Annotated in this window: 50 protein-coding genes, 1 pseudogene and 1 riboswitch (2 of these 52 cut by a window edge); of the genes and pseudogenes, 21 read left to right on the forward strand and 30 right to left on the reverse strand. The window is 69.0% G+C overall.

What is annotated here, in order from left to right; genetic code table 11:
- A protein-coding gene (locus OD750_RS17935) for a tetratricopeptide repeat protein (protein ID WP_263543993.1) crosses the window boundary here: on the reverse strand, positions 1-56 show its 5' portion. The gene continues 763 nt to the left of window position 1, outside the view; the window shows 56 of its 819 coding nt (coding positions 1-56); the start codon lies at positions 54-56; its stop codon lies beyond the left edge, outside the window.
- Positions 57-297: 241 nt separating this feature from the next.
- Here OD750_RS17935 and OD750_RS17940 point away from each other — a divergent pair, with 241 nt between their 5' ends.
- The 5 genes from OD750_RS17940 (at position 298) to OD750_RS17960 (ending at position 7,345) form a co-directional block, all read left to right on the forward strand.
- A complete protein-coding gene (locus tag OD750_RS17940) occupies positions 298-1,440 on the forward strand; it encodes a dipeptidase (protein ID WP_263543994.1) in 1,143 nt (380 codons plus the stop codon).
- A 98-nt stretch (positions 1,441-1,538) separates the two neighbouring features.
- Positions 1,539-2,996: an IMP dehydrogenase gene (gene guaB, locus OD750_RS17945; protein WP_263543995.1), complete on the forward strand. Its 1,458-nt coding sequence runs from the start codon at positions 1,539-1,541 to the stop codon at positions 2,994-2,996.
- Between the two features lie 216 nt (positions 2,997-3,212).
- Entirely contained in the window at positions 3,213-4,856 is a 1,644-nt protein-coding gene (guaA, locus tag OD750_RS17950; RefSeq protein ID WP_263543996.1) for a glutamine-hydrolyzing GMP synthase, read from the forward strand.
- 71 nt (positions 4,857-4,927) lie between these two features.
- Positions 4,928-6,616, forward strand: coding sequence for an SWIM zinc finger family protein (locus OD750_RS17955; protein WP_263543997.1), 1,689 nt, complete (start codon positions 4,928-4,930; stop codon positions 6,614-6,616).
- Positions 6,617-6,961: 345 nt separating this feature from the next.
- Entirely contained in the window at positions 6,962-7,345 is a 384-nt protein-coding gene (locus OD750_RS17960) for a hypothetical protein (protein ID WP_263543998.1), read from the forward strand.
- Between the two features lie 28 nt (positions 7,346-7,373).
- Here OD750_RS17960 and OD750_RS17965 read toward each other — a convergent pair whose 3' ends face one another.
- A complete protein-coding gene (locus tag OD750_RS17965; protein ID WP_263543999.1) occupies positions 7,374-8,150 on the reverse strand; it encodes an NAD(P)H-dependent oxidoreductase in 777 nt (258 codons plus the stop codon).
- Between the two features lie 87 nt (positions 8,151-8,237).
- On the opposite strand from OD750_RS17965, the gene OD750_RS17970 reads away from it, so the two are divergent.
- On the forward strand, positions 8,238-9,131 hold the full coding sequence (locus tag OD750_RS17970) for a LysR family transcriptional regulator (protein ID WP_263544000.1): 894 nt from the start codon (positions 8,238-8,240) through the stop codon (positions 9,129-9,131).
- Between the two features lie 212 nt (positions 9,132-9,343).
- On the forward strand, positions 9,344-11,134 hold the full coding sequence (locus tag OD750_RS17975; protein ID WP_263544001.1) for a phospholipase D-like domain-containing protein: 1,791 nt from the start codon (positions 9,344-9,346) through the stop codon (positions 11,132-11,134).
- A gap of 591 nt (positions 11,135-11,725) precedes the next feature.
- Here OD750_RS17975 and OD750_RS17980 read toward each other — a convergent pair.
- Positions 11,726-12,262 (reverse strand): hypothetical protein, encoded by a 537-nt coding sequence (locus OD750_RS17980; RefSeq protein WP_263544002.1) that lies wholly within the window; start codon positions 12,260-12,262, stop codon positions 11,726-11,728.
- 134 nt (positions 12,263-12,396) lie between these two features.
- Here OD750_RS17980 and thpR point away from each other — a divergent pair, with 134 nt between their 5' ends.
- On the forward strand, positions 12,397-12,996 hold the full coding sequence (gene thpR / locus OD750_RS17985; RefSeq protein ID WP_263544003.1) for an RNA 2',3'-cyclic phosphodiesterase: 600 nt from the start codon (positions 12,397-12,399) through the stop codon (positions 12,994-12,996).
- Between the two features lie 42 nt (positions 12,997-13,038).
- Complete coding sequence (locus tag OD750_RS17990; RefSeq protein ID WP_263544004.1) at positions 13,039-13,374, forward strand: hypothetical protein; 336 nt, start codon at positions 13,039-13,041, stop codon at positions 13,372-13,374.
- Between the two features lie 12 nt (positions 13,375-13,386).
- Here OD750_RS17990 and OD750_RS17995 read toward each other — a convergent pair whose 3' ends face one another.
- The 5 genes from OD750_RS17995 to OD750_RS18015 form a co-directional block, all read right to left on the reverse strand.
- The gene (locus OD750_RS17995; RefSeq protein WP_263544005.1) at positions 13,387-14,430 is read right to left on the reverse strand and encodes an aldo/keto reductase; all 1,044 of its coding nucleotides are present in this window, start codon (positions 14,428-14,430) and stop codon (positions 13,387-13,389) included.
- Positions 14,431-14,545: 115 nt separating this feature from the next.
- Positions 14,546-15,769, reverse strand: coding sequence for a TIGR02679 family protein (locus OD750_RS18000; RefSeq protein WP_263544006.1), 1,224 nt, complete (start codon positions 15,767-15,769; stop codon positions 14,546-14,548).
- Complete coding sequence (locus OD750_RS18005; protein ID WP_263544007.1) at positions 15,766-19,923, reverse strand: TIGR02680 family protein; 4,158 nt, start codon at positions 19,921-19,923, stop codon at positions 15,766-15,768. The genes OD750_RS18000 and OD750_RS18005 overlap by 4 nt, the downstream gene beginning before the upstream one ends.
- Positions 19,920-21,164, reverse strand: a complete 1,245-nt coding sequence (locus tag OD750_RS18010; RefSeq protein ID WP_263544008.1) for a TIGR02678 family protein — start codon at positions 21,162-21,164, stop codon at positions 19,920-19,922. Before OD750_RS18010 ends, OD750_RS18005 begins: the two co-directional genes overlap by 4 nt.
- Complete coding sequence (locus tag OD750_RS18015) at positions 21,161-22,699, reverse strand: TIGR02677 family protein (protein ID WP_263544009.1); 1,539 nt, start codon at positions 22,697-22,699, stop codon at positions 21,161-21,163. Before OD750_RS18015 ends, OD750_RS18010 begins: the two co-directional genes overlap by 4 nt.
- A gap of 178 nt (positions 22,700-22,877) precedes the next feature.
- Here OD750_RS18015 and tadA point away from each other — a divergent pair, with 178 nt between their 5' ends.
- Together tadA and OD750_RS18025 are read left to right on the forward strand one after the other, a co-directional pair.
- Positions 22,878-23,345 carry a tRNA adenosine(34) deaminase TadA gene (gene tadA, locus OD750_RS18020; protein ID WP_263544010.1) on the forward strand — a complete coding sequence of 156 codons (468 nt, stop codon included), beginning with the start codon at positions 22,878-22,880 and terminating at the stop codon, positions 23,343-23,345.
- A gap of 401 nt (positions 23,346-23,746) precedes the next feature.
- Positions 23,747-24,376, forward strand: coding sequence for a class I SAM-dependent methyltransferase (locus tag OD750_RS18025; RefSeq protein WP_263544011.1), 630 nt, complete (start codon positions 23,747-23,749; stop codon positions 24,374-24,376).
- Here the strand turns inward: OD750_RS18025 and OD750_RS18030 are convergent.
- The gene (locus tag OD750_RS18030) at positions 24,355-24,549 is read right to left on the reverse strand and encodes a heavy-metal-associated domain-containing protein (protein ID WP_263544012.1); all 195 of its coding nucleotides are present in this window, start codon (positions 24,547-24,549) and stop codon (positions 24,355-24,357) included. The genes OD750_RS18025 and OD750_RS18030 overlap by 22 nt on opposite strands.
- A 154-nt stretch (positions 24,550-24,703) precedes the next feature.
- On the opposite strand from OD750_RS18030, the gene OD750_RS18035 reads away from it, so the two are divergent.
- On the forward strand, positions 24,704-26,902 hold the full coding sequence (locus OD750_RS18035; protein WP_263544013.1) for a heavy metal translocating P-type ATPase: 2,199 nt from the start codon (positions 24,704-24,706) through the stop codon (positions 26,900-26,902).
- A complete protein-coding gene (cueR, locus tag OD750_RS18040) occupies positions 26,892-27,362 on the forward strand; it encodes a Cu(I)-responsive transcriptional regulator (RefSeq protein ID WP_272842032.1) in 471 nt (156 codons plus the stop codon). Before OD750_RS18035 ends, cueR begins: the two co-directional genes overlap by 11 nt.
- On the opposite strand, the gene OD750_RS18045 is transcribed toward cueR, so the two are convergent.
- From OD750_RS18045 to btuB, 10 genes and pseudogenes are all read right to left on the reverse strand, one after another.
- On the reverse strand, positions 27,359-28,084 hold the full coding sequence (locus OD750_RS18045; RefSeq protein WP_263544014.1) for an adenosylcobinamide-GDP ribazoletransferase: 726 nt from the start codon (positions 28,082-28,084) through the stop codon (positions 27,359-27,361). The genes cueR and OD750_RS18045 overlap by 4 nt on opposite strands.
- A 10-nt stretch (positions 28,085-28,094) precedes the next feature.
- Positions 28,095-28,634, reverse strand: coding sequence for a histidine phosphatase family protein (locus OD750_RS18050; protein WP_263544069.1), 540 nt, complete (start codon positions 28,632-28,634; stop codon positions 28,095-28,097).
- Between the two features lie 8 nt (positions 28,635-28,642).
- Entirely contained in the window at positions 28,643-29,695 is a 1,053-nt protein-coding gene (cobT, locus tag OD750_RS18055) for a nicotinate-nucleotide--dimethylbenzimidazole phosphoribosyltransferase (RefSeq protein ID WP_263544015.1), read from the reverse strand.
- Entirely contained in the window at positions 29,695-30,213 is a 519-nt protein-coding gene (gene cobU / locus OD750_RS18060) for a bifunctional adenosylcobinamide kinase/adenosylcobinamide-phosphate guanylyltransferase (RefSeq protein ID WP_263544016.1), read from the reverse strand. The genes cobT and cobU overlap by 1 nt, the downstream gene beginning before the upstream one ends.
- A complete protein-coding gene (locus tag OD750_RS18065) occupies positions 30,201-31,655 on the reverse strand; it encodes a cobyric acid synthase (RefSeq protein WP_263544070.1) in 1,455 nt (484 codons plus the stop codon). The genes cobU and OD750_RS18065 overlap by 13 nt, the downstream gene beginning before the upstream one ends.
- 156 nt (positions 31,656-31,811) lie before the next feature.
- A pseudogene (gene cobD, locus OD750_RS18070) lies at positions 31,812-32,783 on the reverse strand (threonine-phosphate decarboxylase CobD); the annotation flags it as partial.
- Positions 32,776-33,678 carry an adenosylcobinamide-phosphate synthase CbiB gene (gene cbiB, locus OD750_RS18075; protein WP_263544017.1) on the reverse strand — a complete coding sequence of 301 codons (903 nt, stop codon included), beginning with the start codon at positions 33,676-33,678 and terminating at the stop codon, positions 32,776-32,778. The gene cbiB and the pseudogene cobD, both read right to left, overlap by 8 nt.
- A gap of 11 nt (positions 33,679-33,689) precedes the next feature.
- A complete protein-coding gene (cobO, locus tag OD750_RS18080; RefSeq protein ID WP_263544018.1) occupies positions 33,690-34,307 on the reverse strand; it encodes a cob(I)yrinic acid a,c-diamide adenosyltransferase in 618 nt (205 codons plus the stop codon).
- On the reverse strand, positions 34,304-34,885 hold the full coding sequence (locus OD750_RS18085; protein ID WP_263544019.1) for a hypothetical protein: 582 nt from the start codon (positions 34,883-34,885) through the stop codon (positions 34,304-34,306). Before OD750_RS18085 ends, cobO begins: the two co-directional genes overlap by 4 nt.
- A gap of 68 nt (positions 34,886-34,953) precedes the next feature.
- Positions 34,954-36,798, reverse strand: coding sequence for a TonB-dependent vitamin B12 receptor (btuB, locus tag OD750_RS18090; protein ID WP_263544020.1), 1,845 nt, complete (start codon positions 36,796-36,798; stop codon positions 34,954-34,956).
- Between the two features lie 107 nt (positions 36,799-36,905).
- A riboswitch (cobalamin riboswitch) is annotated at positions 36,906-37,104 on the reverse strand.
- 143 nt (positions 37,105-37,247) lie between these two features.
- Between btuB and OD750_RS18095 the strand changes: the two genes are divergently transcribed.
- Positions 37,248-38,348, forward strand: a complete 1,101-nt coding sequence (locus OD750_RS18095; RefSeq protein WP_263544021.1) for a GGDEF domain-containing protein — start codon at positions 37,248-37,250, stop codon at positions 38,346-38,348.
- Positions 38,349-38,365: 17 nt separating this feature from the next.
- Here OD750_RS18095 and OD750_RS18100 read toward each other — a convergent pair whose 3' ends face one another.
- The 3 genes from OD750_RS18100 to OD750_RS18110 all read right to left on the reverse strand — a co-directional run bounded on the left by OD750_RS18100 (position 38,366) and on the right by OD750_RS18110 (position 42,089).
- Positions 38,366-40,339 carry a M66 family metalloprotease gene (locus tag OD750_RS18100; protein WP_263544022.1) on the reverse strand — a complete coding sequence of 658 codons (1,974 nt, stop codon included), beginning with the start codon at positions 40,337-40,339 and terminating at the stop codon, positions 38,366-38,368.
- Between the two features lie 151 nt (positions 40,340-40,490).
- A complete protein-coding gene (locus OD750_RS18105) occupies positions 40,491-40,886 on the reverse strand; it encodes a DUF1761 domain-containing protein (protein WP_263544023.1) in 396 nt (131 codons plus the stop codon).
- A gap of 150 nt (positions 40,887-41,036) precedes the next feature.
- On the reverse strand, positions 41,037-42,089 hold the full coding sequence (locus tag OD750_RS18110; protein ID WP_263544024.1) for an NAD(P)-dependent alcohol dehydrogenase: 1,053 nt from the start codon (positions 42,087-42,089) through the stop codon (positions 41,037-41,039).
- Positions 42,090-42,204: 115 nt separating this feature from the next.
- Here OD750_RS18110 and OD750_RS18115 point away from each other — a divergent pair, with 115 nt between their 5' ends.
- The 5 genes from OD750_RS18115 to OD750_RS18135 all read left to right on the forward strand — a co-directional run bounded on the left by OD750_RS18115 (position 42,205) and on the right by OD750_RS18135 (position 46,925).
- Positions 42,205-43,149 (forward strand): LysR family transcriptional regulator, encoded by a 945-nt coding sequence (locus OD750_RS18115; protein WP_263544025.1) that lies wholly within the window; start codon positions 42,205-42,207, stop codon positions 43,147-43,149.
- Positions 43,150-43,279: 130 nt separating this feature from the next.
- Positions 43,280-43,738: a (2Fe-2S)-binding protein gene (locus OD750_RS18120; protein ID WP_263544026.1), complete on the forward strand. Its 459-nt coding sequence runs from the start codon at positions 43,280-43,282 to the stop codon at positions 43,736-43,738.
- The gene (locus tag OD750_RS18125) at positions 43,735-46,017 is read left to right on the forward strand and encodes a xanthine dehydrogenase family protein molybdopterin-binding subunit (protein WP_263544027.1); all 2,283 of its coding nucleotides are present in this window, start codon (positions 43,735-43,737) and stop codon (positions 46,015-46,017) included. The genes OD750_RS18120 and OD750_RS18125 overlap by 4 nt, the downstream gene beginning before the upstream one ends.
- Positions 46,018-46,260: 243 nt before the next feature.
- Positions 46,261-46,602, forward strand: coding sequence for a type II toxin-antitoxin system RelE/ParE family toxin (locus OD750_RS18130; RefSeq protein WP_263544028.1), 342 nt, complete (start codon positions 46,261-46,263; stop codon positions 46,600-46,602).
- Complete coding sequence (locus OD750_RS18135; protein WP_263544029.1) at positions 46,599-46,925, forward strand: addiction module antidote protein; 327 nt, start codon at positions 46,599-46,601, stop codon at positions 46,923-46,925. The genes OD750_RS18130 and OD750_RS18135 overlap by 4 nt, the downstream gene beginning before the upstream one ends.
- 3 nt (positions 46,926-46,928) lie before the next feature.
- Here the strand turns inward: OD750_RS18135 and OD750_RS18140 are convergent, their stop codons facing one another.
- Genes OD750_RS18140 through OD750_RS18175 form a run of 8 tightly spaced genes read right to left on the reverse strand, consistent with a single transcriptional unit; the run spans position 46,929 to position 54,626 of the window.
- The gene (locus tag OD750_RS18140) at positions 46,929-47,255 is read right to left on the reverse strand and encodes a high-potential iron-sulfur protein (RefSeq protein WP_263544030.1); all 327 of its coding nucleotides are present in this window, start codon (positions 47,253-47,255) and stop codon (positions 46,929-46,931) included.
- A gap of 25 nt (positions 47,256-47,280) precedes the next feature.
- Complete coding sequence (locus tag OD750_RS18145; RefSeq protein WP_263544031.1) at positions 47,281-47,940, reverse strand: c-type cytochrome; 660 nt, start codon at positions 47,938-47,940, stop codon at positions 47,281-47,283.
- Positions 47,941-47,985: 45 nt separating this feature from the next.
- On the reverse strand, positions 47,986-48,387 hold the full coding sequence (locus tag OD750_RS18150; protein WP_263544032.1) for a plastocyanin/azurin family copper-binding protein: 402 nt from the start codon (positions 48,385-48,387) through the stop codon (positions 47,986-47,988).
- Positions 48,388-48,422: 35 nt separating this feature from the next.
- Positions 48,423-50,981 (reverse strand): MtrB/PioB family outer membrane beta-barrel protein, encoded by a 2,559-nt coding sequence (locus OD750_RS18155; protein ID WP_263544033.1) that lies wholly within the window; start codon positions 50,979-50,981, stop codon positions 48,423-48,425.
- Between the two features lie 16 nt (positions 50,982-50,997).
- Positions 50,998-51,765, reverse strand: coding sequence for a DmsE family decaheme c-type cytochrome (locus OD750_RS18160; protein ID WP_272842059.1), 768 nt, complete (start codon positions 51,763-51,765; stop codon positions 50,998-51,000).
- Entirely contained in the window at positions 51,651-53,372 is a 1,722-nt protein-coding gene (locus OD750_RS18165) for a S8 family peptidase (protein ID WP_272842033.1), read from the reverse strand. The genes OD750_RS18160 and OD750_RS18165 overlap by 115 nt, the downstream gene beginning before the upstream one ends.
- The gene (locus OD750_RS18170; RefSeq protein ID WP_263544037.1) at positions 53,359-54,009 is read right to left on the reverse strand and encodes an anti-sigma factor family protein; all 651 of its coding nucleotides are present in this window, start codon (positions 54,007-54,009) and stop codon (positions 53,359-53,361) included. The genes OD750_RS18165 and OD750_RS18170 overlap by 14 nt, the downstream gene beginning before the upstream one ends.
- On the reverse strand, positions 54,006-54,626 hold the full coding sequence (locus OD750_RS18175; protein WP_263544038.1) for an RNA polymerase sigma factor: 621 nt from the start codon (positions 54,624-54,626) through the stop codon (positions 54,006-54,008). The genes OD750_RS18170 and OD750_RS18175 overlap by 4 nt, the downstream gene beginning before the upstream one ends.
- Positions 54,627-54,843: 217 nt before the next feature.
- Between OD750_RS18175 and OD750_RS18180 the strand changes: the two genes are divergently transcribed.
- Together OD750_RS18180 and OD750_RS18185 are read left to right on the forward strand one after the other, a co-directional pair.
- Positions 54,844-55,572 carry a TorF family putative porin gene (locus OD750_RS18180; RefSeq protein WP_263544039.1) on the forward strand — a complete coding sequence of 243 codons (729 nt, stop codon included), beginning with the start codon at positions 54,844-54,846 and terminating at the stop codon, positions 55,570-55,572.
- A 125-nt stretch (positions 55,573-55,697) separates the two neighbouring features.
- A protein-coding gene (locus OD750_RS18185) for a plastocyanin/azurin family copper-binding protein (protein ID WP_263544040.1) crosses the window boundary here: on the forward strand, positions 55,698-56,453 show its 5' portion. It continues 9 nt past the right edge of the window; only the first 756 of its 765 coding nucleotides appear in the window; its start codon is at positions 55,698-55,700; its stop codon lies beyond the right edge, outside the window.

The raw sequence follows: 56,453 nt of genomic DNA on the forward strand, positions 1-56,453 counted from the left end.
TCGCCGGCCGGGCGGCGGTCGAAGGCATCGGTCGGGTAAGCGATAGAGCCGGTCATACGTCTTCCTTGCTGTGCGCACCGCGGTTGCGGCTGCCGCCGGTCTTGCGCGTCTGCTACGACGGATGACGTACCGACGCGCGGCATCCCCCAATCGTCGCAGCCGTCGTGCCGGCCGTATTACGAAACGTGACGTATGTCTGTAAAGTGCGCCGATCCGCCCGGCCGCACGGGTAGATGTGGGTTCGTGCGTGCCGGGCGCGTCTGGGTTCGCGTTCATCGACCGGGAGGGGAGTGCGCAATGACGAATCGACGGGAATTTCTGGGCACCGCGGGCTGGCTCGCGATGGGCGCGGCGGCCGGCATGCCGGCGCTCGCGCGGGAGAGTGCCGCGGCGCCGACGTGGGCGCCGTACCGCAAGTCGTACGCGATCGACGGCCTGAGCGGACCGGACCTTCTGTACTTCGCCGAGGACGATCCGATGTACGCCGACGCGCTCAAGGCCGTGCGCGAATGCGGACTGACGTCGGTGATGACGACGGCCGGGCCGCAGGGGCGTTTCTGGTATACGAACGAGCAATTTGCCGAAACGAAACAGCGCATCGCCGACTGGAACGCGAAGATCGACAAGCACGCCGATCTGATGATGCTGGTGCGTAACCGCGCCGATCTGGAAAAGACGCGGCGCGAGCGCAAGCTCGGCGTCATCTACACGTTCCAGGGCGCCGAACCGCTCGGCGAGGATCTCGACCGCGTCACGCTGTTTCGCGACATGGGTCTGCGCGTCCTGCAGCTCACGCACAACCGCCGCAATCTCGTCGGCGACGGCTGCATGGAACCGGGCAACGCGGGCCTGTCGAAACTCGGCAACGCGCTCGTCGAGCGGCTCAACGCCGAGAAGATCGTCGTCGACCTCGCGCACGGCGCGCAGCGCACGATCCGCGAAGGCATCCTCGCGTCGAAGAAGCCGATGCTGATTTCGCACAGCGGCTGCCGCGCGCTCGCGCCCGAGGCGCCGCGGCTCGTCTACGACGACGAACTGAAGCTCCTGGCCGACCGCGGCGGCGTGGTCGGCATCATCTTCTGGCCGTACATCCGTTCGCAGGGACAGCAGGTCGCCGCCGACGTGATCCGGCACATCGAGCACGCCGTGAAGGTGTGCGGCGAGGACCACGTCGGCATCGGCACCGATCTCGGCACGACGCCGGCGAAGATCACGCCCGAGTTCGAGAAGGAAAACCTCGAAATGATCAAGGACATGATCGAGCAGGGGATTTTCGAAAAGCGCGACCCGAAGCTGTACCTGTTTCCGCCCGATCTCAACGTCGCCAACCGCTTCGAAGTGCTGGCCGGAATGCTGTCGGCGCGCGGTTTTCCCGACGCGCGGATCGAAAAGATCCTCGGCGGCAATTTCGCGCGCGTGATGGGCGAGGTCTGGGGCTGACGGGCACCGGGCCGTCGGAGCGACGTTCGTCGGGGATGCGCGGCACTTTGAGTCCGCCGCGCATCTCCGTATAATCCCGTTTTTGGACGGCCCCAAGCATGCGCATCCTCGCCGAAGCTTTGACGTTCGACGACGTCTCGCTCGTTCCCGCCTATTCCAATGTCCTGCCCAAGGACGTCAACACCTCCACGCGCTTGACCCGCGGCATCCGCCTGAACATCCCGGTCGTTTCGGCCGCGATGGACACGGTGACCGAAGGCCGTCTCGCGATCACGATGGCGCAGTGCGGCGGCATCGGCATCATCCACAAGAACATGCCGGTCGAGCGCCAGGCCGCCGAAGTGCGCCTCGTCAAGAAGTTCGAGGCCGGCGTGATCCGCGACCCGATCACGGTGTCGCCCGACACGTCGATCCGCGAAGTCATGCAGATCGTCCGCGCGCGCAACATCTCCGGCGTGCCGGTGGTCGACGGCGAACATCTCGTCGGCATCGTGACCAACCGCGACCTGCGTTTCGAAAAGAAGCCCGAAGATCCGGTGCGCCACATCATGACGCGCAAGGATCGCCTGGTGACGGTGCCCGAAGGCGCCGGCGAAGAAGAAGTGCTCGCGCTGCTGCACAAGCACCGCATCGAAAAAGTGCTGGTCGTCGACGACGGTTTCCGCCTGCGCGGCCTCATCACCGTCAAGGACATCCAGAAAGCGCGCGACAACCCGTACGCCGCGAAAGACCAGCATGAGCGCCTGCGCGTCGGCGCGGCGGTCGGCGTCGGCGGCGACACCGAAGCGCGCGTCGCTGCGCTCGTCGAGGCGGGTGTCGACGTGATCATCGTCGATACCGCGCACGGCCACTCGCAGGGCGTGCTCGACCGCGTGCGCTGGGTCAAGAACACGTTCCCGGGCATCCAGGTGATCGGCGGCAACATCGTCACCGGCGACGCCGCGCTCGCGCTCGTCGACGCGGGCGCCGACGCGGTCAAGGTCGGCGTCGGCCCCGGTTCGATCTGCACGACACGCATCGTCGCGGGCGTGGGCGTGCCGCAGATCAGCGCCGTCGCGATGGTGGCCGAAGCGCTCAAACACACCGACGTTCCGTTGATCGCCGACGGCGGCATCCGCTACTCCGGCGACATCGCCAAGGCGCTCGTCGCCGGCGCGTCGTGCGTGATGATCGGCGGCATGTTCGCCGGCACCGAAGAGGCGCCGGGCGAGGTCGAGCTGTACCAGGGACGCTCGTACAAGAGCTATCGCGGCATGGGTTCGCTCGGCGCGATGCAGAAAGGCTCGAAGGACCGCTATTTCCAGGACGAAGCCGACGCCGACAAGCTCGTGCCCGAAGGCATCGAAGGCCGCGTGCCGTATCGCGGCCCGCTGCGCAGCATCGTGCACCAGCTGATCGGCGGCCTGCGCGCGTCGATGGGCTACGTCGGCTGCGCGACGGTCGAAGACCTGCAGACGAAACCGCAGTTCGTGCGCATCACGAGTGCCGGCGTGCGCGAATCGCACGTGCACGACGTCGCGATCACGAAAGAAGCGCCGAACTACCGGCTGGATTGATCGATAGAAATACAACGCAGAAACCCTCTCCCCCGACCGCGTCGGGAGAGAGGGCAGGGTGAGGGAGACGCTTCGTACTGCCTCGACGTCGAGGAGGTTCCGGCGTCGCCCCTCACCCCGACCCTCTCCCCCAAGCGAGCTTGGGGGAGAGGGGGATAAAAGCACCGCGGTGCGACGTTCCCGGCCGCGGCCATCCCACGCCGCCGCCCGGACGCCATGCAAAACATCCACAACGATAAAATCCTCATCCTCGACTTCGGCGCGCAGTACACGCAGCTGATCGCGCGCCGCATCCGCGAGATCGGCGTCTACTGCGAAATCTGGGCGTGGGACCACGACCCGGCCGATATCGCCCGATTCGCGCCGAAGGGCATCATCCTGTCCGGCGGCCCCGAGTCGGTGACGGAGGCGAATTCGCCGCGCGCGCCGCAGACGGTGTTCGACCTCGGACTGCCGGTGCTCGGCATCTGCTACGGCATGCAGACGATGGCCGAGCAGCTCGGCGGCAAGGTCGAAGGCGGTCACCACCGCGAATTCGGCTACGCGCAGGTCAGCGCCGCGCTCGACTGCGGCCTGTTCCGCGGGCTCGTCAGCGACGCGCCGAACGCGCCCGAACTCGGCGAAGGCGAAAGCTGGATGGGCCGGCAGGGCGACAACACCGTCGTCGAACCGGTCGTCGCGCGCGTCGCGCTCGACGTGTGGATGTCGCACGGCGACCGCGTGACCGCGCTGCCGCCGGGCTTCGTCGCCGCGGGCCGCACCGATTCGCTCGAATACGCCGCGATGGCCGACGAGGCGCGCCGCTACTACGGCGTGCAGTTCCATCCCGAAGTCACGCACACGAAGCAGGGCGCCGCGCTGCTGCGCCGCTTCGTCGTCGACCTGTGCGGCTGCGCGACGCTGTGGACGCCGGCGAACATCATCGACGACGCCGTCGCGCGCGTGCGCGAGCAGGTCGGCACCGACAAGGTGCTGCTCGGCCTTTCCGGCGGCGTCGATTCGTCCGTGGTCGCGGCATTGCTCGAACGCGCGATCGGCGAACAACTCGTCTGCGTGTTCGTCGACACGGGCCTCTTGCGCTGGCACGAAGGCGACCAGGTGATGGCGACGATGGCGCGGAACATGGGCGTCAACGTCATTCGCGTCGACGCGGCCGAGCGCTATTTCGCGGCGCTCGCGGGCGTGGAAGATCCCGAAGCCAAGCGCAAGATCATCGGCCGGCTGTTCGTCGAGATCTTCGAAGAAGAATCGGCCAAGCTCACCGACGTGAAGTGGCTGGCGCAAGGCACGATCTATCCCGATGTGATCGAGTCGGCCGGCGCGAAAACCGGCAAGGCGCACGTCATCAAGAGCCACCACAACGTCGGCGGCCTGCCCGAACACATGAAGCTCGGGTTGGTCGAACCGCTGCGCGAACTGTTCAAGGACGAAGTGCGGCGCATGGGCGTCGAGCTCGGCCTGCCGCGCGAAATGGTCTACCGCCATCCGTTCCCGGGCCCGGGACTGGGCGTGCGCGTGCTCGGCGAGGTCAAGCCCGAATATGTGGAACTGTTGCAACAGGCCGACCACATCTTCATCGAAGAACTGCGCGCGCAGAACCTGTACGACAAGACGAGCCAGGCGTTCGCGGTGTTTCTGCCGGTCAAATCGGTCGGCGTGGTCGGCGACGGCCGCGCGTACGAATGGGTGATCGCGCTGCGCGCGGTCGAGACGATCGATTTCATGACCGCACACTGGGCGCGGCTGCCGTACGAATTCCTCGAACACGTTTCGCGCCGCATCATCAACGAGATGCGCGGCGTGTCGCGCGTGGTCTACGACATCAGCGGGAAGCCGCCGGCGACGATCGAGTGGGAGTGAGTCGCGGCGGCGGAAGCGGCATCGTTCGGCCCGTCCGAAGTATCCTCGCGTTCTGTCGTTGAAGTCGAGCGATGAAATCGAAAACGTCGAAATCCGCGATTCTACCTGTAGACATTGGCGCAATTCGTGCGCGAGCCGGCGACAAAGTGTTCGCGCGCGGCGAGGCTTACCATCGCCGCGGTTGTGTCGATATCTTCGCTCTCGAACGCAACCGCGCGCTGGCCGACGTTCAGGGAAGCGAGAACTATCACGTCGAGCTGACGTGGCGAGGCAAGAGCTTCGGCGGAAGCTGTTCGTGCCCGGCGTTCCACGACGGCGGCTTCTGCAAGCATCTCGTCGCAGTGGCGCTGTCGGTACTGGACGGCAACGCCGGCGCCGACAGCGCCGGCGATCGCATTCGTGCGCATCTGAAAGCGAAGGGCATCGACGCGCTCGTCGAAATGATCGTGGGCATTGCCGAACGCGATTCGGCGTTTTATCGCAAGCTCGACGGCGCGGCGACGGTAGCGACGCTCGCGCACGGCGACGACACGACGATTGAAACGCGCTTGCGCAAGCTGATCGACACGGCCACCCGGACGGGGCGTTTCGTCGAGTACGCCGAGGCGGAAGGATGGGCGGGCGGCGTCAACGCGTCTCTCGATGCGCTTGCCGATCTGCCATTGCCGGAGCGTGCGGGCATCGCGTTGAAACTGATCGAGTACGCCATTGACCGGATCGAGGCGGCGATCGAGTACGTCGACGATTCCGACGGTCTCTGTGACGAGCTGATCGAGCGTGCGGGCACCCTCCATCTTTTCGCGGCATCCGCGGCGCGCCCCGACCCGATAGCGTTCGCGCGCAATCTGTTCGCGCGAGAAATGGCGAGCGACTTCCAATCGTTCGCGGGAGCCGTGCGAGACTATGCCGAAGTGCTCGGCGACGCCGGGCTCGATGAATACCGACGGCTTGCGACGGAGCGTTGGGATGCGTTGCCTGCTTTGTCTGCCGCGACGCGGCTTCAGGGCGATGCTTCGGACGACTATCGGCGCCTGCAGGAAATACTGGATTATTTTGCGGAAGCGGCCGGCGACACGGACGCGCGCATTGCGTTGCGTGCGAAGGATCTGTCGTCGCCATGGAACTATCTGATGCTCGCCGAATTCTGCGTTTCGCAGGGCAGGGTGGAAGACGGGTTGCGCGTGGCGGAGGAAGGCCTGCGGGCGTACGAAAACTATCCCGACGGACGCCTGGCCGATTTTGCGGTGGGCGTTCTCGTCAAGCTCGGTCGCAAGGCCGATGCGGACGCGCTTCTGCAGCGAACGTTCGCCAAGACGCCCAACCTCGAACTGTACGATCGTTGGCGCAAACTTTCGGGAGTCTCGGCGCGCGATCGCGCGATTGAACTACTCGAGGCCGAACAGGCCCGATCGAGCGAACGGTTCCGGTACGGTTTGGCCGACCTGCTGATCCATATCCTGATGCGCGAACGTCGATTTGACGCCGCATGGACCGTGGCCGGCCAACGCGGCGTGGCGTTGAACGTAAAGCAATGGCTAGCCGCGACGACCGAGAAAACGCATCCGCGCGAGGCGTTCGATGTGTATGCCCTGCGTGTCGACGAGCTCGTGGCGACCGGTAGTAACCCCGCCTATGAAGAAGCGGTGAAGCTCGTTGCACGGATGGCTGCGTTGAAGAGCGCAGAGGAGCACAAGGCCTATGTCGCAACGCTCCGCGCTCGTTTCGAACGCAAGCGCAATTTCATGAAGTTGCTTGCCTGACCGCAATCGGACTGGAAATACGACTTCGGTGCATCGGCGATATGGAAGGATGCCGCAGAGCTATGGCGCTGGCCGTGAAAAATCATCCTGGGCGTTCTGGGCCGTTGGAGGTGGAGACGAACTCGCAGCCTACGGTGCTGCGACTAGTTGGCACGATGCCATGTTGCCCGCCGTAGTGGAGCAGCCACAACAGCAACGCGTCTAGGGATTCCCTTTAGCCGCGCGGGTTAGGCAACGTTTTGATGATGGAGTAAGAATGAGGTGGCTGTGCGCCAGCCGCTGCGCTCCGCGAACGGACCGAGCGACCGGCGAGCGAGCAGGCATTGATGGTTTCCGGAGCCGGGCATGCACGAAGTCGTCGACACGCCGGTGCTGTCTCGCGGGCTTACCTGCACGCTGTACCGAATTCGCCGGGGCATGATTCCGGACTACTACCTGCTCGCCTTCCCGCGCAGCGAAGGCGAGCCGTCGCCCGCCGATCTTTCGGAGATGCTCGCGCTCGGCATGGCTCGGGCGCAGTCGCTGGCGAAGGAACGCGTCGGCGATCCCGGCGCTTACAGCGTGCTGTACAGCGGTTACAGCGCGCGGCGCGAGCACGGCTGGCACATCCACATCGTCCTCTTGACCGGACGCTGGCGCAAAGCGTGGCTCTACTTCGTGCTCGCCGGCAAGAACGCGCTGCAGGCGCTCGGTCTGCGCCGCGACGACGCGCCGCGCCCCGTCCGCTAGGCGAACGCCTCGCACGTCGCCTTGCGCCTCACGCCACGTGCACAGCAAACCCCGACCGCCCCGGCGCGATGTCGTCGCGCAGCGTCAGTTCCGGTATCGCGTAGTCGCCCGCGTTCTGCGGCCGAAACGCGATCGGCGCCGTCGTCGCGAGCGTGTCGAGCCGCTGTCCGAGTTCGTCTTCGATCCGCGCGTAGCGTGCCGCGTCGATGCGGCCGGTGCGATGGATCACGAACGGCGGCAGCACGTCGAAACCCGGGTAGTACAGAATGCCGTGGTGGATCGGAAACAGCAGATCCTCCATCGGCCCGTTGATGCCGCGCGGGCCATAGTGCGACTCCCAGCCGCCCGTCGTGACGATCAGCATCGCGCGCTTGCCCGCGAGCGAGCCTTCGCCGTAGCGATCGCCCCAGCGCGCGTCGGAGTGCTCGCCGACGCCGTAGGCGAAGCCGTACGCGTATACGCGCTCGACCCAGCCTTTGAGTATCGCCGGCATCGAGAACCACCACAGCGGAAACTGCAGGATCAGCGTGTCGGCCCAGCGCAGTTTTTCCTGCTCTCGTGTGATGTCTCCGGTTTGCGTTCCGCGTTCGAACGCATGCCTGGACGCCAGTGACGGATCGAAGCGCACGCCGTCCTCGTGGTCGAGACTGTCGTGTACGTCGAGCGACGCTTTCCAGTCCATCGCATACAGGTCGGATACCTGTACGGCGTGTCCGGCCGCTTCGAGACGCCGGATGGAAAAATCCTTGAGCGAGCCGTTCAACGACCGCGGTTCGGGGTGTGCGTAGACGAGCAGAACGTTCATGGGCGGGCCTGCATGGAAGGAATGCCGGGCAGGCTAGACCGCGCGCTGGTATGTTAGAAATGAATATCCAAAATTACTGTCATAGTCATGGTTAATTTACGCAGACTCGACCTCAACCTGCTCGTGACGCTCGACGCGCTGCTCGCCGAGCACAACGTCACTCGCGCCGCAAAGCGGCTGCATTTTTCGCAGCCGTCGATCAGCGTTCACCTCGCGAAGCTGCGCGACATCTTCGGCGACCCGCTGCTGCTGCCCGGACCGCGCGGCATGCGGCCCACCGCGCGCGCCGACGCGCTGCGCGAACCGTTGCGGCAGGCGCTCGAAGCGCTCGAACGCGCGGTGGCGCCGGCGCAGGCGTTCGATCCGAAGGCGGCGACGCAGACGTGGCGCGTCGCCGCTTCGGACTACGGCGAATCGACGATCGTGCTGCCGGCGATCGCCGGCCTGCGCGAAGCTTCGCCGGGTTCGCGGCTCGCCGTCGTCGAACTCGCCCCGTCGCGCATCGCCAGACAGGCGGAGCAGGGCGATATCGACCTCGCGTTTCATACGAGCGAGGGCTCGCCGCCCGGTCTGCGCCGCCGCGTGCTGTTCGCCGAACGCTACGTGCTGGCCGGACGCGCCGGTCATCCGCGCCTTGCGCGTCGTCCGACGCTCGCGCAGTTCTGCCGGCTCGATCACGTGATCGTGTCGCCGGACGGCGGCGGGTTTCGCGGCGTCACGGACGACGCGCTCGCGGCCGTGGGCGCGACGCGCCGCGTCGCGTTGTCGGTGCCGCACTTCCTGTTCGTCCTGTCGGTGCTCGCGAGTACCGATCTCGTCGCGATGGTGCCCGAGCGGCTCGTTCGCAACAGCGGCGCGTTGCGCGTCGTCGAGGCGCCGGTCGACGTGCCCGGCTACGAGATGGCGATGCTGTGGCACGAACGCTCGCATCGCGATCCGGCGCATCGGTGGCTGCGCGAGCAAGTTGCCGGAGCCGTGTAGCATCGTCGCCGTGCGCCTCGAACGCAGCGTGTTTTGGCCGAAGCGCTGGCGCGCAAGGTCGATCCGGCGTGAGGGTTTTCGTATAACTTGATGGTTTTTATCGTATTGCGAAGAGGCTTGTCGCGAGAATCGCCGAAAGTTTTATTGTGCACTTGGCGGGCTCGGCGGTTCGTGCTCGAATGCGCGTCACCGCGGACTTTCAGGGGAATCCCATGCGATTCAAGTCCAGCAAGGTCGACGGTTTTCGAGTTTTCGCGGTTGCCGGCATCAACACCGTCTCGTTCGGTATCGAAGCATCGGACGAGGCCCGCAAGGGGCTGCTCGGGTTCGCGGTCGAGCGTTTCGACCCGACCGAGGACGAGCGCTACATGATGCCGGGCTTCAAGGTGTTCGCGTCGGTCATACCGAATCCGGACGCCTCGACGATCGCCAGCACGCGCGACCATCCCGTGCAGAGTTTTCTGTGGGACGACTTCACGGCGAAGGACGGGCGCGAATACGAGTACAGCTTCTTTCCGGTGCGCGGCAAGCCGCGCAATCTCGACCACAGCGCGCGGCCTGTGAAGATCACGATACGCACCGAACCGCTGTTCAGCGACTTCGAACACGACGTGTTCTTCAATCGCGGCGTCGCGAGCAGCCAGGCGTACGCGCGCAAGTTCCAGAACAAGAAACCCGACGCGCTCGTTCCGCCGAAAGACGCGCAGGCCCGCGAATGGCTCAGCCGCAAACTCGACGACGCGCTGCTGCGCTTCATCCGGCAGGCGCGCGCGAACGACGGACTGCTGTGCTGCTTCTACGAATTTCGCTACGCGCCGGCCGCGCAGGCGCTGCGCGAAGCGATCGACCGCGGCGTCGACGTGCGTCTGATCGTCGATGCGAAGAACAACGAAACGACCGACAAAAAGGGCGTGTTCCACGCGGCGTTTCCGCGCGTCGACAATCTCGATCTGCTCGAAGCGTCCGGCATTCCGCTCGAGCGCGTCGTGCTGCGCACCGCACGCAAGAACGACATCCAGCACAACAAGTTCATGGTGCTGCAGAAGGGCAAACGGCGCACGCCGACGCAGGTGTGGACCGGCTCGACGAACCTCTCCGACGGCGGCATCCACGGCCAGACGAACGTCGGGCACTGGGTGCGCAACGAAGCGGTCGCCGCGAGCTTTGCGGCGTACTGGGACCTCTTGAGCGGCGATCCCGGCGGGCAGGCGGACGACACGGCCGCCGACGCGAAACGGAAGAACGCCGAGCTCGCCGCCGCTGTCGCCGACATCAGCCCGACGCCCGACGACATCGACGCGATACCCGAGGGCGTCACGCCGATCTTCAGTCCGCGCCGCGGCCTGACGATGCTCGACCTGTACGTGAGTCTCATCGCGCAGGCGCAGCGCAGCGGCTGCATCACGCTCGCGTTCGGCATCAGCAAGGAATTCAAGGAAGCGCTGCGCGAGCACACGCCGCAGAGCCCGATCACGTTCATGATGCTCGAAAAGCGCGACGCGCCGACCGAAAAGAACCGCGACGCGTTCGTGTTCATCAACGCGCGGCAGAACGTCTACAAGGCGTGGGGCTCGTACCTGCCCGAAGCGCTGTACCAGTGGACGCGCGAAACGAACGCGCGCCTGCTCGGTCTGAACAAGCACGTGAGCTACGTGCATTCGAAGTTCCTGCTGCGCGATCCGCTCGGCGACGATCCGCTCGTCGTCACCGGTTCGGCGAATTTCAGCGCGGCGTCGACGAACGCGAACGACGAGAACATGCTGCTGATTCGCGGCGACAAACGCGTGGCCGACATTTACTTCACCGAGTTCAACCGCATCTTCAACCACTACTACTTCCGCTCGGTGACCGAGGCGACGAAGAACGCGCCGAACGCCGCGGCGAATGCCGAGGGCAACCTGTTCCTGTCGGAGAAGCCCGAGGACTGGCTCGGCAAGTACAAGCCCGGATCGCTCAAGCGCAAGCGCGTGGATCTGTTTACCGGCATGAGCGGCTTCGCGTAGCGCGCGTCAGTCGAAATCGTTCTGGAAAATCACGTCGTACGCGGCCGAGAATTCGCTCGAATAGCCGTCGGCGTCGGTCGCGACCGCGACGAACGGCAATGCGCGCACGCCCGGCGGCGGCGTCAGCGCGAGCGTGCGCGACAGCTGCGCCGACGCCGCCGGATAGCCGTCCTGTCCCAGCAGCGCGCCGCTGCTGCTTTGTATATTTTCGTAGAAATCGATGCGCAGCGGATACGCCGCGTCGCTCGTCGCGGTGTCGACGCGATAGGTGATCGACGGCTGGTTGCCGGTGACGCTCGCCGCGACGATGTGCGGCGCGTTCTGGCGATTGTTCGCGCCGGTGTCGGGATCGCCGGCGCCGTTCGGCGACGGGCCGGCCGGCGCGATGTCGGCGTTCGCGCCGCGGCTGCCGCGATTGTGGTGGATCGCGTTGCCGCGGTTGTCGAAGCGCTCGCCGGTGCGCGCCTCGCGGCTGAAGATGCCGGCGCCGCAGTTGTGCGCGATGAGATTGCCGTCGCCCGGCCCGAAGCCGCCGATGACCGCCGGCGCGTTGTTCGCGATCGAACGCCACAGCAGGATGCCGCCGGTGAACTACGGCGACTGCGCCGAGCCGTTCGGGATCGCGCGCGTACCGCTCGCGTCGGTGCCGTCGACCGTCGTGCCGATGAAGCTGGCGTGCAGTGTCAATCGCGTGTTCGCGTTGCCGCCGCCGATGTGCGGCGCGTAGCCCGACAGCGCGATGCCGCGCAGCGTGACGTCGGCCGCGGGGTTCGTGTCGAGTACGAAACCGTTGCCGGGGCCGCGGATTTCGGTCGCAAGCACGGTATCGAGTCCGCCCTGGTCGGGGGCGCGCGTGTTAGGCGCGCTGCCGGGCTGCGTATGGCCGTCGATCGTCAGCACGCCCGCAAGGTCGGGCAGGCGCGACGCCGGTGCGATCGTGTGCGGACCGGTGCCGGGAAGCGCGAACGCGATCGTGTCGGGAACGCCGTTCGCGTTCGCCGCGAGTATCGTCTCGCGCAGCGAGCCCGAGCCGCTGTCGATCGTGTTCGTGACGGTGATCGTCGCGGCGTGCGCCGCGGCGCAGACGCACAGGACGACGACGGCGGCTTTCGATGCGGCAGGGCGCATGATGCGAACTCGCGAGGCGCGCGGCGGCGCCGACGTTGGTGCAATGCGTGTCCGGCGCCGAAAGCGAACGCGGCGAAGGGCGGGGCGCGGCTTTGCTAGACTGCACCGCTCGAAAGTGCGCAGGCAGGCATGCAGTGTCCGAACAATTTTCGCTGGCCGGTTTCGATCGGCCGCCCGAACCGCCAAAGACGCCCAAGACCGATCGATTGTTCTTCGCGCTAGTACCCGATGCCGACAACGCCGCGCGCATCGCACGCGCGGGAGAGGATCTGCGCCGCACACACGGCTTGCGCGGCCGCGTGACCGCGCCGGAGCGGTTGCATACGACGCTGCTGCACCTGGGCGACTACGCCGGCTTTCCCGACGAACTCGCGCGGCGCGCGATCGAGGTCGCCGCGACGTTGCCGCCGCTCGCGCCGTTCGACGTGTCGTTCGATCGCATCATGAGCTTCAAGCGGCCGCGCAATCAGCCGTTCGTGCTGCGCGGCAGCGACGACGTGGCCGGACTCAAGACGCTGCAGCAGGCGCTCGAAACCGCCGCTCGCGCGGCGCGATTGATCTCGAAGAAAGAGAGCTTCACGCCGCACGTCACGCTGCTGTACGACGACCAGGGCGTCGCCGAGCAGCCGATCGCGCAAAGCGTCGGCTGGCACGCGAACGAGTTCGTGCTCGTGCACAGTCTGCTCGGGCAGACGAAGCATGTCGTGCTTGAGCGGTTTGCGTTGCGGGGCTGATCGAGCGTGCCGATCAACAGCACCTGCAAATCAGGAGATGCCGTGAGCAAGATCAAGTCGCCCGAGATCAAGAAACGTCTGAGCCTGATGCGAGATTGCCGCAACGCCTACGGCGAATCGCCGCACGGCGCACGCAAGGCGATTCCGAAACGGCAGGCAACACGACGCCGGCAGGAACGGCGGATCGCGGCAGTGCTCCTGTCGCAGGTATCGGGCGTCGCCGTAGCCGACAACCTCAATGCGATCGAGAACGACGTGAAAGCCGGCATGCGCGCCAAGCGCCTGAACGGATTTCGCAAATTGCCGGACATGCCGCTCGGCGAAGTCGTGCGGCGCAACCTCGCCTGGCGAAAGGCGAGGCGCGCTTTCAACGCATAGACACGCGATGCGTCACTCGGCCGTCCACTTCGTCGGCTTCGGGTTGCGTTCGTCGAAGCCGGTCTGGTGCCAGTACGGATAGACCGGCGTTCTGAAGCTCGCCTGGTCGAGTTCGGCGATTTCGTCGGGCGCGAGCGTCCAGCCGAGCGCGCCGAAGTTTTGCACGAGCTGCGCCTCGTCGCGCGCGCCGATCACGATGTTGGCGACCGTCGGCCGCTGCAGCAGCCAGTTCAGCGCGACCTGCGCCACGGTCTTGCCGCGGTTCGCGGCCACTTTCTCGAGCGCGTCGACCACGGCGTACAGGTATTCGTCGTCGACCGGCGGCCCGCCGGTGGCGCCGCCCGAGGCGATGCGGCCGGTCGTCGCCGGCTGGCCGCGGCGGATCTTGCCGGTCAGACGGCCCCAGCCGAGCGGGCTCCACACCATCGCCGCGACGCCCTGGTCGAGGCCCAGCGGCATCAGTTCCCACTCGTAGTCGCGGCCGATCAGCGAGTAGTAGCCCTGGTACACGACGTAGCGCGCGAGGCCGTATTTCTCGCTCGTCGCGAGCGACTTCATCAGATGCCAGCCGGAGAAGTTCGACGCGCCGATGTAGCCGATCTTGCCGCTCGTCACGAGGTCGTCGAGCGCGCGCAGCGTTTCTTCGACCGGCGTCAGCGCGTCGAAGGCGTGCATTAAGTACAGGTCGATGTGATCGGTGCCGAGACGCTTCAAGCTCGCCTCGCACGCGCGCACGAGGTGGTAGCGCGACGAACCCTTGTCGTTGGGGCCCTTGTTGCCGGTCGTGAACGTCGCCTTGGTCGAGATCAGCACCTCGTTGCGGCGGCCCTTGATCGCCTGGCCGAGAATTTCTTCCGACACGCCGTCGGAATAGACGTCGGCCGTGTCGAAGAAGTTGACGCCGTGCGCGAGGCTGGCATCGACGAGCCGCCGCGCGTCGTCGACCTGCGTCTGCCCCCAGCGTTCGAAGAACGCGTTCGTGCCGCCGAACGTGCCGGTGCCGAGGCTCAGGACGGGGACTTTGAGGCCGGACCGGCCGAGTTGACGATGTTCCATGGATTTTCCGTTTTGCTGCGGGAAGTCGGTTCGCGATGCTACCGTTTTGCGCGCGTCGGATTGGCGTCCGGGACGTTGAATCAGTTTCCGGGTTTCGTTGATAGTCTCGACGACTTCACGCGGTCGCCAGATCGCCGGCGAGGACGTCCGCGATCGCTTCTTCCGGCACGCCGATGCGGCAGGTCGCCATGGCCGCCGAGAGTTCGTCGTCCCACGATGCGGCGACGGCCGCCCCGCCGAGTTCCGTTCGGCCGCCGGGCAGTCCGCTCAGGGCTTCGCGATAGTCGGCGGCCGTGAATCGCCATGGTCGGGCCGCGAACGTGCGCATGACGAAATTGCCGATGTGCAAACCCGGCCAGTCGAAATCGCCGTGGTAGAACAGTCGTGCGCCCGCCGCCGCCAGTTGCGCCAGCAGCACGCGCTGGGCGGCAGCCGGCATGCCGTCGGTGCACACGAGCGGTGCGCAGCGGTCGCCGAGCCGGTCGGCGGCGATGGCGACAATATTCGGATTTTCACAAACGTAAAGATCCACGCCGCGAACGTTCCATCGCGGCGGGGTTCGCACGAGCTCGCGCAGTGCGATGTAGTCGGGGGCTCCGTAGCGCGTGCGCCGGCCGTCGCCCGAGCGATCGGGCAGCACCGGCAGGTTCAGGAACAGGGCGGGGCGCGCGAGTTCGTTCACGAGTACGCCTGCGCCGGCCCACAGTTCGCGTGAGCGAACTTCCGCCTCGGGCGGCGCACCATGGCGCAGCCGCAATGCCGCGAGCACGAGCGTCGCGATCGATCGACCGTTGTCCAGCGCATGCGCGTCGCCGAGCGTTTGCGCCGCGAGCAGCGCCCGCGCCGTTCCGGCTTGTGGCAGCTGCCGCAGCACGCGGTCGGCGTCGTCGCGCAACCGGTCGGCGTATTCGCCGTCGCCTTGCGCGAGGCGCCTGAGCACCGATCTGCCGTCGGCGCCGGCGAGCAGCGCCGCCAGCAGCGGACTGGCGGGCGCTTCGAAGACGCGGCGCCAGCGAAGCTCCACGCTCGTCCGGAGCGCCGAGCGCGACACGATCGGTCCGTCGAGCCGTTCGAGCGCGTCGCGCAGCGACGCGGCGATCCCTGTCGCGGCAAGCGCGGTGTCGACAGCGGCAACGTCGACGTTCAGCGAACGGCGGTACGGCGAAGGCCGACCCGTCAGCGCGGCGAGCGCGGCGTGCTCGGCATCGGACAGATTGCCGATGCGCAGCGTCGCGGGCATGGCGTCGTCCTCGAATCGCCGCCGCAGGCGCTTGCGCAGTCCGGCCAGGGCGTCGCCGCCGAGCAGTCGCTCCAGACGTTCGCTCCCGGCGCCGTTCACGTCGACGGGAAGCGACGGTCGGGATCGGTTTCTCGCCGTCTGGCGCGGCCGTCCCAGGTCCAGCGCGAAACGTAGATGGCGTCGATGTCCGGAAGTTTCTGCAATTGGCAGATCGACACGCCCGGCAGCTCCGCGTAGCACGCCCATTCGCGCTCGCTCGTGATGACGAAATCGAGATCGAACTCGCGGATCAGTCCCATGCAGTGGGCTCGCGCGGCATCGTCGATTCCGGCGAACGCTTCGTCGAGCAGCATCAGGCGCGGCGCGAGCGCATAGCTGCCCTGGCCGTAGAAGCTTGCGATCGCGGCGAACAGCGGCACGGTCAGGCCGAGCGCGCGCTCGCCGCTGGAAGCCGGACCGGAGAGCTTGCGCCAGTGGCCGTCCTGCAGGCGCTCGACGCGAAACCGATGCCAGCGCCGGTAGTCGAGCGCCCGCGCCAGCTGGTCGCTGAGATTGCCGGCTTCGCCCGATACGTCGGCGTCGGCGCGTTCGCGCTCGGCGGCGATGCGCTGTTGCAGCATCGTGCCGATGGCGCGCTTGTCCTCGGACGTCCACAAGTCGGAGCTGGTGTTGAGCAGGCGCGCGCGCGCGCGATCGAAGCCGATCGGCGCGCCTTCGGTTTCGGGCAGCGTCTGCCACTGCAGGCGGTAGCGCACGCCGGTCGACGTGGGCCGCTTTTCGAGCTCCCTGTTGATGGCGTCGACGTGCCTGTCGGCGGCCTGCAGCGACCGCTGCACCTCGATCGCGATTTCGGCCTGCAGATAGTTTTCCAGAACTTCGCGCTCCTGCTCGGTCAGCAACTGGCCGCGTTGCGCGACCTCGGCGGTCAGCGCGGCGATCAGGCGGTCCGGCCGCTCGGGCTGGTTGCCGTAGACGATGTGCACGACCAGGCCCCATTCGTTGATTTCCGTCGTCTCGCGATGTCCGAGCGTCGTCAGCGCGCGCTGCAATTCCTGCAGGTCTTCGCTGACGCCGCGCTGGATGCGCTCCCAGCTGGCGTCGTCGTCCTTGATGTGCGCGAGCTGCTGCTCGACGCGACGCGCGAAGTTGAGCGCCGGATCGATCGTCCATTCGACCGCCGGCGGCGGAATGTCGATGTCGGGCAGCGCCGACGGCAGCAGTCCGTTCGCGGCGAATTGGCGCAGTCGAGCGACCGCGTTCGCGCGGGCTGCGACGCTCGCGGCGAGCGCCGCCTCGGCGCCTCGCGCGACGCCGTCGGCGAAGCCGAAGGCCTCGGTCGCGGTGCGCAGCGTATCTTCCGCGGCTTTCAACGCGCGTTCGCCGGCCCGAACCGCCTCATTGACGTCGGCGAGACGCTTTTGCAACGTTTCCACTTTGACGCCGACGTTCGCGAGCAGAACGTCGTAGCGCGTTTGCGCAAGCTGCGATTCGCGCTGCGCCGTCGCTGCCGCGTCGTCAGCCGCCGCGAACTGCTCGGCTGCTTCGTGGCGACGCGCCTGCTGGCGCCGCAATCCCGGTATCAGCCGCCGCCATTCGCGGACGGCGAGCACGAGCGTGCCTTGTATCTTGGTCAATGCGGCAAGCGAACCGTCGATCGCCGTCAGTGCGGGGGCTGCCGCCGGCAACCGCAGATCCCGGGCGTCGCGCTCCAGCGAACCGTGCGCCGCGTGCAGCGTCTGCTCGGCGTTCCTCCAGCGATCTTCGGCGAGCGCGAACTGAGTCCGGGCCTCGCGAAAGGTTGCGGACGCCGCCGCCGCCGAGAGACGCGCGGCGTGCAGCGCGTCGTCGCTCGGCGCGCCGCGCCACTCCTCGTCGGCGAGCCCGCGGGCCGCTTCCAGCGCGTCGCGTCGACGGCGTGCAATCTCGAGATCCTGCGCCAATGCATCCAGGCGTGCGTCGATGTCGACGATGCGCCGCAGACGCGCCTGTTCGCGCGCGGCGTAACCGATGTACTGCGCCTGCGCCTTGATCCACGAGCCCGACAGCGGGCCGATGCGATATCGGCCGGACGGCGAAACCCAGGCCTCGGCTTCGACCGGATCGTTTGCCGCGACCGCGATGCCGGCCAGCAGGCGCTCGATGAGGGCCGGCGCGATGCCGCCGCCGTCGGGTATCGCCGGCTGCAGCCAGTCCGCGAGGCTGCCGCCCGCGATCGGCGTACGTGCGAGCAGTTGGACGTCATGCCACGGTTCGGCCGCGTCGGCGCCGAGAATCCGGCCGTCGGGCGTGACCCAGGCATCGAGCAGCCCGGCGCCTTCGAGCGCGCCCTCCAGGCCCGCTTTCGCGCGAGCGTCGACTGTCGGACGAAAATCGACCAATTTCCACAATGGCATGCCGGCGGCGCGCAGTCTCGCCGCGGCGTCGCGGGCGGGCGGCGCGGGCGGATGCAGGTCGCTGCCGGCGTTCAGCCGCTGCCGTTCGGCCGAGAGCGCCGATCGCTCGTCGTGCACGGCGCGCTCGATCGCGTCGAGTTCGGCTTCCTGGACCGCATGGCGCTTGCCGGCCGCGAGCAGCGCTTCGCGCAGCGCGATGCGAGCCGGATTGTCTGCGGTCGGATTGCGGGTCCATTCGGCCAATGCGTCGGCCTGGGCGCCGACGTCGACGCGCAGCTCGATCACACGTTCGTGGAACGCGGCCCAGGCTTCGATCAGGGCGTCGCACGCGCGTTCGAAGGCGGCATCGGCGTCGCGGCGCCGTTCGGCGGTATCGTCCAGCACGGCACGCTTTTCGTCGTACGACTGTCGCTGCAGCAGCAGCGCGTCGCGGGCCTGATCGACTTCGCGATGTCGCCTGCGCAACGTTTCGACATCGCCCTGCCGGTCGGCGACCAGGGACAGCAGCTCGGTCTGCGCGGCGTCGATATCCGCCGGGGCGAGGTCGACGAGTTCGAGCGGCGCAAGCGCGACCAGCGGGTGCGTCGCCCAACCGGTGCTGATTTCCGCCGCGCCGGCATGCACGGCGCCTTCGCTGCGGGCGCCCGCCAGGCGGGTCTGCGTTTCGACGGCCTCTTGCGTCGCGCGCGCGGTTTCGGCGACTTCGTCGTCCCTGCGCCGCGCCGCGGCCTCGCGCCTTCGCGTCGCCGCCTCCGCTTCGCGCTGCCATTTGGCAGCGTTCTCCTTTTCGTCGTCGAGGCGTTTCGCGTCGGTCATCGCCGGATCGGACAGCAACGCGTGCTGCTCGTCGCGCAGGTGGATCACGCGCGCCTCGGCCGCCTCGCGCGCGTCGGTCGCCGCGTCTTTCGCGTCTTGCGTCGACGACCGGTGCGCCTGCGCCTCGGCGCGCTGGCGGCTGGCGTTGTCGAAGGTCGTCTGCGCCTGGCGCAGTTCGCGTACCTGGCGCCGCGTCAGCGTCCCCGCGTAGATGCGATAGCGCTCGTCGAACCGGCCGACGGCTTTGGCCAGCTGCTTGAGTTCGTCGAGTTCGCGGCGTTCTTCCTCGAGATGGTTGAGTGCTTCGGCGACGTCGCCGAGCAGGCGCTGCTCCATCGGCGGCAGCGCTTCGCTGAGCGCGTTCGACAGGCCCGTTTCGTCGGGCTTTTTCGACAGCTGCGGCTGACGCAGCTGGATCAGCGTGTCCATCAGCGCGCCGTAGCGTTTGCCGAGCCGGAACAATCGCTCGTCGACGGCGCGCCGGTAGGCCTCGGCTTTGTCGAATACCTGTCCCCGGCCCTCGATCGCCTCGCGCAGCCGCTCGCGCGTCAGCACGCTGCGCTGCGACGTCAGCAGCCAGAAGTCTTCGCCGATGCGCGCCGCCGGTTCGCCGTCGAGGATAAAAAACCAGCTGTCCACATGGGGACGCGCCGCCGCCGCGGACAGGCCGGCTCCGAGCGTCATGAAATGCGTGGTGCCGTCTTCGTCGCGCCGCCCGAACTCGATCCACGCGTAGCCGATGCGGCGATCGTAGGTGCCGAGCAGGAGATTCCACGCCATGCGCTTGCCGGCGTCGCCGTCGGGTTCGATGCGCGAGGGACGCAGATTGGCGTCGAGCAGGAACGGCAACGTCAGCGACAGGACCTTGGACTTGCCGGTGCCGTTGTTGCCGCGCAGCAGCAGGCGTCCCTCGTGAAACCAGAATTCCTCGCTGTCGTAGCGAAACAGCTCCACCAGACCGATCCGCAGCGGCTGCCAGCGCGCGGTCGACGGTTGCGGCAGTCGGGGAGGGCGCAGCGCGCCGCTCGCAGGTGTCTGCATCATGCGTCCGCCTCGATGCCCGGCGCCAGCTGCCGCGCGACGATTTCCGTCCCCAGCGCAAAGCGCGCCAGCGCGGGCCGCGCGCGTATCGTCGATCCGTCGCGCCGGACCAGGTTCAGTTTTTCCAGACGATCGATCGCGATGCCCGCCAGTTCGTGTTCGGCGCCGGGTTCGCGCGCGGACTTGCGCCAATAGCGGCCGTAGCGTTCCTTCGCGTCGCCCAGGACCGCCGCGATCGTCGACGCGCCGATCGCGAACGGCCCCGGCTCGCGGCGCAGATGGTCGGCGAGATATTCGGCGACCAGCAGCGTCGCGTGCGCCTCCGTGCCTTCGGCCGGCATCGCGACGTCGGTCAGCGCGCCGGTTTCGTCGACGAGCGCCAGTCCTTCGGCACGCTGTTCGGCGACGAGTCCGGCGGCGTCGCACAATCGCGTCGCCATCACGCCGCGCTGGTTCGCGAAATAGGCGCGGGCTTCGTCGTCGAGCGAATCGAAGTAGACGACGGGATCGTCGAGCAGGCGACGCGCGAGCCGGTGCCGCATCGCGGTACGACGGCCGTCTTCGCTGTCGGCCACGTATTCCGACACGAGCGCATGCAGCCGCTCGTCGAGCGTGTGCGGCATCTGGCTCTCCGGCCAGCTGGACGGCCCTCTGACCGCGGCGAGCATGCCGGCCAACGCATGGCGGTGCACGTCGTACAGCGCATCCGCCTGTGCGCCCGCGCCGTGAATGAAGCTTTCCTCGTCGCCGACGACCCGGCGCAGGACGCCGAGATCTAGTAGCGTTTTGCAGATGTGGACAAGGTCGCGGCGTTCGGACGGCGAGCGCAGATGGAACGCGAACCCGCGCTCGGCGAGCGCGGGTTCCGCCGCCAGCGACAGCAGGCGATCGCCGAGCGTCTGCAGCGTTATCTGCGGTTCGGCACGATCGAGCGCGGCGCAGGCGAGGCAGAGCAGGACATAGCGGTTGCGTTCATAGTCGGGCAGACCGCGGGTCGCGTCGTCAAGGTCGGCCGGACGCTTGTACAGGCGCGCGCCTTGCCGATCGACATGCAGCGCCCAGCCGGTTTCACGCGCGAACCAGTCGCGCAGACGGTCAGCCTGGCGGCGCACGGAAGCGAAGTCTTCGTGCTGCGGGCCGAGCAGCGGCTGCATCAGCAGCGCTCGAACGGCGCGACGGAATTCGTCGCGCGCGAAAGCGCTCTGCGCCTCGGCCACCGCGTGACGGCGCGCGCGGACGTTCACGCCGCCTCCGTCGCTGCCTGCGAGACCGGCGTGATCGTGACGAGATGGTCGCGGCCGGACAACGTGCCGAGCGGCGTTTCGATGCTGGCCCTGCTGTCGGGGCCGAGCGGTTCCAGGCGCACGACCAGCAGTCCGTCGCCGGTGCGGCGCTCGATCGTCGCATCCGGCGAAGCCTGCTCCGACAGCGCTTCGCCGAGCAGTTGCAGGAACAGCCGGAACGCGTCGGCGTCGAGATCGCGCAGTTGCGAGAGCCGCAGCGACCGCCCGGTGGCAAGCTTTCGGCGCGCCGCTTCGACCTGCTGGTTCTCCTGCTCGAGCTGCGATGCCGCCAGGGCGCGCGCGTCGCTGCGGTCTTTCACGCGCGCAAGCGGCCCTCGCGGGGTCGCTTCGCCGTATTCGCGCAGGCGCGGATGAACGCGCAGCGGCGGCGCGTCGGCCCAGGCGGTGTGCGCCGGCAGATCCTGCTCGGCGGTTTGGTCGAGCGAATAGTGACGGGCCGGGTTGAGCGCGAATGCGGCGCGCGCGAGGCGGTGGGCGTGCCGTGCATCGTCGCAGTCGGCGAACCAGACCGCGAGCGTGCGAAAATCGGCCGAGCGGTCGCTGCGGCCTGCGCGTCGTTCGTTCAACGCGGCGATCGCGCTCAACAGCTGCGGAATCGCCGCGCGGACGCGAGCGCGCAGCAGTTCGGCCTGCGGCGGCTCTTGCGTGTGCGACACGAACCAGCCCGACAGGCCGGACCAGCGCTCGCGCCAGGCTTCCAGGCGCTGCGTGCGCTCGTACGCCTGATCGAGCAGGTCGCCGGGGGCTGCGTCGCGCGCCTCGCGTGCGGCGATCAGCGAGAGGTGCGCGTCGATGCGCGGCGTCAGCTCGCGGATCGACGTCGCGATGGTCTCCGAGCGGCGCACGAGATCGCTCATGAAACGCTCGAGATAGTCGATCAGGCGGCGTTTGTAGCCGATCACGTCGGCGATGTCGGCTTGCTGCAGCTGGAGGCTGCGCGCGACGCCCGCCATGAAGGCCTGGGCGTTGTCGGCCAGGCTTTCGAAGACGCGGACGAGGTCGCGCATGACCCCATGGACCTTGGCGACGTCGGGTTCGTCCGGCGTGCCGACGACGACGAGCAGACGCAGCGCCGCCAGTCGCGAGGCGATGTCTTCGAGCGCGACGGTCTGCAGTTCGGCGCGCCGGCGCATCGCCTGTTCGAATGTCGCCAGCGCCGTTTCCACTGCTTCGCCGCCGTGCGAAAGACGGTACAGGAAGCGCGCGCGATAGAAATCGGCGAGGCTCAGCACGCGCGCCGTGTCCGGTTGCGATTCGAGGTTGCCCCATGCCGTCAGTTGCGCCAGCGCGGCCGTCAGGTCTTCGATGCGTGGCGCCGGTCCCGTCCAGCGCGCTTCGGCGAGCACTTCGTCCGGCCGCAGCTGCAGGCGGTACTGGCGTTTCGCGGCGGCGAACGCGTCCATGATGCAGCGATAGAAATCGGATTTTTCTGCGCTGACGTGCCGGAACAAGTCGGCGGAAACTTCGGTCGGCATCGCCACATCCGGTTTGTAGTTCCTGGGCGCGATGATAGATCGCGGGCCTTGCGGGCAACACCCGCGCCACCGATCCGGCCGTGCGACGCCATACAATGATCGATCGCGCTTGCCGGCGACCGGCCGTTGTACATGATACGACCATGAAAAATCGACGGAAAAAAATGGAGCACGGGCAATGATCGAGGATCGCGACCACGTCGACGAAACGTGGATGCGCCGCGCGCTCGAACTCGCGCGCCACGCCGACGCCGAGCACGGCGAAGTGCCCGTCGGCGCCGTGCTCGTCGTCGACGGACAGATGGCCGGCGAGGGGTGGAATCGAAATATCGGCCTGAACGATCCGAGCGCGCATGCGGAAATTCTCGCGCTGCGCGACGCGGGACAGCGCCTGTCGAACTATCGCTTTCCCGGCGCGGTGCTGTACGTGACGCTCGAACCCTGCGCGATGTGCGCCATGGCGATGGTGCACGCGCGTGTCGCCCGCGTCGTGTACGGCGCGACCGATCCGAAGACCGGCGCCGCCGGCAGCGTGTTCGACACGCTGGTTTCCGATCGCCACAACCACCGCGTCGCGGTGCACGGCGGCGTGCTCGCCGACGAGTCGGCCGATCTCTTGCGCACCTTCTTTCGCAAACGCCGCTGATCGAACGGTCGATACGCGGGGGCGACGCGGCGCAACGGCAGCGTTGTTCACATATTCCAGAACATTGTATTGACAACGTTGTCACGCGAGCGTATCACTGCGCCACCTCTCGGGGAGGCAAGCCGCAGCGCGCAGGACGGCCGCCGTGACGGCCATGCGCTGCGGTGCATTACACGACGTATGGGTTTGGCCGCGGTCGCGTCGATCTCCCTGGCTCGCCGCGACCGCGGCCATCGCGGCGCTCCGGCTCGCCGGAGCGCCGTTTCGCGTCGTGTCGAATGTTTTGCGGCACTGGCTGACTACGTTGTCATCGCTGCGGTCGCGACCGATAGCGGTATCGACGCGACTCGCGAACGAACCCGTCCGGGCCGTAGACTCGCCGCTTCCCCGAGAGCGCGACCGTGACGGCGAAAGAACACTGGGAAGGCGTCTACGCGGCGAAAGCGAGCGATGCGGTCAGCTGGTATCGGCCGCACCTGGACCTGTCGCTGCGCTGGCTCGACGCGATCGGCGTCGACGCCGCGACGCGCGTGATCGACGTCGGCGGCGGCGCCTCGACGCTGGTCGACGACCTCGTCGCGCGCGGGCTGGCGCCGACCGTGCTCGACCTGTCGGCCGCCGCGCTCGACATCGCCCGCGCGCGGCTCGGCGAACGCGCCGCGCGCGTGGAATGGGTGGCCGGGGACGTCACGGGCGTTGCGCTGCGCAGACACGGCTACGACGTCTGGCACGACCGCGCGGTACTGCACTTTCTGACCGATCCCGCCGGCGCGCGCGCGTACGCGCGGCAGCTCGCGCACGCGTTGCGGCCCGGCGGGCACGCGCTGATCGGCGGCTTCGCGGCCGACGGACCCGAGCGATGCAGCGGCCTCGTCGTCGCGCGGCGCGACCCGGAGGACATCGCCGCGCTCGCCGGCCCCGCATTCGCGCTGCGCGATGCGTGGTTCGAAACGCATGTCACGCCGTGGGGCAGCGAGCAGCGCTTCGTGTGGGCGTGGCTGCGGCGCGATCAGACCGCCGTGGCCGGATAGCCCGCCGCCGCAATGGCCGCGGCGACGGCGGTCGCGTCCGCCGTGCTGCCGACCTCGACCGTGCCGCGCGCCAGATCGACCGCAACCGCCGCATTCGCGTCGAGCGCCTGCACCGCGCGCGTCACGCGCCTGGCGCAGCCGCCGCAAGTCATGCCTTCCACCCGGAAAATCATCGCCGTCTCCCTGCAGCCGGCCCTGCGCCGGCGGCGGCAGGTTGCACCTTGCCATGATGGCAAGGTCAAGCGACGGCGTCGCGGATGACGGTTGCTTGACCTTCCCATGATGGAAGGGTTGATGATGCACCGGTCGAACCGATCGGAGAGCACCGTGACCACCCTCGATAACCTTGCCGCGCAGACGCGCGAATTCCGATTCGCGATCGGTGGAATGACATGCGCATCGTGCGTGCGCCATGTCGAGCAGGCGCTCGAGCGCGTGCCGGGCGTGCTTGACGCGAGCGTGAACCTCGCGACCGAATCGGCCGCGGTCCATACCGACGGCCGCGCCGATGCCGCGGCGCTGATCGCCGCCGTCGCCGACGCCGGCTACGACGCACGCGTCGCGCAGGAAAGCAGCGCCGATGTCGCCGCCGTGGCCGACGACGCGCGCGAGACGCGCCACGTCGTCGTCGCCGCGCTGCTGGCGCTGCCGCTCGTCGCGCCGATGCTGGCGTCGCTCGTAGGCAGGCACTGGATGCCGCCCGGCTGGCTGCAGCTCGCGCTGGCGACGCCGCTCCAGTTCTGGCTCGGCGCGCGTTTCTATCGCGCCGCGTGGACCGCGCTGCGCCATCGCACGGCGAACATGGATCTTCTGATCGCGCTGGGCACCTCGGCCGCGTATGGCCTGTCGCTGTACAACCTCGCCGCGGTCGAACCGCACGCGCAACATCTGTACTTTGAAACTTCCGCCGTGCTGATCGCGCTCGTGCTCGCCGGCAAGTGGCTCGAACGCCGCGCGCGGCGCAAGACCGGCGCGGCGATCCGCGCGTTGCAGAAGCTCGCGCCGGAGCGTGCGCGCATCGTGCGCGACGGCGTGGAAACGTGGGTCGCGCTCGCCGACGTCGTGCCCGGCGACGTGGCGATCGTGCTGCCCGGCGAACGCGTGCCGGTCGACGGCGAGATCGTCGACGGCGAGACGCAGATCGACGAATCGCTGATCAGCGGCGAAAGTCTGCCGCTGGCGAAATCGCCCGGCGACGCGGTGACCGGCGGTTCGATCAACGGCGACGGCCGCATCGCGGTCAAGACGCGCGCGGTCGGCGCCGAGAGCCGTCTCGCGCGCATCATCCGGCTCGTCGAAAACGCGCAGTCGCGCAAGGCGCCGGTGCAGTACCTCGTCGACCGCATCAGCGCGGTGTTCGTGCCGATCGTCGTCGCGCTCGCGCTGATCACGCTCGTTGCCTGGGGCGCGGCCGGCGACTGGCGCAGCGGATTGATCAACGCGATCGCCGTGCTCGTGATCGCGTGTCCGTGCGCGCTGGGCCTCGCCACGCCGACCGCGCTGATCGCCGGCATGGGCGCCGCCGCGCGTTCGGGCATTCTCGTGCGCGACGCCGACGCGCTCGAGCGCGCCGAGAAGCTGGACGTCGTCGCGTTCGACAAGACCGGCACGCTGACGCAGGGCAGGCCGCACGTGGTCGCCGTGCGTGCGCTCGACGGCGACGAGGCGACGCTCGTCGCCCAGGCGGCGAGTCTTTCGGCCGGCAGCACGCATCCGCTCGCGGCGGCGACGCTCGCCGCCGCGGCCGAACGCGGTCTCGCCGTGACGGTGGCCGACGAGGCGCGCAACGTGCCGGGGCACGGCGTCACCGGCATCGTCGACGGCCGCCGCGTGTGGCTCGGCAGCGCGCGCTGGCTCGCGTCGCTCGGCGTCGACGCGAACGCGCTCGACGGCACGGCGACCGACGCCGGCGCGACGCTGTCGTGGCTCGCGCGCGAAGACGCCGGACGGCCGCTGCCGGTCGGCGTCATCGCGTTCCGCGACACGCCGCGCGAAGGCGCGCGCGAGGCCGTCGCCACGCTGCGCGCCGCCGGCATCGATACGGTGATGATCTCGGGCGACCGCAGCGAAGCGGCGCACGCGATCGCCGCGTCGCTCGGCATCGCGCGCGTGCTCGCCGAGGTGACGCCGGAACACAAGGCCGAGGAAGTCGAGCGTCTGCGCGCCGGCGGTCGCACGGTCGGCATGGTGGGCGACGGCGTGAACGACGCGCCGGCGCTCGCCGTGGCCGACGTCGGCTTCGCGATGGCGGGCGGCACCGACGTGGCGATGGAAGCGGCCGGCGTGACGCTGATGCGCAACGATCCGCGGCTCGTGTCGGCCGCGATCGACGTGGCGCGCCGCACGACGCGCAAGATCCGGCAGAATCTGTTCTGGGCGTTCGTCTACAACGCCGTGGGGTTGCCGCTCGCGGCGCTCGGCTGGCTCAATCCGGTCGTCGCGGGCCTCGCGATGGCGCTGTCGAGCCTGAGCGTGATCGGCAACGCGGGACTGCTCGCACGCTGGAGGGCCGACGATGCCGCGTGAAGCGTTGCGACCCGAGCTGGCGCAGGCGCGCGCCGGCGGCATGGCGAACATCGGCGAGGCCGCGCGCGCGAGCGGAGTCAGCGCGAAGATGATCCGGCACTACGAGTCGATCGGCCTGATGCCCGCGGTCGGCCGCACGTTCGCCGGTTATCGATTGTATTCCGGCAAGGATATTCATCGCCTGAGCTTTATCCGCCGTGCTCGGGCGCTCGGGTTTTCGACGCCCGATATCGCCGCGCTCCTGGGCTTGTGGGACAACCGGCGGCGCAGCAGCGCACAGGTGAAGAAGCTCGCGCAGAAGCACGTCGACGAACTCGCCGAGCGCATCGCGCAGATGCAGGCGATGCAGCGCACGCTCGCGGCGCTTGCGGCGCAGTGCCATGGCGACGAGCGGCCCGATTGTCCCATTCTCGACGATCTCGCGCTTGACGGCCTCCCCCTGGACGACGAAGAAAGCTAGAGCGCGAGCGCGACCAGCGCGACGACCTCGACGAGTTCGACCATGGCGCCGGCCGTATCGCCGGTGCAGCCGCCGATGCGGCGCACCATCGCGCGGCGCCAGGCGACGAAGACGAGCGCCGCGACCGCGACGGGCGTCGGCGCGGCGAAGATCCAGACCGCTGCGGCGCTCGCGACGGCGACGGCGAGGCACGCGCCGTGCGGCAAATGCTGTGCGAGCACGCTGCCGAGGCCGCCCGCGCGCACGTAGCGCGTCGTCGCGAACAAGAGCGGCAGCGCCGCGCGGCCGAGCAGGGGGGCCGCGACGAGCGCGGGCCATGCGTCGCGCGGCAGGCTCGCGAGCGCCGCGAATTTCAGCAGCAGCACGACGACGAGCACGACGACCGCGATCGGCCCGCTGCGCGGGTCCTTCATGATGGCGAGCGTGCGTTCGGCGCTGGTGCCGCCGCCGACCCACGCGTCGGCCGAGTCGGCGAGGCCGTCCAGGTGCAGGCCGCCCGTCAGCGCGACCCAGACCGCGAGCACGAGCGCGGCGCGCAAGAGCGGCTGCGCGTCGGCGAGCGTCCACGCGACGAGCGCGAGCAGCACGCCGATGCCAAGGCCGATCGCCGGATACCATGCCATCGACGCACCGACCTCGGCGTCGCTCGCGGCGTCGCGCAGCCGCACCGGAATGCGCGTCAGAAACTGCAGCGCGACGAGCGGCGGGCGCCAGGGGTTCATGCCGGCGCGTTCACGCGGCGGCCTCGCGAGCGGGCCAGGCGATGCGGTGCAGCGACGCGTTCGGCACGTCCATGCCGACCATGTCGCCGAACGGCCGGCGTTCGAGCCGGCAGCGCACCCAGCGGATCGCCGCGCCGTGCGTGACGACGAGCACGCGCTGCGCGGGATGCGCTTCCGCGATGTCGCCGAGCGCCGCGGCGATGCGCGCGCCGAACGCCGCGAGCGGTTCGGCGCGCGGCGGCGCGTGTCGTTCCGGGTCGAGCCGGAAACGCCGCAGCGCGTCGGGTTCGCGCCGTTCGAGTTCGGCGATCGTCACGCCTTGCCAGTCGCCGTAGCCGTATTCGGCGAGACGCGCGTCGAGTTCGAGCGGCACGCCGCGCACGGCCGACAGCTCGCGCGCGAAGTCGGCGCAGCGGCGCAGGGAGGAACTGACGATGCGGTCCCAGCGGCGATCCGCGACCGCGTCGCGCGCCTCGCGCCAGCCGGCGTCGGACAGCGCGTCGTCGAGCTGGCCGCGATAGCTCGGCCGGCCCGTGTCGCCGTGGCGCATCAGGTCGATCACGCTTTTTCCGAGACGCCGGCTTCGGCGAACGTCGCCATCTGCGCGTGCAGCGTGCAGGCGAGGCGCAGCAGCGGCACGGCCGTGGCCGCGCCGCTGCCTTCGCCCAGGCGCATGCGCAGGTCGAGGATCGGCTGCGCCGACAGCGCGTCGAGCACGCGCTGGTGGCCCGCTTCGGCCGAGCGGTGCGCGAACAGCAACCGCTCGCGCACCGACGGATTGATCGCGCACGCCGCGAGCGCCGCGGCCGACGCGATAAAGCCGTCGACGAGCACGGCGATGCCGATCTGCGCGCACGCGACGAACGCGCCGACGAGCGCGGCGATCTCGAATCCGCCGAGCCGCTGCAGCGCTTCGAGCGGATCGCCGAGCGCCGCGCGGTGGAACGCGAGCGCGTGCGCGACGACGTCGGCCTTGTGCCGGATGCCCGCGGCGTCGAGGCCGGTGCCGGCGCCGGCGAGTTCGAGCGGCGTCGCGCCGGTCAGTGCGCACGCGAGCGCCGTGGCCGACGTCGTATTCGCGATGCCCATCTCGCCGCCGACGAAGAGATCGGCGCCGGCCTGCGCCGCGTTGCGCGCGCTGTGCCGGCCGCAGCGCAGCGCGTGGTCGAGCTGCGCGGCGTCCATCGCCGGCTGGTGGCGGAAGTTCGCGGTCGACGGCGCGATCCAGTCGCGCGTGACGTTGGGGTAGCGGCCGGGATCGTTCACCGTGCCGAGGTGGATCACTTCGAGCTGCGCGTCGAGCGCGCGCGCTAGCACGCTGATCGCCGCGCCGCCGTTGGCGAAGTTGCGCACCATCTCGCCGGTGACGGCCTGCGGAAACGCCGACACGCCTTCGACCGCGACGCCGTGGTCGGCGGCGTAGACGCTGATCTGCACGCGCCCGGCGCTCGGCCGTTCGCGGCCCTGCAGTCCGGCGAGCGCGATGGCCAGCGCTTCGAGCCGGCCGAGCGAGCCGGGCGGCTTCGTCAGCTGCGCCTGGCGCGCGGCGGCGGCGTCGCGTGCGGCGGTGTCGATCGGTTTGGCGCTTTGGCGGATCCAGTCCAGCGGCATCAGAGGCTTCCTTTCAGGGGCAGGGGCAGTCCGGCGACGGTCAGCACGACGCGGTCGCACGCGCAGGCGACGGCCTGGTGCAGGCGGCCGGCCTCGTCGACGAAGCGTCGCGACAGCTCGCCGAGCGGCACGATGCCGTGGCCGACTTCGTTGCTGACGAGTATCAGCTCGCCCGGCAAGCTCGGCAATAGTTCCATTAATCTACCGTGCTGCTGTGTGAACAAATTTTTATTTTCCGCACAGAGCAGGTTCGTCAGCCACAGCGTGAGGCAGTCGACCAGCACGCAGCGGCCGGGTCGGGCCGTGCGTTCGAGCGCGTCGGCGAGCGCGATCGGTTCTTCGACGAGATCCCACGCGGCCGGCCGGCGCGAGCGATGGTGCGCGATGCGCGCGGTCATTTCCGCGTCGCCCGCGGTCGACGTCGCGAGGTAGACGACGTCGAGTCCCGACGCGCCGGCCAGTCGTTCGGCGAGCGCGCTCTTGCCCGAACGCGCGCCGCCGAGTATCAGCGTGCGCATGCGACCTCCAGTCCCAGCAGCGCGGCGAGCCTGCCGGTGTCCAGATACGTCTCGACCGCGTCGGCGAGCCGTTCGATGCCGGCTTCGCGCAACGCGGTGAGGTCGACCGCTTCGCTCGCGTCGAAGCCGGCCCAGGCGAGCAGCGCGCGGCAGGCCGCCGGCGTGTCGAACAGGCCGTGCACGTAGCTGGCGAGCACCTGACCGTCGGGCGAGATCGCGCCGTCGGGGCGGTCGCCGTCGAGCGTCAGCGCCGGCGCGGCGAGCGCGGCACCGCGGCTGACGCCGCAATGGATTTCGTAGCCGGACACCGGCGCGTCGGCGAACGCGAGGCGGCCCTGCACGTTGCGCAGCTGCTTCTCGGGTTCGAGCGTCGTTTCAAGATCGAGCAGGCCGAACCCGGCGCTGCTGCCGGCGGCGCCTTCGAGGCCGAGCGGGTCGTGCAGCATCGTGCCGAGCATCTGCAGCCCGCCGCAGATGCCGATCACCTTGCCGCCGTAGCGCAGATGACGGCGCAGCGCCGGCTCCCAGCCGTGCGCGCGCAGCCACGCAAGGTCGGCGCGCACCGATTTCGAACCGGGCAGCACGACGAGATCCGCCGGCGGCGGCATCTCGTTCGGGCCGACGAACGAGAACGCGATCTGCGGATGATGGCGCAGCGCGTCGAAGTCGGTGTGGTTGCTGATGCGCGGCAGCGCCGGCACGATCACGCGGAACGCGCGGCCGCTCGCGGCGCGCTCGCGCGGCAACGCGTCTTCGGCGTCGACGTGCAGGCCGTGCAGATACGGCAACACGCCGAGCACGGGCTTGCCCGTTTCGCGTTCGAGCCAGTCGAGGCCGGGTTGCAGCAGCGCGATGTCGCCGCGAAAGCGGTTGATGACGAAGCCCGCGACGCGCGCGCGTTCGGTCGGCGACAGCAATGCGAGTGTGCCCACGAGGTGCGCGAACACGCCGCCGCGGTCGATGTCGGCGATGAGGATCACCGGGCAGTCGACGGCTTCGGCGTAGCCCATGTTGGCGATGTCGTTCGCGCGCAGGTTGATTTCGGCGGGACTGCCCGCGCCTTCGACGACGACGGCCGCGTAGCGCGCGACGAGGCGCGCGTGCGACGCGAGCACGGCCTGCCGCGCGACGCGCTTGTAGTCGTGGTACGCCTGCGCCTGCATCGAGCCGATCGCGCGGCCGTGCACGATCACCTGCGCGCCCATGTCGGTGTTCGGCTTGAGCAGGATCGGGTTGAAATCGGTATGCGGTTTCAAACCGGCGGCCTGCGCCTGCACCGCCTGCGCGCGGCCGATTTCGCCGCCGTCTTCGGTGACGGCGGAGTTCAGCGCCATGTTCTGCGGCTTGAACGGCGCGACGGCGACGCCGCGGCGGTAGAGCCAGCGGCACAGGCCGGCGACGAGCGTGCTCTTGCCGGCGTCGGAGGTGGTGCCTTGGACCATGAGCACGCGACCACTCGAACCCTCTCCCCGCACCGCGTTGGGGGAGAGGGTAGGGTGAGGGGGCGGCGATTCGCACTTCGCCGAGGTTGAGGAAGACCGCCGCGTCGCCCCCTCACCCCGACCCTCTCCCCCAAGCGAGCTTGGGGGAGAGGGAGTCACGGCTTTCAGCGCCGCGGCGAGCTGCAACCACGCGTCTTCGTTCGCCGGCAATCCGAACCGCAGGCTTGCCGGTGCGTCGAACAGCCGCGTCAGGACGGCTTCGCGCGCGAGCGCGTCGTGCAGTTCGGCGGCACTGGAAACTTTTACCCATTGAAACAACGGGCAGCCGCCGTGCGGTGCGAGACCATGCGCCGTCAGCAGCGCGGCGAGCCGCATCGATTCGTCGGCGAGCCGCGCGCGCGTCGCCGATTGCCATGCGCTATCGGCCAGCGCACCGGCCACCGCCGCGCGCGATGGTGCGGCGATCGGCCAAGGCCCGAGCTCGTCGCGCAGCCGCGCGAGCAGCGATTCGGCCGCCGCGGCGAAGCCGACGCGCGCGCCGGCGAGTCCGAAGAACTTGCCCGGCGAACGCAGCACGACGAGTCCGTCGCTCGCGGTCGCGTCAGCGACGCTGCACTCCGGCGTCGCGTCGATGAACGCCTCGTCGATCACGAGCCAGCCGCCGCGCGACGCGATCCGCGCGTGCAGGTCGAGCAGCGCGTCGCGTTCGAAGCGTTCGCCGCCGGGGTTGTTCGGGTGAATCAGGACCACGACGTCGAACGCGTCGGCCTGAGCGAACAGCGCATCGGCCGGCAAACGGACGACATCGTGGCCCGCGCGCGTCCACGCGTGCGCATGCTCGGCGTAGCCGGGCGCGATCGTGCCGACGCGGCAGCGGGCGCGCAGTCGCGGCAGCGCCTGGATCGCGGCCTGCGTGCCGGCCGTCGCGAGCATGCGCGGCGCGCCGTAGCAGGCGCACGCGAGCGCTTCGAGATCGTCGTCGTCGGGCAGGCGGCGCCACGCGTCGGCGGCCGGCGGCGGCACCGGCCAGCCGTGCGGATTGATACCTGTGGAAAGATCCACCCAGCGCGAGGCGGGTATGCCGTAGCGCCGCGCGGCACGCGCGAGGCGTCCGCCGTGCTCAAGCATGGACGAGATCGAGCACGACGAGTACGACCAGCCACGCGATCGCGCCGTTGCGCACGAGCGCGAGCCCGCGGCGCACGTCGTCCGCGCGCGGCGGATCGCCTTCGCCGAGCGTCGGCCGCTCGTACCACGTGCCTTCGTACGGCGCCGCGCCGCCGAGCCGCACGCCGAGCGCGCCGGCGCCGGCCGCCATGACCGGGCCGGCGTTCGGGCTGTCCCACGCGCCCGCCTGCGTGCGCCAGCACGCGAGCGCGCGCTCGAAATGGCCGAACAGCGCGTATGTGAACGCGGTGAGCCGCGCCGGGACCCAGTTGAGCAGATCGTCGAGCTTCGCGGCGGCCCAGCCGAACGCCTCGTAGCGTTCGTTGCGATAGCCCCACATCGCGTCGAGCGTGTTGACGAGGCGATACAGCACGGCGCCCGGCGCGCCGGCGACGGCGAACCAGAACAGCGCGCCGAACACCGCGTCGTTGCCGTTCTCGAGCGCGGTTTCCGTCGCCGCCGTCGCGACCTGCGACGCGTCGAGCGCACCGGTGTCGCGGCTGACGACGCGGCCGACGAGGCGGCGCGCGGTATCGAGGTCGCCCGCGTCGAGCGCGTCGGCGACCGGTTCGACGTGTTCGCGCAGGCTGCGCAGGCCGATCGCGGCGTACAGCAGCAACGCGGCGATCAGCGCGCCGAACAGGTCCGAGCGCGTGAGCAGCCACGCGGCCGCGACGATCGGCGCGACGGCCAGCGCGAGCGCGACGGTGCCGCTCGTGCGATCGGGGCGATAGCGCTGCCGCTCGATCCATGCCGCGTAGCGCCCGAAGGCGACGAGCGGATGGTGTCGCGACGACGGTTCGCCGTAGACGTGATCGAGCGCGAACGCGGTGAGGGCGATGCCGGCGCCGATCATTCCGTGGGCACCTAGAGCTCGATGCCTTTCTGCGCCTTGATGCCGGCCGCGAACGCGTGCTTGACGACGTTCATCTCGGTGACGGTATCGGCGGCGTCGACGAGTTCGGGCGGCGCGGCGCGCCCGGTGATCACGACGTGCTGCAGCGGCGGACGCGCGGCGAGTGCGGCGGTCACCTGGCCCACGTCGATGTAGCGATATTTGAGCGCGATGTTCAATTCGTCGAGCAGCACGAGGTCGATCGCGGGATTTTCCAGCATCGACCGCGCGATCGTCCATGCCGCCTGCGCGGCCTGCACGTCGCGTTCGCGATCCTGCGTCTCCCACGTATAGCCTTCGCCCATGACGTGGTAGTCCACGTCGTCGGGGAAGCGCCGGAAGAACGCTTCCTCGCCGGTCGCGAAGCTGCCCTTGATGAACTGCACGACGCCGACCTTGAATCCGTGGCCGAGCGCGCGCGCGACCATGCCGAAGCCGGACGAACTCTTGCCCTTGCCGTTGCCGGTGGTCACGACGACGACGCCGCGTTCGATGGTCGCCCGTGCGATCTTGTCGTCGACGAGCGCCTTCTTGCGCCGCATGCGCTCGCGGTGGCGCGCGTCGGCGCCGTCGTCGTGCGTCGTGCTCATGCCCGCGTGGAGCCCGCGCCGCGCTGCGCGGCGATCCACAGCGCGAACGCGTGCGCGACCGCAAACGCGGCGATCCACAGCAGCGCGACGGTGACGAAGCTCGGCAGGTACCGCGCGAGGCGATCGACGTATTCGGCGAAATGCGGATTCGCGTAACGGCCGCCGAACCAGTAGAACGAACCGTTCGATACGACGAACGACGCGACGCAGCTCACCGTCGCGATTGCGGCGAGCGGCACGAGCGTGGCGAGCTTCGGCGCGTAGTGGCGGCGCGCGTACCAGCTGCCGCCGTACCACAGCACGGCATAGGCGACGCTGAGCATCGAGTACGCCGGCGTGACGCAGAAGTCGCTGACGCCGGCCATGCTGATCGCGTACCAGTCGATCAGCAGCGCCTCGAGCATCAGGAGCGGCAGCGCGAACGTGCCGCCGAGCCAGAAGCCGGCGGCGAAGAAGATGCCCATCGAGGCATCCTTGAGGTGCAGCAGGTTGCCGATGTGGTGATAGCGCGTCGCGAGCATGATCAGCATCAGCGCGACGAGAATCGGCCATTGTTTGCGGGTCGGTGCGAATGTCATGCGGAGTCTCCGGATGAACGACGACGGGAGCGCCGCCGATGCGCACGGCACCGGCGGCGCGGCACGGATCAACCGCCGCGGTAGCGCAGCGTGACGAAGTACGTGCGGCCCGGCTGCGCGTACCACGCGGCCGTTTCGTAGTCGCGGTCGGCGACGTTTTCGACCTTCGCCTGCACGATCCACGACGGCGCGAACGCGTATTCGGCGCGCAGGTCGAGCGTGGCGTAGCCGCCGAGGCGCCGGGTGTTCGACAGGTCGTCCCAGCGCTTGCCCGCCGCGTAGCCGGTCGCGCCGAAAGCGAAGTCGCCGAAGCGGCGGTCGACGTCGACGCGTGCGGTGGCGCGTGCGCGGCGCGGCAGGATCTTGCCGTCGAACGCGGGCGAGTCGTTCTTCGGATCGAGCGCGGTCACGCTGCCGTCGACTTTCCACTCGGCGACGTCGAAGCCGAACGTGCCTTCAAGGCCGCGCAGGCGCGCCTTGTCGACGTTGCCGGGCGCGAACGTGGAGGCGTCGAACGCGATCAGGTCGTCGACGCGCGTTTCGTACGCGTGCACGCCCCAGCGCACGCCGCCGGCGCGGCCGTCGAGGCCGATCTCGACGCTGCGCGAATCTTCCGGCTGCAGGTTCGCGTTGCCGTAGCCCGGGTAGTACAGCTCGTTGAACGTCGGCGCCTTGAACGCGGTGCCGTAGCTCGCCGTGAAGCGCAGGTCGGGCGTGAAGTCGTAGCCCCACGCCGCGCCGCCGGTGGTGTGGTTGCCGTACTGCGAGTTGTCGTCGCGGCGCGCCGAGAGGTCGACGTGGTTCGCGCCGAAGCGGCCCTGGTACTGCGCGAACACGCCGTTGACGACGCGGCTGTCCTCGACGTACGCGGTGTCGCTGTCGACGTCGTCGTTCTGATGGTCGACGCCGACGCTGACCAGCTGGCTCTGCGCGAGCGCGAAGTCGCCCTGCAGCGACGCGTTGTCGCGCTGCGTGTTGAAGCGGCTCATGTAGACGCCGTTGGCGTAGCTGTCGGACTTGTCGTCGGCGCGGCCGAGCGTGAGGTTCAGATTGATGCTGTCGGAGGCGCGGATCTTGAGCGAGCCGCCGGCGACCTGCTGCACGTACTTGCTCTCGTTGACGAAGCTGCCGTCGTAGTAGTTGTGGCCTTCGGCGCGCAGGAAACTCGCGTCGGCCTCGACCGCGTCGCTGAACTTGAAGCCGCCGCGCAGCGACGCCGACACGTTGCGATAGGGGTCGTCGTCGGGCTCGTAGGTGAAGCAGCCGGCGCCGCCCGGAGAGGGCTTGCCGTAGCACGCGTTGAAGCCGTCGGTGTCGTTGTAAGCGCCGTTCGCCGAGAGCCAGCCGCGATCGCCGTTGAGCGCCACGCCGGCCGTGACCTTGCGCGTATTGTCGGTGCCGTAGCCGACGCTGAACTCCGGCGCGAACGGCTGACGGCCGCGGCGCGTGAAGATCTGGATCACGCCGCCGATCGCCTCGGAGCCGTACAGGCTCGAGCGGGGGCCGCGCACGAGTTCGATGCGCTCGATCTGGTCGACCGGGATGTCCTGCAGCGCCGCGCCGCCGGAGGTCGCCGAACCGATCTTGATGCCGTCGACGAGAAACAGCACGTGGTCCGATTCGGTACCGCGCAGGAACAGCGACGTCTGCTTGCCGGCGCCGCCGTTCGCCGAGATCGACACGCCGGGCAGGCCGCGCAGCAGTTCGGCGACCGATTGCGCCTGCAGGCGCTCGATGTCGTCGCGCGTGATGACGTTGACCGAGGCGAGCGTGTCGTCGACGGTGACGGACGTGCGCGTCGCGGTGACGACGACGTCGTCGAGCGGCACGTCTTCGGCGGATGCCGCGACGGCGCCGGACACGGGCAGGGACAGCAACGCGACGATCGTCGCGCAAAGGACGTTGCGATTCATGAGTTTCCTCCGCGCTCACCCGCGCGGTTGAGGGCTGGACAAGGCCCGCGGAGGAATCGAAACGCGCAGGCGCCGGGCGCGCGCGTCGCGGGCTGCCCTCCGCAGCGCCACCGTTGCGCGTCAAGGCCGGTCTCCGGACTCACGAGCGGGCCTGTGCCCTGCGCGGCGCCTTCCCAGGTGGGATACCCAGTGGCGTTTCGCCGCGCTTGTACTCGTTCACCGTTGCGGGGGCAGTGCCGGGATGATCACCGGCTTCCCGTTTAAGCGAATGGATGTCCATTCGCCACCTCGAAGCGGCGCGCATGTTACCGAAGAACGCCGGCAGGCGCGAATCGCGCTGCTTTCGGGGGCCGTCGGCCGGCACGGAAAACGGTATCGTATGTTTGCATCCGTGAAGACGTGTTCGCGCGCCGCGGGCGTAGAATCGAGCCGTTTCGCGGGTTTCCTCTATGCCTACCAGTGCTTTGGCTCGATCGCGTTCGAGCGGCTTTCCGCTCGCCTCCGGCGACGCGACGGTTCGCTACGTGCGCGGCATGGAACGTCTGCTGATCGCCGTGCAGGAGCTTTCGCTCGCGCGCGGGCTCGATGCCGTGCAGCGCATCGTGCGCGTGGCCGCGCGCGAGATGACCGGCTGCGACGGTGCGTCGTTCGTGCTGCGCGACGACGATCACTGCCGCTACGTCGACGAAGACGCGATCGGTCCGTTGTGGAAAGGCCGGCGTTTTCCGATCGATCTGTGCGTCAGCGGCTGGACGATGCTCAACCGCGAGCCTGCGGTGATTCCCGACATTTACCTCGACGAGCGCGTGCCGCATGCGGCGTACCGTCCTACGTTCGTCAAGAGCCTGGTCATGGTGCCGATCCGCGCGCGCGATCCGATCGGCGCGATCGGCAACTACTGGGCCGAGCCGCACCAGCCGCGCCCGGAAGAAGTGCACCTGCTGCAGGCGCTGGCCGATTCGACGTCGATCGCGATGGAGAACATCGCGCTGTACGCCGAACTCGAACAGCGCGTGCAGGAGCGAACCTCGGCGCTCGAGCGCATGAACGGCGAGATCCGCCGGCTGTCGGTGACCGACGAGCTGACCGGCCTTTACAACCGGCGCGGCTTTTACGAGCGTGCCGACGCGGCGCTCGCCGGCCGTGCCGGCGAGGGCGGTCGCTGCGCGCTGATCTTCGTCGACGTCGACGGCTTGAAGCGCGCGAACGACGAGCGCGGCCACGACGCCGGCGACGCGCTGCTCGTCAACGTCGCCCGCGTGCTGCGCGCCGCGTTCGACGACAGCGACGTCATCGCGCGCCTGGGCGGCGACGAGTTCTGCGTGCTGCGGCCGGTCGCGACCGAAGCGCCGGCGGTATACCGGCAGCGGCTGCAGCGCGAACTCGATCGCGCCAACTACGATCTGGCCAAGGCCGACCGCGTCTCGATCAGCGTCGGCGTGACGCTGGCAGAGCCGGTGCTGCCGCTCGACCTCGATCTTCTGATCGCCCGCGCCGACACGCTGATGTACGAGGAAAAGCGCACGCGGACGACGACGCGCGCGCCGTAGCGCGGCGTGTTCCGTCGCTAGGGCCAGTTCGCGGCGACCGTCGCCGTGTCCATGTAGTTCGCGGCGGTGACCGTCGAGCCCGTGCGGTTGATGTTGTACGGCGTGTCGGTGCCGGGATTGCGCACCTCCATCGGCCGGTTGTACAGCACGATGCTCGCCAGCGTGCGGTCGTCGGGCAGGTTGACCGCCCAGAACGCGTGGCTGCTGCCGTTGAGCGGATCGGTGCCGCGCGGCGCGACTTTGACGACTGCCTGGCGCGACGTGCCGTCGGTGTAGTTCGCGCGCACGACGAGATCGGCGCCCCACCAGAACGCGTCGCCGGACACCCACGACTTGATGTCGGCGAAATCGGCGGCGTCGCTCGGGTTCCAGGTTTTCTTGAGGTTGCCGACGTAGTGCACCGGCGGACCGATCATGCTCGCGGCCGGCGTGGTGTTGCTGTATGCGCCCCAGATCGTGACCACTTTGCGGTTGTAGCTTTGTGGATAATAGTGCTTCATCTGGTTGGTGCTCAGCGCCGGCGGCGCCTGCACGACGTATGCACCGGCCACCGGGTCCCACTTCTTGACGAGCGGCTGCGCCGCGTTCGGCACGACGCCGACTGCCATGCCGCCCTTGGTCGGGAACGAGAACGGCGCGGCCGCCGAGTTGCCTAGCGGATCGCGCGGATACGGGATGGTGCCCGTATACACCGCCGGCGCGCCGACGAAGAAGCGGTACATGTACAGTGCCGAATAGTCGCTGAACCAGTCGTAGATCGCGCCGGACGGCATGCAGTCGTTGCCGCGCTGCATCGGTTCCTGCCGCTCCTTGCCGTTGGCGGCGCAAACCGGGGCGACGAACGCGTCGCTCGAATAGTCGTAGGCCCACGTATTGCCGAAGCCGCCGCCGACGGGCTGGTTCGATCCGTCCAGCAAGCTGCCGGCATAAGGATGCTTCTGCGTCGCATCGGGCGCCGCTCGTCCGTACCACGAGCCGCCCCAGTGCGGCATGTCGGCGCTGTGGCCCATTTCGTGGTTGAACACGAGACCGTAGTTGTCGCCCGCGCCTACGCCGCCACCGGCGAGGCCGCCGCCGCCGTGCATGTTTTCCGACAGGACGCCGTAGACCTGCGCGTAGCGCTCCATGCCGTTCGCGCGCAGGAATGCGCCACTGACGCTCAACGCGCCGGCGATGTAACCGAAGCCGCCGTAGAGCGTGCACGTGCCTGCCGCGGCCTGCGCGCTGGTGCAGCTCGGTTTCGCGGTCGCGATCAACGCCGGTTGCGGCGTCGCGACGCCGAATGCGGTGCGGCCGTCGTCGCGCGGCGAGATCGGCAGGCGGTTCGAGACGATGGACGCAAGCTGGGTGTATTGCAGCGCGCTGACCGAGAGCGTCGACAAGTAGCGCTGCTCCCAGTTCGCCGGACGCGCCGTCGGCGTCGTGTCGCCGAACAACAGGAAGTCGGGACCGGCGAGGCTCAGCACCGGTTCGGCGCCGAGCTTGAGCGTTGCCGCGTCGTAGGTGCGCGTCGCCGCGCCCGCCGTGAACGAAAGCGACAGGCCGGGTTGCAGCCACGCGGCCGGCAAGGTGGCCGTGAAACTGTTCGCGCGGCTCGGCGCGTCCGGATCGACCGATGCCGGCAGCGCTGCGGGACCGGCGAGGCACAGGCTGCCGACCGGATTGCCGTTGTTCGTCGCGACGACTCGCACCTGCGGCGACGCGCCGGTACCGGTTACATCGACCTTGACCAGCGCGGGGCGATTCGCCGACAGCACGAAGAACGGATGCGTGGGCTCGACCAGATGCGTCTGCACGACATAGGCGCGTGCGATCTGTGCCGACGCGTTCGCCGCGCCGCTGCAGGCGACCGCGTCGTTGCGGTCGGGCAGGCGGATCGTGCGAAAGCCGATCGTCGGATCGAAGCTGTCGACGAACATCGGATCGTCGAGCGCCGACGCGGCCGTCGGCAGCAATACCGACAGTACGGCTAAGAATGGAAAACGGGGCATGGTGCGAGTCCGCGGCGTAGGAAGGCGCGGTGTTGTAAACCCGTGCCGAACGCGCCGCAACAAGCGCGATGGAAAACCGTGAAACACTTCAATGCAAAGTGCAACGTACTGTTGCGTACTGAGTCTCGCGGCCTATCGAGCGGACAGAGATTCAGCGCCACAGGCCGATGATGATGCCGTACAGCACGAACTGTACGGTGTGATAGCCGCCGTCGATCAGCCACAGGCGCACGCTGCGGCCCGCGAACTGATAGTTGATGCCGAAGCTGGCCGCGACGACGCCGAGGCCGACCGTGAAACCGCGCAGCGCGGCATCGGCGAGCGAGGCGGCCGGGCCGAACAAATGCGCGAAGGCGAGCGCCGCGATCAGCGCGAACAGGAAGCTGACGCCGAACACGCGCGCGGGATGGCGGCCTTCGCCTTTCGGTCCCGAGCCGTTCTCGCGATTCCACGCGTTGCCGAACAGCGCCGCCGAATACCACAGGCCGCCGAGCAGGAAGCTCGATGCGGCGGCAACGATGACCGCCAGCAGATTGATGTTTGCCATGACCGTCCCCCGATGTCGTTGACGGGGACAATCTAACCGAAGTGCGGCGGCGGCGTGAGATCTCGTCGAGAAGCCGACGCCCGATTTGCCTTTTGCCGATTTTAGCTTTTGCTCGTCATCCCGGCCTCCGCCGGAATGACGGCAAAGAGCCTACGCCGCCTTCAAGCTCGAGATATCGATTACGAACCGATACCGCACGTCGCCCTTGATCATGCGCTCGTACGCCTCGTTGATCGACTGCATCGGAATCAGCTCGATATCCGACGCGATGCCGTGCGCCGCGCAGAAGTCGAGCATCTCCTGCGTTTCGCGGATGCCGCCGATCAGCGAACCGGCGAGGCGGCGGCGCTGCATCACGAGCGAGAACGCGTGGACCGGCGCCGGCGCGTCGGGCACGCCGACGAGCACCATCGTGCCGTCGCGCTTGAGGAGCGACAGGTACGCGTTGTAGTCGTGCGGTGCCGAGACGGTGTCGAGGATGAAATCGAAGCGGCCCGCATTCGCGCGAAACCCGTCGGCCTCGCGCGTCGCGACGAAGTCGTCGGCGCCGAGCGCGAGCGCGTCGGCGCGCTTGCCCGGTGAGCTCGACAGCACCGTGACGTGCGCGCCGAGCGCCCTGGCGATCTTCACGCCCATGTGGCCGAGGCCGCCCAGGCCCACGACCGCGACGCGGTCGCCGGCCTTGACGCCGAAGTGGCGCAGCGGCGAGTACGTCGTGATGCCGGCGCACAGGAGCGGCGCGGCGCGATCGAGCGGCATGCCTTCGGGAATGCGCAGCACGTAGTCTTCGTTGACCGTGATGCGCGTGGAATAGCCGCCGTAGGTCGGGGCCTTCGTGCCGCGTTCGCGGCCGTTGTACGTGCCGGTCATGCCCTCGCTGCAGAACTGTTCCTCGCCGGCCTTGCACGATTCGCAGACGCGGCACGAATCGACGAAGCAGCCGACACCGACCGCGTCGCCGACCTTCCAGCGCGTCACCGCGCCGCCGACCTTAGCGACGTGCCCGACGATTTCATGGCCCGGCACCATCGGGAAGATCGAGCCGCCCCATTCGTCGCGGGCCTGGTGGATGTCCGAATGACACACGCCGCAATACGCGATGTCGATCAGCACGTCGTGCGGACCGGGTTCGCGGCGGTCGATCGAATGCGGCGCGAGCGGCGAGGCGGCGTTCTGCGCGGCGAAGGCGGGAGTCAGGAGCATGGCGAGTCCTTTGAAGGAGGGACAACGAAAGTCGCAGCCGCGCACTGTAGGCCGCACGGGCGAACCTCGCTAGGATGCGGGCCGCCGTTTCTTTATCAACCGGGAGTTGTTCATCGTGGATCGACTGCGCGTCATCGAGACGTTCGTGCGTGCGGCCGAACTCGGCAGCTTCCAGCAGGCCGCGGTCGCGCAGGGCATCACGCCGCAGGCGGTCAGCAAGGCCGTGCGCCAGCTCGAGCACGAACTCGGCGTGCGATTGTTCCACCGCACCACGCGCAAGAGCAGCCTGACCGAAGACGGCCGGCGCTTTCTCGAAGCCGTGAAGCCAGCGCTCGACGAGGTGATGAACGCGTGGCGCCGCACGCGCCGCTCGGCCGAGGACGACGAAGGCCTCGTGCGCATCACGGCGCCGGGGCCGGTCGGGCGCCGCGTGCTGGTGCCGCTGCTGGTCGAATTCCGCCGCCTGTATCCGAAGGTGCAGGTCGACATGCTGCTCGACGAGCACTTCACGGATATCGTCGCCGAGCGCATCGACGTGGGCCTGCGCTGCGGCAGCGCGCCGGATGCGCAGCTCGTCGTGCGCAAGCTGTTTCCGATCCAGGTGCTCACCTGCGCGGCGCCGTCGTACCTCGCCGCGCACGGCGCGCCGCAGTCCCTCGACGATCTCGCGCGCCACGCGTGCACCGGCTACCGCCAGCCGAATACGGGGCGGCTGCTGTCGTGGGAGTTCGTCGTCGACGGCGCGCTCGTGCAGCGCGACGTGCCGCTCGCGATCTGCACGAACGACGGCGACGCCGAACTCGAAGCGGTGATCGCCGGCATCGGCATCGGCCAGATCGACTCGATCAGCGCCGCGCCGCACCTGCGCGCCGGCCGCATCGTGCCGGTGCTGCCGCAAACCGCGAGCGAGCGCCACGCGGCCTACCTCTACTACCCGCAGCGCACCGACATGCCGCAGCGCGTGCGGCGCTTCATCGATTTTCTCGTCGCGCGCCTGCAGGGCTGCGGCGACTACGGTTTCACGCGCGGCGAACTCGAGACGTTCGCGCGCGCGGTGTGACATGCGTTGCGGATCGGCGATTCGCAACCACCGGTTGTCGCAAAAGTGAACGTGGGGCGCTGTGCGCGTCACGCGGCGAGGACTACAGTCGCGGGGCGTACATCCCAGCCGCTCGCCAGGAGTCACCGCCATGATCAACGTTACCGTCAACGGCCGCGAACACGCGTTCGACGGCCCTCCTGAAATGCCGCTCCTGTGGTTCCTGCGCGACGTGCTCGGCATGACCGGCACGAAATTCGGCTGCGGCATGGCGCTGTGCGGCGCGTGCACGATCCACCTCGACGGCACCGCGGTGCGCGGCTGCGTCACGCCGGTCGCCGCGGCGGCCGGCAAGAAGGTCACGACGATCGAAGGCCTGTCGCCGGACGTTTCGCATCCGTTGCAGAAGGCGTGGCAGGAATTCAACGTCGCGCAGTGCGGCTATTGTCAGCCCGGCCAGATCATGCAGGCCGCGTCGCTGCTCAAGACCACGCCGAAACCGAACGACGCCGAGATCGATGCCGCGATGGGCGGCAACCTGTGCCGCTGCGGCACGTATACGCGCATCCGTGCGGCGATCAAGCGCGCCGCGGAAGGCGGTGCCGCATGAACGCGCACGACATCGCCAACGAAAGCCGCCGCGGATTCCTGCTCGGCGTCGGCGCCGCGGCACTCGTGCTCGCCGTGCCGCTGCCGGTATTCGCGCAGGATGCCGCGCAGCCGAAGTACGGCGGCGAGGGCATGCCTCACGGCCTGCGCGACGATCCGCGCCTGTTCGTCGCGATCGGCGCCGACGGCGTCGTCACCGTGATCTGCCATCGCTCGGAAATGGGGCAGGGCGTGCGCACGAGCGTCGCGCTCGTCGTGGCCGACGAACTCGAGGCCGACTGGAACAAGGTCAAGGTGCAGCAGGCGCCCGGCGACGAGGCACGCTACGGCAACCAGAACACCGACGGCTCGCGCAGCCTGCGCCACCATTTCATGCCGCTGCGACGCGCCGGCGCCGCCGCGCGCGCGATGCTCGAAGCCGCGGCCGCCGCGACATGGAGCGTGCCGGCGTCCGAGTGCAAGGCGCAGAATCATGTCGTGACGCACGCCAGGAGCGGCCGCACGCTCGGCTACGGCGACCTCGCGACCAAGGCCGCGGCGCTGCCGGTGCCGGCGGCCGACGCGATCGCGTTGAAGAAGTCGGCCGATTTCCGCTACATCGGCAAGGGCAAGGTCGGCCTGATCGACGGCGCCGACATCGTCAGCGGTCGCGCGACGTTCGGCATCGACGCGAAGGCCGACGGCATGGTCTACGCGGTAGTCGCGCGTCCGCCGGTCTACGGCGGCAAGGTCAAATCGTTCGACGGCGCCGAGGCGCAGAAGGTGCCGGGCGTGCTCAAGGTCGTGCCGCTCGATTCGCCGGCGATGCCGTCGAAGTTCCGGCCGCTCGGCGGCATCGCGGTCGTCGCGACGACCACGTGGGCCGCGATCAAGGGCCGCGAAAAGCTCAAGATCGAATGGGAGGCCGGTCCGAACGGCGGCTACGACTCCGTCGCGTACCGCGCGTCGCTCGAAGCCGCGGCGCGCAAGCCCGGCAAGGCGGTGCGCAGCGCCGGCGACGTCGACGCGGCACTCGCCAAGGCCGCGAAGAAAGTCGAAGCCGAGTACTACCTGCCGCATATCGCGCACGCGACGATGGAGCCGCCGGCCGCGCTCGCGCGCGTCGCCGACGGGCGCTGCGACGCGTGGGCCTGCGTGCAGTCGCCGCAGGACGCGCGCGACCTGCTCGCCGAACTGCTCGGGCTCGACGCGAGCAAGGTCGCCGTCAACGTGACGTTGCTCGGCGGCGGCTTCGGCCGCAAGTCGAAGGCCGATTTCGTCGCCGAGGCGGCCCTCCTGTCGCGCGCGATGGACGGCAAGCCGGTGAAGGTGACGTGGACGCGCGACGACGATCTCATGCACGACTATTTCCACACCGTCTCCGTCGAGCGGCTCGAAGCGGGCTTCGACGCCGACGGCAAGGTGACGGCGTGGCTGCACCGCAGCGTCGCGCCGACGATCACGTCGATCTTCGTTCCCGATCCGAAGCACGAGGCGCCGTTCGAACTCGGCCTCGGCATGACCGACACGCCGTTCGCGATCCCGAACCTGCGCCTGGAAAATCCGGAAGCGGCGGCGCATACGCGCATCGGCTGGTTCCGCTCGGTGTCGAACGTGCCGCACGCGTTCGCGATCCAGTCGTTCGTCGCCGAACTCGCCGCCGCGGCCGGACGCGATCCGAAGGACTTCCTGCTCGAACTGATCGGACCTGCACGCCTGATCGATGCCGAATCGATCGGCACGTGGAACTACGGCGAAGATCCCAAGCGCTATCCCATCGACACGGGGCGCTGGCGCCGCGTCGTGGAAACCGTCGCGAAGGAGGCCGGCTGGGGCCGCAAGCTCGCGGCCGGGCGGGGCCTGGGCATCGCCGCGCACCGCAGCTTCGTGACGTATGTCGCCGCGGTCGTCGAAGTGGAAGTGTCCAAGGATGGAACTTTGACGATCCCGCGCGTCGACATCGCCGTCGACTGCGGGCCGCAGGTGAATCCCGAGCGCGTGCGTTCGCAGATGGAAGGCTCGGTCGTGCAGGGCGTCGCGCTCGCGACGCTCGGCGAAATCACGTTCAAGGACGGCCGCGCGCAGCAGACGAATTTCCATCAATACCAGCTGACGCGGCTACCGCAGGCGCCGCGCGAGATCCGCGTGCACCTGATCGGCAGCGACGACTACGCGCAGCCGCTCGGCGGCGTCGGCGAACCGGGCGTGCCGCCGGTCGCGCCCGCGCTCGTCAACGCGGTGTTCGCGGCGACCGGCAAGCGCATTCGCGCGCTGCCGATCGCGGGGCAGTTGCGCGCCTGAAACGCAGCGTGCGGTCGTTCGCGGCCGCACGTTTCGAAAAGCGTCCAGATGTCGTTGCGGCGTTTTGCGAGCGCCGTTTGGCAGCCCATGCTATGCGTATACGTATGCATCTGTGGCATTTTATTCGACGTTGTCCGTCGATAGACTGCCCTTCCGGATCACGGAGGGTCGGTCGTGTCGAAAACGCTCAACATCCACGCGGGCGCGGTTTTCGCTCCCGTATCGCTTGCGGTGACGTAACTTATGCGTTACGATTCGCCTGCATTCGAGGTCGAGTATTACGTCAACGAAGGCGGCACGGTGCACTTCGAATCATGGCTCGACGGTTTGGCCGACAAACGCGCCGTCGCACGGGTGCTGACGCGCGTCGAACGGCTGGCACGCGGTGCGTTGGGCGACTGCCGGGCGCTGCACGACGGCGTCTGGGAGTTGAAGATCGATTACGGCCCGGGCTACCGCCTGTACTACGCCTTTGCGGGTGCGACGCTGATCGTGTTGCTGTGCGGCGGCGACAAGCGCAAGCAGCGGTCCGATATCGAACGGGCCGTGGCGTATTGGCAGGACTACCGACGGAGAACACGGTGAAATCAACCATCAAACCCGGTGTGTCGCACGAGGCGTCGATCGTCGAGCGTCTCAAGCGCGACCCCGAATTCGCGGTCGAATATCTGAAGGTGGCGCTCGACGAAGCGAGCGACGAAGACGGCCGGCACGTGCTGCTCGCCGTCCTGCGTCGGATCGCGCAGGCTCAGGGCGTCGCCAACGTCGCGCGCGCGGCCGGCATCAAGCGCGAAAGCCTGTCGCGTGCGCTGTCGGAGAAGGGCAATCCGCGCCTCGATACGCTCTGCGCGGTGGTCGGCGCAATGGGTTTCAAGCTCACGATCGAGCGCGCGACTGCCGCGCGCTGACCGCTACGCCTTCGCCGCGTACGCCGAGCACCAGCCCTTGGCGTTGACGGCCTTGCCGGGAAACAACTGGCACGGACCGTACTCGCCGCCGCCCTGGAAAAAATTGCAATTGGCGCATTGTTGCGAAGCGGTGTGCGCCGGGAATTTCGTCGCGTCGGTTTTCGCCGCGTCTTCGTGGTAGCCGAGCGCCGCGGCCGTGGGATCGGTTTCGGCCAGATGCGGCAGGTCGGCCGCGGCCGGCTTGCGCGGCACGACCGCGCCGATCAGCGCGGCGGCGGTCAGCGTGGTGATGAAGCGGCGGCGGTCGTGATCGTGTCGGTGCTTGAACATCGTTGACTCCTTGAGGGCGGCGGCGTCAGCGTTGCGCGGCGAGCCAGTCGGCCAGCGCGCGTATCGATGCGTCGTCGAGGTTGTGCGCCACGCCGCGCATGATCAGCGCGTTCGTGGTGTCGTCGATCTTGCCGTCGCGGTACTGGGCGAGCCGTGCGACGAGGTAGTCGGCATTCTGGCCCGCGAGCACCGGGTAGTACGCATAGCGCGCCGGTCCGTCGGCAGCTCGCGGATGACCGTCGGCGGCGGCGCCGTGGCAGCCGCGGCACGGCGCGATGCCGCGAGCGGGATCGCCGCGGTCGAACACCGCGGCGCCGGTCGTACGATCGCCGGCCGCCGCCGGCGCGGCACTGCGCTTGCGCGCCGCGAAGTACGCGGCGATGTTGCGCAGGTCGGCGTCGTCGAGCTTCTCGACCTGCGCGGTCATCGGCGATGCCGGATCGGCGCGCCGCTTGAAGCCCGCGAGCGTGCGGTACAGGTATTCCGCGTTCTGTCCCGCGAGCGCCGGAAACGCCGGCACGAGGGCGTTGCCTTCGGGACCGTGGCAGGCGACGCACACGGTCACTTTCGCCGCGCCGGCGGCGGCGTCGCCGTCGATGCGGTCGGCGCGGCGCAAGTCGAGCGGATCGGCCTGCGCCGCGCCGGCGCCGAGCATCGCGACTACGAGTAGTGTTTTATGGAACATGGCATCGCCTCGCGAATTCCGGCGCCCGATTCATGCGATCGGGCCTCAGTCGATATCGAACGACTGCAGCGTCACCGGCACGGGATCGACCTGGATCACGCCGGTCATGGCCTGGCCCTCGTGCACTTCGCAGAAGTAGCCGATCGTGCCGGTGGTGGGGAACGCGACGGTCTGCGACCACGTGCCGCCGCCCGGATCGCCGTTGCCGCCGCCGACGCCGTCGCAGCCGTTCGGGCCGCAGCGGAACGCCGTTACCGCGCCGGGGTTCGACGCGACGTTGTGGAAACCGGCGACGCCCTGGAACGTCACCGTGTCGCCGGCCTTGATCGTGAGGTTCGCCGGCGTGAAGGTCAGCGTGTTGCCGAGGCCCACTTGCACGATGTGATCGGCCGCCATGGCCGGCAGACAGGCGGTGCAGAGCATTCCGACCAAAATTTTCAGGCGCATTGGAGTTTTCCTTTTGTTGACATATTTCCCCCGTTTCAAAGCTTGACGTCGACGAGCACGCCGATCAGGTTCGCGCGATAGTCTTCCGGTCCGCCGTCGGTATAGATGCGGCGACCGAACGCGCGCTCGGCGTCGAAACCGAAGTAGTGCCAGTCCTCAATGCGGCCGCGCTCGACGAGGTCGAACACGCGAACGGACCAGCGTTCGGACCACGCGTAGGTCGCGCCGACGGTGACGGAGTCGACGCGGTACTTGAGCGCCGGAAACGCGCCGTCGCGAATACCGCCGATGCTGTCGGCGAAGTACGCGAGCGCCGAGCCGGAGTTGAAGCGAAAGTCGGTGATGCCGCGCGCGTACAGCGCGTTCCACGCCGCGTCGAAGCGCCAGCGTCCGACACTGCGATCGAGCGTGAATCCGGCGTTGCGGTTGTGCTGGCGATCGGTGCTCCACCAGCGCGCGGAATCGGGATAGTTGGCGCCGCCGAGCGTCGGGTCGGGCGTCGTGTTGACGTCGCCGACGTTGGCGAGATCGAGCCGCGACATGTCGTAGCCGAAGTACGCGCTCGCGCGCGTGGCGGGCGAGGGCTGCCACTCCCACTGCAGCGTCGCGCCGAGCGTGTCGTAGCGCTGGCGGCCGATCTGCGCGTCGTAGTCGTTGCGGTCGCCGCGCACGGTCGCCGACAGCGTCATGTCGGCGGCGAGCGCGAGCGTCGCCATGACGTCGAACTTCGTTTCGTCGACGTCGGCGAGGTCGTACTTGCGCATCGCGTCGACCGTGAACGACGGCACGCCGTCGGGCGGCGGCACGAAGCCGGGCAGGCTGGTCGAGTAGGTGAAACCGTACGGATCGTAGACGTAGTCGTCGCCGCGACGCTTGAGCCACGTCGCGTTCGCGCGCAGCGTGACGCCGGCCAGCGCGCGGTTGATCCAGGTCAGCTTCACGCTCGACGTGTCGGCGCGTTCGCGCTCGCGGTTCGTCCGCTCGTCGCGCTTGAACGACGCCGTCGCGCCGAACGTATTGTGCTCGGACGCGCGGAAGTCGGCGCCGAGATTCGCACTCGTCGTCTCGCGGTCGAGCGGCAGATTGCGCACGCGCACGATCGCGGACGGCGACGTCAGCGGATTCCACGTGCCGACCGCGCCCGGCACGAGGCTGCCGGCCGCGCCGTTTTCGGTGATATAGCCGTAGTCGCCGGTCAGCGGGTTGTAGGCGAGATACGTGCCGCGATAGTCGTCGCGGTTGAACGTCGCACCGGCACGCAGCGTGAAGCGTTCGCCCGGTTGCAGCGTCGCGCGCGCGTCGACGCGGGTCGTGTCGATCGCAAGATCGGCGCGCGGTCGCGACAGTGCGGCCGGCGTATTCCACTGTGCGCACGAATACAGAAAGGGATTGTTCGGGCCGGGCACGCCGCTGCCGTCTCCGTCGATGCCGAACGTGCCGGTGCAGTCGATCGGCGCGATCAGCGCGTCGTTCTGGCGCATCTGTCCGGCCGACGCCGTCAGCGAAGCTTCGCCGTTCCACGGCAGCTTGCGCGTGAATGTCGCGCGCAGGTTGTGGTAGCCGTTGTCGGGCTCGGTGGCGAACTGCCCGCGCACGAGCGGCGGCGACGTCGCTCCCGGCACGATCGGCGTCAGCGCGAACGGGTTTTCGTACGTGTAGCGCGTATAGCGGTCGCGATAAAACGAACCGGCGTAGGCGAAATCCATGCGCCAGACCGGGCCTGCGTAGCGCAGCGCCGCGCCGAGGTTGATCGTGCGGTCGTCGATCGGTTTCGTCGTTTCGAACACCGCGGCGTTGTCGGGGAATGCGAAGCCGTAGTAGAACGCGCCGCCGAACGGCCGCGCGCCGTTGCGTTCCTCGTCGCTGAAGTTCGCGTGCACGGTCCACTGCGGCGACAGGAACATGTCGAAGCCGACGCCCTGCTTGCTGCGCGTGACCTTGAGCGTGCGTTCGGGCGTCGCGGCCGACGCCGCGGCGACCTGCTCGGTCGTGCTGCCGGCCGGCGACAGGTTCGCCGGCAAGGTCAGCGCGTTCGTGCCGACGCCGTTCCAGATCGGTTTGGCGTTGTGCGACAGCACGTTCGGCAGTTCGCGCAGGAACGCCTGCACCTTGTAGCTGCCGGCGCGGCCGAACGCGGCCTCGAAGAACGCGTCGTCCTCGCTCGTGCGGTTCGCGCGCACGTCGGCGTAGCTGCCGTCGGCCGCGCGGCGGGCCGACAGCTGCAACAGGCCCAGCACCAGTCCGCTGTCCCACGCGACGTAGCGGTTCCACAGCGCGTTGCCGTCGTCGCCGGAAGTGGACAAATATCCAAACTGCACATTGCCGTACCAGGCCCAGTCGCCGGCGTCGGTCAGGTCGGGCGGTTCGGCCGGACACAGGTACAGCATGCCGCCCGGCGAGCGGCGCTGGCCGGGCGAGAGCCACGACGTGCCGCGCGGGTCCGGCGTCGCGCTCGCGGCGCCGGCGGTCGGGTCGAGCTTGCTCGCGCGCCAGGTGTCGACGCCGGCGCCGGTGTCGGCCGCGGCGAAGAGCGGCGTGGCGAGGAGCGCCGTGGTCAACAGCGAGCGGCGCAGGGCAGGAACGTTGCGATGCATGGCGGTCCTCCGTGCGCTATTCGTGGAATTTCGGACCCGACGGCGCGTTCGAGCCGTGGATCTGGGCGTGGCACGTCAGGCACGCGCGCCCCATCAGTCGCTCGTCGGGATGACGGCCGTTGCCGAGCGAGTTCGGCGTCTGCAGTTCGTTCGGATGGCCGGTCTGCGCATGGCACTGCTGGCACAGGAACGGCACCGGCGCGACGAGCAGCGCATGCTGGTTCGAGCCGTGCGGCGTATGGCAGGTGAGGCAGTTGTCGCGCACCGGCGCGTGCTCGAACAGGAACGGCCCGCGCTTCTCGGCGTGGCACTGGTAGCAGGTTTCGTTGACCGTGTTCGTCTTGAGCAGCGGCTCGGTCAGCGAGCCGTGCGGATTGTGGCAGTCGACGCAGCTCATCTTGCCTTCGGGCAGCGGCATGTGCGAACGCCGGTCGAACTGCACCCGCACGTCCTTGTGGCATTGCGCGCACGTCTCGTCGATCGAGCGCCGCGCGAGCAGGCCGTCGCCGGAGAACTTCGCCATCGGGTTGTGGCAGTCGCTGCACGACAGCTCGTTGCGCTGATGGATCGAGCCGAGCCAGTGGTCGCGCGCGCCGCCGGCGTGGCAGGTGAGGCACGTCTTCGTCTGCACGGCGATCGGTGTGCCCGACGTGCGCGTGTAGCCGATGATCAGGCCGGCCTGCTGCGGATCGCGCGCGTGCGCCGAGCCGGGGCCGTGGCAGGTCTCGCAGACCGGTATCGACGGGTCGGCCTTCGACGCCGCATGCAGGCCGAGCGCGTGCAGCGTATGCGTGAAGTGCTCGCTTTCGAGCTGATGGCAGGCGATGCAGGTTTTTTCGCCGACCGGCGTCGCGCCGGGCGCGGCCGGATTGACGGCGACGGTCGCTCGGGCGAAGCCCGGGGCGGCGAGAAACCGGCTGGCGCCGGCCTGCGCGTCGTCGGCGGAGAGATTCGACGCGGGCAGGTCGCGCGCCGCGTCGGTCGCCGGCTGCGCGTTCGCGATGCCTGCCGCGAGCATCGCGCAGACGGCCGCCCGCCTCGCGCATCGCTGCGCGAACAATATCCATCGAACCATCGGCTAATGCTCCGTCGCAGGTGCTTGGCTAGGGGGCTCGCGTCGCAGCGGCCGTCGCCGGGCCGCAGGTCTTCAACGGCGGCGCAGACGTCGATGCTCGCACCGGTCTTGCTTTGTGTACGATTGAGCAATGCATACAAGGCACCGGCGTCCTGCTTCGGCTTGAGCGCGAGCAGCAGCGCGACCGCGCCGCTGACCTGCGCCGTCGCGAGCGAGCTGCCGGACGCGTAGTCGAAACTGCCGCCGGGTTCGAGCGTGAGGATGTCGCGGCCCGGCGCCGCGAGCGCCGGCGCGTCGGGCGCCGGGTCTTCGGTCGAACGCACGGCGATCACGCCGCGCGCGCCGACCGGAAAGCCGTCCATGCGCCGGTCCGGCGGTACCGCACCGATCACGATCGCGCCGCGCTCGACGGCGACGCCGACGAGTTCTTCGAGCAGCGCGTCGCGCGGCCCGCCGAGGCTCAGGTTGATGATGCGCGCGTCGGACGCGATCGCCGCGGCGAGCGCCAGCGCGAGCGTGTACGAATTGCAGCGCGCCGCGCTCGCGTTGGCCTCGACCGGCCAGCAGGCGCGATAGCCGTACAGCCGCGCGTCGGGCGCGACGCCGACGATGCCGAGACGGTTGTTCGCGACCGCGGAAATGACGCCGGCGACCTCGGTGCCGTGGCGTTCGGGCGCGATCGCGGCGTCCGGCGCGCCGACGAAGTTGCGCTGCGCGGCGACGCGGCCGGCGAGGTCGGGGTGGTTCGCGTCGAGTGCGGTGTCGATCACCGCGATGCTGACGCCGCCGCCGCGCGTCCAGCGCTGCGCCGACGCCGCCTCGATCGTCGAGAAGCCGTGCTGCAGCTGCAGGTACGGGTCGTTGTAGCCGGCCGGTTCCGGTGCGGCCGGCAAGGTCAGCGTGCGAAATTCGTTGAGCGGCTGCGCGATGCGCACGCGGCGGTCGCGGGCGAGGCGTTCGAGCATCGCGTCCGGCGCGTCGCCGTCGGCGAGCGCGAACACCATGCAGCGCAGGCGCAGCGGTTCGATCGACCACGCCGACACTTCGCGCAGACCGTATTCGGCCGACAGCCGTCGGGCCGTCGCCTTGCCGCGCGTGCCTCCGGCGTAGTCGGGCAGGCGGTCGTAGCCGCGCGGCGTGGCGCCGGCGGCCGGCGCCGGGTCGGACTTGTCGCCGACCGCGACGACGATCATGCGATCGGTGTCGCGCGCGTTCGGCCAGTCCGGCATCGGCGGCGTGCGTGCGAACGCGGCGCACGAGGCGCCCGCGAGCGCAAGCGCGGCGAGCGTGCGGCGCAGGCGCTCAGCGCGGCGCATGGGCGGCCCCCGCGGCCGGTTCGGCGAGCAGCACGCCTGGCGTTGCGCGCAGCCGCGCGACGATCGCGTCGACGTCGGCCGCCTCGTGCGTCGGCGCGACGCCGAGGATGGTCGCGTCCGCGTTCGCTTCCACGACGCGCAATTGCTGCGCGGCCAGCAGCTGCGACAGTTCCGTCAGCGACAGCTGCGGCGACGGCACCAGCCGGATCGCCGCCGCGCTCGCGGCCGGCGCGTTCGTGAGCGTGCGATAGCCGGCATCCGGCGCGCCCGCCTGCTTGAGCTGCGCGCCGCCGAGCAGCGCCAGGCCGATCGCCTGCACGACGACCGCGGCGGCGAGCCACTGCGGCCAGCGCGCGCGGGCCGGCGGCGCGGCGTCGGCCGACAGCGCCTGTTCTTCGGGCGTATCGATGCGCGCCAGCAGGCGCCGCAGCGACGGCTGCGCGTCGTGTTCGACGTCGCCGCCCGCGTTCATGCCCGCGTGAAACTGCATCTGCAGCGCGTATTCGTCGCGGCAGTCGGCGCAGTCGCGCAGGTGCCGTTCGACGTCCTGCCGTTCGTTCGGCGTCGCCGTGCCGTTGACGACCCAGGGGATCAGTTCCCAGGTTTCGCGGTGGGTGAGGGGCGTGGCTGGCGTCATGACGGCTGTTTCCGGGTGTCGATGGCCTGCGCGGCGTCGCCGCCGAGCGCGGGCAGGGTGTTGCGCAGGCGCAGTCGCGCATGAAACATGCGCGCTTTCACGGTGCCGGTCGCGCAATTCATGATCGCGGCGATCTCTTCGCACGACTGGCCGAGGTAGTAGGCGAGTTCCATCGTGGTGCGCTGCTCGGGCGGCAGCAGCGCCAGACCGCGGCGCACCCAGTCGGCGAGTTCGCGCGTTTCGCTCTCGCTCGATTCGGCGCCGCCGGGCAGCGCGTCGTCGGTGTCGATGTCGGCCGCTTCGGGCACCGGGGCGTGGCTGCGCAGCGACTTCAGCATGCAGCGGTAGGCGATGCCGATGATCCACGTGCCGACCTTCGAATCGCCGCGGAACTCGCCCGCCTTGCGCCAGACGATCCAGAACGTGTCGTTGATCACTTCGTCGATCAGGTCGCGCCGGGCCGTGTGTCGCGCGATGAACCGCGCGAGCGGCGCGTGATGGCGCAGGTACAGGCGTTCGAACGCCGCGCGGTCTCCGTGTGCGACGGCGCGCAGCGCGTCGCGCTCGAACGCGTCGGCATCGGTGCGGGTGTCGGCGATGTCGGTGGTAGATTTCATCAATCGGCGTCGAGTATCCATCGCGTGCGGGCGTTGTCGCGTGAAACACTCCCGCCGTTTGCGGGGTGAAGGGAGCGTGGAACCGGGCCGGGGGACCGGGTTTCATGCGGTGAGTGCCGCCAGCGCGCCGAAAGGTTGTCGCTTTTGAGAAGCCGCCGCAAATCGAAGCGGCGCCAACGGTGTAAGTTCGTCCGACGACAGGCAGACAAGGCAGTCCATGGCAGGCAATACCCACCGCTCGCGGCGTTGCGGACTCGGCTTTGCGCTCGTTCTGGCAACGAGCGGAACGGCCGCCGCGCAAGGCTTCGGCGGCGCGCTCGGCTACGGCAACGACAACGTCTACCGCGGCGTGAGCCTGACGCAGGGCAGTTCGGCGTGGCTCGCCGATCTGCACTACGACTTCGGCAACGGCTGGGTCGCCGGCGTCGGCGCGAGTTCGGAACGGCCGCGGTTCCAGGAAGCCGGCGCGCAGTTCCAGTGGTACGCCGACCGGCGCTGGCAGATCGACGACGACTGGTCCGCGAAAGTCGGCGTCGTGCACTACGACTCGCCGTCGAACTTCTGGCGCAAGGAGCTCGACTACAACGATCTCACCGCCGCGATCGGCTGGCGCGGACGCTGGCGGCTCTCGGTGGCGCTGTCGCCCGACACGCCGGGCGTGTTCCGCTATCCCGACAAGACGCGCATCGGCTATGCCGCGACGGTGGAGCTCGGCTACACGCAGCCGCTCGTCGATCGGCTCTCGCTCAATGCCGGACTCGGCTACTACGACCTGCACGAGGTCGCCGACCTCGGCTACGCCTACGGCAGCATCGGCCTGAGCTACGGCATCGGCGACTTCAACGTCTATACGTCCGCCATCTGGGCCGATGCGGACGCGCGCCGCTACTACATGGGCTCGGAAACGCGCACGCGCTGGGTCACCACCGTCGTGTGGAGCTTCTAGCCGCGCAACCTTCCCGCACGCAGGCCGCACTCACGCGGTACGACGTCCGCTTCCGGCGGGTGCTCGTTCGTATCGCTGCCGGCAGTCGCCGGTCGCGGGGTTGCAGCGTGCGTCAAGGAGGTTTCATGAAAGGCATATTGAAGCAATGGCTCGTCGGCGTGCTCCTGCTCGCCGCCGGCTCGGTCGCGACCGCGGCCAACCACACGGTGCGGGTCGGCGGCGGCGGCCTGACGTTCACGCCGTCGACGCTCACGATCCAGCGCGGAGACACGGTCACATTTTCCAATGCCGGCGGATTCCACAATGTGGTCGCCGACAGCGGCGCGTTCCGCTGCGCGGCCGGCTGCGACGGCGCGGGCGGCAACGGCAATCTCAGTTCGGCGGGCTGGAGCGCGACGGTCGCGTTCAACACCGCCGGCACGTTCGGCTACTTCTGCGACGCGCACGGCGCGCCCGGCAGCGGCATGGCCGGCACGATCATCGTGCAGGGCGGCGATCCGCCGTTCACGATCACGCCGGCGATCACCGGCAACTGGTACGACCCGGCGCAGAACGGCCACGGCTTCCAGTTCGAGATGATCACGCCGACGCTCGTCACGGCGTTCTGGTTCACGTTCGACAACGCCGGCAACCCGGCATGGCTCGTCGGCACCGGCACGATCGACGGCGGCACGATCGTCATGCAGGTCAACCGTTCGAGCGGCGGCCGCTTCCCGCCGAACTTCAACCCGGCGTCGATCGTCAACAACCCGTGGGGCACGTGGACGTTCACGATCACCGGCTGCAACGCGGGCAAGGTCGACTGGACGACGACCGACCCCGCGTTCACCGCGACCGGCACGATGACGCTGACGCGGCTGACGCAGATTCAGGGCATGTCC

The organism is Tahibacter soli (genome assembly GCF_025717065.2).
Lineage (GTDB): Bacteria > Pseudomonadota > Gammaproteobacteria > Xanthomonadales > Rhodanobacteraceae > Tahibacter > Tahibacter soli.

Bases quoted from the DNA above. Each gene is read 5' to 3' on its own strand.
- OD750_RS17940 (WP_263543994.1), top strand. From the start codon at position 298: ATGACGAATCGACGGGAATTTCTGGGCACCGCGGGCTGGCTCGCGATG.
- guaB (WP_263543995.1), top strand. From the start codon at position 1,539: ATGCGCATCCTCGCCGAAGCTTTGACGTTCGACGACGTCTCGCTCGTT.
- guaA (WP_263543996.1), top strand. From the start codon at position 3,213: ATGCAAAACATCCACAACGATAAAATCCTCATCCTCGACTTCGGCGCG.
- OD750_RS17955 (WP_263543997.1), top strand. From the start codon at position 4,928: ATGAAATCGAAAACGTCGAAATCCGCGATTCTACCTGTAGACATTGGC.
- OD750_RS17960 (WP_263543998.1), top strand. From the start codon at position 6,962: ATGCACGAAGTCGTCGACACGCCGGTGCTGTCTCGCGGGCTTACCTGC.
- OD750_RS17965 (WP_263543999.1), bottom strand. From the start codon at position 8,150: ATGAACGTTCTGCTCGTCTACGCACACCCCGAACCGCGGTCGTTGAAC.
- OD750_RS17970 (WP_263544000.1), top strand. From the start codon at position 8,238: ATGGTTAATTTACGCAGACTCGACCTCAACCTGCTCGTGACGCTCGAC.
- OD750_RS17975 (WP_263544001.1), top strand. From the start codon at position 9,344: ATGCGATTCAAGTCCAGCAAGGTCGACGGTTTTCGAGTTTTCGCGGTT.
- OD750_RS17980 (WP_263544002.1), bottom strand. From the start codon at position 12,262: ATGCGCCCTGCCGCATCGAAAGCCGCCGTCGTCGTCCTGTGCGTCTGC.
- OD750_RS17995 (WP_263544005.1), bottom strand. From the start codon at position 14,430: ATGGAACATCGTCAACTCGGCCGGTCCGGCCTCAAAGTCCCCGTCCTG.
- OD750_RS18005 (WP_263544007.1), bottom strand. From the start codon at position 19,923: ATGATGCAGACACCTGCGAGCGGCGCGCTGCGCCCTCCCCGACTGCCG.
- OD750_RS18015 (WP_263544009.1), bottom strand. From the start codon at position 22,699: ATGCCGACCGAAGTTTCCGCCGACTTGTTCCGGCACGTCAGCGCAGAA.
- tadA (WP_263544010.1), top strand. From the start codon at position 22,878: ATGATCGAGGATCGCGACCACGTCGACGAAACGTGGATGCGCCGCGCG.
- OD750_RS18030 (WP_263544012.1), bottom strand. From the start codon at position 24,549: ATGATTTTCCGGGTGGAAGGCATGACTTGCGGCGGCTGCGCCAGGCGC.
- cueR (WP_272842032.1), top strand. From the start codon at position 26,892: ATGCCGCGTGAAGCGTTGCGACCCGAGCTGGCGCAGGCGCGCGCCGGC.
- OD750_RS18045 (WP_263544014.1), bottom strand. From the start codon at position 28,084: ATGAACCCCTGGCGCCCGCCGCTCGTCGCGCTGCAGTTTCTGACGCGC.
- OD750_RS18050 (WP_263544069.1), bottom strand. From the start codon at position 28,634: ATGCGCCACGGCGACACGGGCCGGCCGAGCTATCGCGGCCAGCTCGAC.
- cobT (WP_263544015.1), bottom strand. From the start codon at position 29,695: ATGCCGCTGGACTGGATCCGCCAAAGCGCCAAACCGATCGACACCGCC.
- cobU (WP_263544016.1), bottom strand. From the start codon at position 30,213: ATGCGCACGCTGATACTCGGCGGCGCGCGTTCGGGCAAGAGCGCGCTC.
- OD750_RS18065 (WP_263544070.1), bottom strand. From the start codon at position 31,655: ATGGTCCAAGGCACCACCTCCGACGCCGGCAAGAGCACGCTCGTCGCC.
- cbiB (WP_263544017.1), bottom strand. From the start codon at position 33,678: ATGATCGGCGCCGGCATCGCCCTCACCGCGTTCGCGCTCGATCACGTC.
- cobO (WP_263544018.1), bottom strand. From the start codon at position 34,307: ATGAGCACGACGCACGACGACGGCGCCGACGCGCGCCACCGCGAGCGC.
- OD750_RS18085 (WP_263544019.1), bottom strand. From the start codon at position 34,885: ATGACATTCGCACCGACCCGCAAACAATGGCCGATTCTCGTCGCGCTG.
- btuB (WP_263544020.1), bottom strand. From the start codon at position 36,798: ATGAATCGCAACGTCCTTTGCGCGACGATCGTCGCGTTGCTGTCCCTG.
- OD750_RS18095 (WP_263544021.1), top strand. From the start codon at position 37,248: ATGCCTACCAGTGCTTTGGCTCGATCGCGTTCGAGCGGCTTTCCGCTC.
- OD750_RS18100 (WP_263544022.1), bottom strand. From the start codon at position 40,339: ATGCCCCGTTTTCCATTCTTAGCCGTACTGTCGGTATTGCTGCCGACG.
- OD750_RS18105 (WP_263544023.1), bottom strand. From the start codon at position 40,886: ATGGCAAACATCAATCTGCTGGCGGTCATCGTTGCCGCCGCATCGAGC.
- OD750_RS18110 (WP_263544024.1), bottom strand. From the start codon at position 42,089: ATGCTCCTGACTCCCGCCTTCGCCGCGCAGAACGCCGCCTCGCCGCTC.
- OD750_RS18120 (WP_263544026.1), top strand. From the start codon at position 43,280: ATGATCAACGTTACCGTCAACGGCCGCGAACACGCGTTCGACGGCCCT.
- OD750_RS18125 (WP_263544027.1), top strand. From the start codon at position 43,735: ATGAACGCGCACGACATCGCCAACGAAAGCCGCCGCGGATTCCTGCTC.
- OD750_RS18130 (WP_263544028.1), top strand. From the start codon at position 46,261: ATGCGTTACGATTCGCCTGCATTCGAGGTCGAGTATTACGTCAACGAA.
- OD750_RS18140 (WP_263544030.1), bottom strand. From the start codon at position 47,255: ATGTTCAAGCACCGACACGATCACGACCGCCGCCGCTTCATCACCACG.
- OD750_RS18145 (WP_263544031.1), bottom strand. From the start codon at position 47,940: ATGTTCCATAAAACACTACTCGTAGTCGCGATGCTCGGCGCCGGCGCG.
- OD750_RS18150 (WP_263544032.1), bottom strand. From the start codon at position 48,387: ATGCGCCTGAAAATTTTGGTCGGAATGCTCTGCACCGCCTGTCTGCCG.
- OD750_RS18155 (WP_263544033.1), bottom strand. From the start codon at position 50,981: ATGCATCGCAACGTTCCTGCCCTGCGCCGCTCGCTGTTGACCACGGCG.
- OD750_RS18165 (WP_272842033.1), bottom strand. From the start codon at position 53,372: ATGCGCCGCGCTGAGCGCCTGCGCCGCACGCTCGCCGCGCTTGCGCTC.
- OD750_RS18170 (WP_263544037.1), bottom strand. From the start codon at position 54,009: ATGACGCCAGCCACGCCCCTCACCCACCGCGAAACCTGGGAACTGATC.
- OD750_RS18175 (WP_263544038.1), bottom strand. From the start codon at position 54,626: ATGAAATCTACCACCGACATCGCCGACACCCGCACCGATGCCGACGCG.
- OD750_RS18180 (WP_263544039.1), top strand. From the start codon at position 54,844: ATGGCAGGCAATACCCACCGCTCGCGGCGTTGCGGACTCGGCTTTGCG.